This is a genomic window from Streptomyces sp. CA189, assembly GCF_056428985.1.
Genome location: NZ_JBWJVM010000067.1, coordinates 1 through 49685 on the forward strand (window position 1 = coordinate 1; position 49685 = coordinate 49685).

The window sequence follows — 49685 nt, forward strand, 5'->3', positions numbered from 1 at the left end:
CCCCCCGCCCCCATCAAACCTCTCCCGCCCCCCGCACCCCCCGTCGTACGCTGGTCTGATGCGAACTTCACCGCGAACTCCACGTCAGGCAGCGAGAATCGTCGTCCTCAACCCCGCTGGATCGGTGTTCCTGTTCCGCGAGAACAACGTGGAAGTCGGCGTCCACTGGCTGCCGCCCGGCGGTGGCATCGATCCCGGGGAGACGCCCGAGGAGTGCGTGCGGCGGGAGTTGCGGGAGGAGACGGGCTGGACGGACCTGGAGCCGGAGCGGCTGCTCTGCACCTGGGAGCACGACTTCACCCACCAGGGCATCCCCGTACGCCAGCACGAGCACATCTACGTGACCACCGGCCCGCACCGCGATCCGGTACCGGAGTATCCCGAGGCCCACTGGCGGTGGTTGTCCCCGCTGAACCTCGCCACCCTCGGAGAACCGCTGTGGCCCCCGCGCCTCGCCGAGCTGCTCGACGACGCCCCCGCCCAGCCCGTCCACCTGGGACTCATCGCCTGACCAGCCGCCCGGCGGACCACCACCCCCGCCCCGGCGGGCCGCGGCCCGCCGCTCAGCGGGGCATGGCCCCGGACATGTCCCGGGCGAAGGCGCGCAGCTCGACCGTGACCGCGGACTCGTACGAATTCGGCTCGCTCACCGGCCAGTTCACCTGTGCTCCCGCACGCTCCGCCAGGACCAGCACGGTGGCGACGAAGCCCTCCGAGAGGGCGCGGATCACGGCGTGGCCGGTGTGGCCGTGGCGGGCGACGAGGGCTTCGGTGAAGGCACCGAGGGCCACCGGGTCGATCTGGCACTCGTCGTTCTCCATCGGGCCGATGCCCGACGGGACGCCGAGTTCTGCCTCGAAGAGGGCCACTTGGCGGTGGAAGAGGCGGGCGGCGCCGTTCGAGGGGTTCCAGAGCGTCTCGTCGCCGAGGTCGCAGTACTGGCTCACCGGCCGCCGGTCGCCCGTGCGTACAGCTCGGCCGCGTAGCCGGTCAGGATCGTGCTCGTCGAGACGTCGTCCGTTTCCCCGCCGGTCAGCACGCCGATGATCTTTCCGTCGGCAGCGATCCACGAGCTGCCGCTCGTGCCGCCCGGGAAGTCCGCGCAGTCGAAGCGCTGTTCCGTCGCGCTCAGCCGCACCGCGCGGGACAGGCAGGTGCGCGGGACCCTGCGGTCCGCCGGGTAGCCGGTCACCGTGACCCGCTCGTCCGTGCGGCCCGTGGTGTCCAGGACGGCGGCGCCGGTGACGTCCTCGATGTTGCGGCCCGAGGCGTCGGGGGCGAGGCGGGCGAAGGCGAGGTCGTAGTCGTCGTTGGCCCCGGCCGACCAGCGCGGGTCCTCGAAGACCTCCGCGATCTTCCACGTGCCGTACGGGGCCCGCCCGTCCGCGTAAGCGGGTACGAAGGAGGCTCCACCATCGGCTGCCCGGCCGGCGAGCAGGCAGTGGCCGGCGGTGACGATCAGGTTCCGCCCGGGGCTGCGCACGACGGTCGCCGTACAGAAGTGGGCACCGGTCACTTCGCCCTCGAACAGCGCCCCGGCGAAGGCCGCGGGCCCGCCCGGCGCGGGAGACGACAGCGACGGTCCGGGGGTCTGGCCATCGGGCCGCCGAGCGTCCTCCGATGGCGACGACGATGGCGACGACGACGGCGGCGACTGCGACGCACGAGCAGGTGACGGCGTCACCGAAGGGGCCGCGTTCGCCTGCACGCGGGCCTTGCCGTCATCGGCCGGCACCACCGTCGTCATGGCCGCGGACGCGCCCAGCGCCGCCACCGCGCACAGCGCCGCGGTCACCACGGTCCGCTTGTCCATCGCAGACACCCTCCCCCGATTTGCTCCGGCGGAGCATGCCCTGCCCGCGGCGACTGCCGCAAGGGGGGACCCCAGCCGAGGCCCGCCACCCTCAGCCTGCCCCAGCCCGGTCCGTCAGTCGGCTGTGCCAGGCGGGACGACCCATCGCACCGGCTGACCGGTGACCTTGGCGATCATGTCGTAGTCGCCGTCGTAGTGCAGGACTGTGGCTCCATGCCGTTCGGCCGTCGCCGCGATGATCAGGTCCGGGAGGGATAGCGCCTTCCAGTTGCCCACCTCGATGAGCTGTCTCTGCACAGCCAAGGCCCGATCCCATGTCTCGTCTGGAGTGGGGAGCCAGTCGAAGGCACCCATGCCTTTACGGATCCGCTCCGCATCGGCCTTCGAGCGGGCGCTGTACATCACTTCCAGCTCCACGGCTCCGCACACGGCAAGGACTCCCGCCACGTGGAGCGGAAAAACGACCTTATGCACGGCTGGCTTGGGATAGCGCGCGAGAGCAGACTTGTCGATCAGGAAGCGCTCGCTCATGCCGCCCTGTCCTGAACGTGCTCAGCCTCCGCGAAGGCCTCCGCGGTCGGCTCGACCGGGCCCGTCAGGTCGGGCAGCCCACCCTCGGCGATCCAGTTCAGGAAGTCTTCCCGCTTGCGCCGGTTGACCACGTCCTGAAGGGCCGCGTTCACCGTCGCCACCTTCGTCTTCGTACCGAAGAGCTCGGCGGCCTCCGCCAGCAGGGCGTCATCGACGTCGATCACGGTTCTGGCCATCGTGAACCTCCTCAGCGAGGGGCCGATCACCCCTGTCCACTTAAACGATATCAAGATCGACGTCAAGAGATATCGTTTCTGCAGCCCATCGACGGACAGCCCCCGCCCGGAATGATCCGGGCGGGGGCTGCCCCCTGGCGGGCGCGGGCCGCTACGCCCCGGGCCAGAGGCCCTCCGGGGTCAGGCCCAGGAGGTCGATCGCGTTGCCGCGGACGATGCGGTCCACCACGTCCGGGGCCAGGTGGCCCATCTGGGCTTCGCCGACCTCGCGGGATTTGGGCCACGTGGAGTCGGAGTGGGGGTAGTCCGTCTCGTAGAGGACATTGGCCACGCCGATGGAGTCCAGGTTCTTCAGGCCGAAGGCGTCGTCGAAGAAGCAGCCGAAGACGTGCTCCGCGAAGAGCTCCGACGGCGGGCGCAGCACCTTGTCGGCGACGCCGCCCCAGCCGCGGTTCTCCTCCCAGACCACGTTCGCGCGCTCCAGGATGTACGGGATCCAGCCGATCTGGCCCTCCGCGTACATGATCTTGAGGTTCGGGAAGCGCTCGAACTTCCCGCTCATCAGCCAGTCCACCATCGAGAAGCAGCAGTTGGCGAAGGTGATGGTGGAGCCGACGGCCGGCGGGGCGTCCGCCGAGGTGGACGGCATGCGCGAGGAGGAGCCGATGTGCATGGCGATGACCGTGCCGGTCTCGTTGCACGCCTCCAGGAAGGGGTCCCACTCGTCCGTGTGGATGGAGGGGAGCCCGAGGTGGGGCGGGATCTCCGAGAAGGCGACGGCCCGGACCCCGCGCGCCGCGTTGCGCCGGACCTCGGCGGCGGCGAGGCGGGCGTCCCAGAGCGGGACGAGGGTGAGCGGGATGAGGCGGCCGGCGGCGTCGGGGCCGCACCACTCCTCCACCATCCAGTCGTTGTACGCGCGCACGCCGAGCAGGCCGAGTTCGCGGTCCTTGGCCTCGGTGAAGGTCTGGCCGCAGAAGCGCGGGAAGGTCGGGAAGCAGAGGGCGGACTGGACGTGGTTGACGTCCATGTCGGCGAGTCGGTCGGGAACCGAGAAGGAGCCCGGGCGCATCTGCTCGTACGTGATGACTTCGAGCTTGATCTCGTCGCGGTCGTAGCCGACGGCCGTGTCGAGGCGGGTGAGGGGTCGGTGCAGGTCCTCGTACACCCACCAGTCGCCTATCGGGCCGTCGTCGCCCTTCGCTCCCATGACGGGGGCGAACTTGCCTCCGAGGAAGGTCATTTCCTTCAGCGGGGCGCGGACGACGCGGGGGCCGACGTCGTGGTACTTGGACGGGAGCCGGTCCCGCCAGACGTTGGGGGGCTCAACCGTGTGGTCGTCCACCGAGATGATTTTCGGGAAGGTCTCCATGCCCTCACGGTAGCGTCAATCTGACGAACCGTCAGCTAGTTGGGCGGGGCCGGATACAGGATCCGCACGGGCCGGATGCCCGATCCGCACGGACCAGGCGCCCGATCCGCACCGACCAGGCCCCGGATCCGTAAGGACTGGGTCCGTTACGGACTGACGTGTACGCGCAACACAGGGCAGACTGGCCCTTACACCTAGGGAAGGCAGGGGGAGACCAGATGGACGGCATACCGGCCATCCCGCACCAGCGGAACCACCCCGAGTCCGGTGACACCGCCATTGCCACAGCCGTCGGACCCGGAGTCGGAGTCGAAGCAGCGCCCGCCGCGGAAGCCAGAGCCGACGAAGCCGTCAACGTGACCCAGCCCCCCTCCGCCACCGGAGGCAACCGGTTCGCCGTGCTCGGGCCCATCCGGGCCTGGCGCGGCGGCGAGGCGCTGAGTACCGGGACCCCGCAGCAGCGGGCGCTGCTCGCCGTGCTCCTGCTCCGCGAAGGCCGCACCGCCACCGCGCCCGAACTCATCGACGCCATCTGGGGCGAGGACCCGCCGCAGCAGGCCCTCGCGACCATCCGTACGTACGCCTCCCGCCTGCGCAAGATCCTCGAACCCGGGCTCCTCGTCAGCGAGTCCGGCGGCTACGCGATCCGCCTGCCCCACCCCGAGGCCCTCGACCTCGGCATCGCCCGGGCCCTCGCCGCCGACGCCGAGGCCGCGCGCGCCGGGAAGGCGAAGGACTCCGACTCCCGCTCCGTCAAGGGCGCCCGCGGAGCCCCCGGAGCCCCCCGCACCCCCGCCGGCCAGGGCGGGCGTGCGCTCGCCCGTACGCTGCTGGCCCGCGCCCTGGACGTATGGGACGGCGAACCGCTGGCCGGCGTACCCGGACCGCACGCCGACACCGAGCGCACCCGTCTCGCCGAGTGGCGTCTCCAACTGCTGGAGACCCGGCTCGACTTGGACCTGGAGCTCGGCCACCACGCCGAGGCCGTCTCCGAGCTCACCGCCCTCACCGCCGCCCACCCCCTGCGGGAGCGGCTGCGCGAGCTGCTCATGCTCGCCCTCTACCGCAGCGGCCGCCAGGCCGAGGCCCTCGCCGTGTACGCCGACACCCGCCGGCTACTCGCCGACGAACTCGGCGTCGACCCGCGCCCCGAACTCGCCGAGCTCCAGCAGCGCATCCTGCGGGCCGACTCCGAACTCGCCCGCGCCGAGGACCCGGCACCGGCCGCCGCGCCCGTACACGTGAGGCCCGCCCAATTGCCCGCCACCGTCTCCGACTTCACGGGCCGGTCCAGCTTCGTCCGGGACCTCGGCGAGATCCTCACGGGCGCCGAGGGCCAGGTGATGGCGGTCTCCGCCCTCGCCGGCATCGGCGGCGTCGGCAAGACCACCCTCGCCGTGCACGTCGCGCACGGCGCCCGCCCGCACTTCCCCGACGGCCAGCTCTACGTCGACCTCCAGGGCACCGAAGCCCGCCCCGCCGAGCCCGAGGCCGTCCTCGGCTCCTTCCTGCGCGCCCTCGGGACCCCCGACGCCTCGATCCCCGACTCCCCCGCCGAACGGGCCGCCCTCTACCGCTCCACCCTCGACGGCCGCCGCGTCCTGGTCCTCCTCGACAACGCCCGCGACGCCGCCCAGGTCCGCCCGCTGCTGCCGGGCACCGCGGGCTGCGCCGCCCTCGTCACCAGCCGGGTCCGGATGGCCGGCCTGGCCGGCGCGCACCTCGTCGACCTCGACGTGATGAGCCCCGACGAGGCCCTCCAGCTGTTCACCCGGATCGTCGGGGCCGAGCGGGTCGGCGCCGAGCGCCAGGCCGCCCTCGACGTGGTCGGCGCCTGCGGGTTCCTGCCGCTCGCCATCCGCATCGCCGCCTCCCGGCTCGCCGCCCGCCGCACCTGGACCGTCTCCGTGCTCGCCGCGAAGCTCGCCGACGAGCGCCGCCGCCTGGACGAGCTCCAGGCCGGCGACCTCGCCGTCAAGGCCACCTTCGAGCTGGGCTACGGGCAGTTGGAGCCCGCCCAGCAGCGCGCGTTCCGCCTGCTGGGGCTGCCCGACGGGCCGGACATCTCCCTCGCGGCGGCAGCCGCCGTACTCGACCGGCCGGAGCACGACACCGAGGACCTGCTCGAAGCTTTAGTGGACTGCTCCCTCCTCGAATCGGCCGCGCCCGGCCGCTACCGCTTCCACGACCTCGTACGCCTCTACGCGCGTGCGTGCGCCGAGCGCGACGAGCAGCCGCCGAGCGCGCGCGACGCCGCCCTCGACCGGGTGCTCGACTTCTACCTGGCCACCGCCACCGGCGTGTACGGCCTGGAGCGGCCCGGCGACCGGCTCGTGGCCCACCTGTCGGCCACCCGCTACCCCGGCCTGGTCTTCACCGAGCCGCACTCCGCCCAGGACTGGCTGTACGCCGAGGCCGACCCGCTGCTCGCCTGCGTACGGCAGGCCGCCGCGCGCCGCCCGGGCCGGGAGGACCTGCTGCGCCGGGCCGTGGACCTGCTGCTGGCGGCCAAGGACCTCGCGGAGTCGGGCGCCAACTCCAAGCAGTACGAGTCGGCCGCGACCGCGCTGCGGGACGCCGCGCACGCCGCACGGGACCCGTACTCCGAGGGCCGGGCCCGCACCACGCTGACCAACACCCACCTGGTCGCGGGCCGGTTCTCCGAGGCCGACGACGAGGCGCGCCAGGCCACCGTGCTGGCCCGCGCCGCCGGGGACCCGCTGTCCAGCTGCTGGGCGCCCAACGACCGCGGGATCAGCGCCATTTACGAAGGACGCTACGAGGACGGCGAACGGTACCTGCTGGAGGCCATCGACAACTTCCGGGCCGACTCCAACCACGTGGGCGAGGCGAGCGCCCTGTGCAACCTCTCCCGCATCCACGTGGAGCAGGGCCGCCTCGCCAGCGCCATCGAGCTCGCCCAGCAGGGCATCGCCATCTACGACCGGATGGGACTCACCCTGCGCCTGGCCAACGGCCGCTACGCGCTGGGCATCGCCCTCACCCAGGCCGACCGGCTCTCCGAGGCGCACTCCCAACTCAGCAAGGCGCTCACGCTGTTCCACGAGAACCGGCAGCCGCTGTGGGAGGGCGTGACGCACTTCCGCCTCGCCAAGGTCCACCTGGCCGCGCGCCGCCCGACGCTGGCCGCCTCCCACGCGGAACAGGCCATCGCGCTGCGGGGCATCGGCGGCGAGTGGCGCCGCGCCACCGTGCTGACCGTACTGGGCCGCGCGCTGCGCCAGTTGGGGCAGCGGGACCGGGCGCGGGTGTGCTGGCGGGACGCCGAGGTGGTGTTCACGCAGCTCGGGTCGCCGGAGCTGAGCGAGGTACGGGCGCTGCTGGCGGCGGAGATCGCCGCCTGAGGCCGTCGGCGGCGCGTCGGGCTGCGTAGGCCTGCGTAGGCCTGCGTAGGCAGCCTACGTAGGGCTCCTCACGAACTGAACGGCACGTTCATCGTTCGTTTATCGCCTCCGGCCACGATGGGGTTCATCGACTCGGCGTGTCGGGGGGCAGACCGGGTCGGCTGGAGGACCACCCGTTCGGCGGTCCGCGGGGGAATCGCCGAACGGGCCCTACCCATCCATCAGGAGATCCGATGACGACGAACGACAACACCCTGCCGACCGCCGCCGACCTCGCGTCGCTCGACGACCCGGCCGTCCCGGCCACGGCGCCCAAGCCGGCGGACGACCTCACCTCGGGCACGCCGGCCAAGCCGCTCGACAACCACGTCTCCGGCGAGGACATCGTGTCGCTGGACAACCACGTGTCCGGGCCGCCGCGGCCGTAAGCCACGGGCCGCAGGCCGCCGGCCGGGCCCATCAGAACGCGTACGACCCGGACCGGGGGGCCAGGGGGCCGGGTCGTGCGGCACGGACGTACCACGGGGGGACCGGGGGTCACGGGGGACCAACGGGGTGCACGGGGGAACGGCGGCCGCGGTGGCCAGGAGGGGGACCACCGCGGCCGCCGTACGTGCGCGTGCGGGGCCGCTACGTGGCCGCGCGGCCGGCCGACTGGTCGGCTGGCCGGCTCAGCCGAGCTGGAGCAGCCGTTGCACGCCGCGCGCGGCCTCCAGCAGCGCCGGCGAGAACCGCTCCAGCTCCGCCCGCGTGCTCAGGAAGCTGCCGGCGGTCAGGCTGACCCCGCCCACCGGCACGCCCTCGCGGTCGAAGACCGGCGCGCCCAGGCAGCGGATCGAGGGCTCGTACTCCTCGTCGTCGACGGCGTAGCCGCGCTCCCGGACCGTCCGCAAGTCGGCCGCGAGGCCCTCCCGGTCGGTGAGCGTCCGCCCGGTCAGGGCCGGCATCCCGGTGGCACGGAGGATGCCCTCGGCCTCCTCGGGCGGCAGGTGCGCCAGGACGGCCTTGCCGATCGCGGTGGCGTGCAGGGGGATGCGCGTGCCGACGCGCGAGGAGGTCCGGTAGGACTGGGTGCTCTCGATCTTGCGGATGTACGTGAGCGCGTTGCCGCTGCGCAGTGCCAGGTGGACGGCATGCCCGGTGCACCGCTGGAGGAATTCGAGCATCTCGACGATGCCCTCGGGCCGGTCGGTGGCGATCTCGGCGGCCAGGGTGCGCAGCCGCAGGCCGACTCCGTAGCTGCCCTCGCCGTCGGTGACGGCGTAGCCCTGCTCGACGAGGGAGACCAGGATCCGGTACGTGCTGGACTTGGGGACCCCGGCGGCGGCCGACAGCTCGGCGAGCCGGTGCGGCCCGCCGAACGCGGTCAGCGCCTCCGCGATCCGCAGCGTCTTCTCCAGGGCGCTGCCGTTCGTGGAGCTCCGGCCCACGCTCTGGCCGCCCACGCTCCGGGCGCCCGTGGCCCGGCCACCCACGGCATGGCCGCCCATGCCCTGGCCCGGCACCTCACTCCGTATGGCATTGACCACGAAACCCCCAAGGATTGGCAAAATGTTTCGATTCACCTTACGCCACGGGATGCCCGTTTTGCCCGGGGCCGAAGGGCCCGAAATACGGCCCTCCCGCGCCCCCGCTGACTAGGCTGACCGTGTGTTCACCTCCCAGGGCCCGACCCTCCGCGAACTGGCCGTACAGGGCCTGTCCTCCATCGAACGGGGTTACGACCTGCTGGCCCCCAAGTTCGACCGGACCCCCTTCCGCACCCCCGACCGGATGCTCGACGCGGTCGAGGAGACGCTCGCCCGCCACGTGGGCCCCTTCGGCACCGGACTCGACGTCTGCTGCGGCACGGGCGCGGGTCTCGGCATGCTGCGACGGCTGTGCCGGGGGCGGGTGACCGGGGTGGACCTCAGCTCGGGCATGCTCGCCGAGGCCCGGCTCGCCCACCCCGAGGAGCGGGTGGACCTCCTGCGGGCCGACGCGCGGGCCCTGCCCGCCGCGCTCGGGGACTCGTACGACCTGGCGGTCAGCTTCGGCGCCTTCGGCCACTTCCTCCCGGCCGAGCGCCCCGCGGTCTTCTCCGGGGTCTACGGGGCCCTGCGCCCCGGCGGGGTGTTCGCCTTCCCGATCGGCGCCCCGATCCCGCCGAGCCGCCCGGCCTGGTGGGCCCTGTCCGGCTTCGACGCGGCGATGCGCGTGCGCAACGCGGTCTGGCGCCCGCCGTTCGTCATGTACTACCGCACCTTCCCGTTCGGCCCCGTCCGCACCGACCTCCGTGCGGCGGGCTTCACGGTGGAGACGCTCCCCCTGGACCACTTCGGCCGCCGTCCGGACGGAACGCCGAGCTGGCGGCTGGTGCTGGCGCGGCGGACGGACTGACTCCGCCGGCCGCGCGTCCGGCCGCCCGTCCGGCCGCGCGTCCGGTCACTTCTCCGGCAGGCGGCCGATGTCGGACACGGGGCCGAGGTGGCCGAGCTTGTCGGGGTTGGACACGGTGTGGACCGCCTGGACCACACCGTCGACGATGTCGAGCTCGACCACGGTGGCCACCCGCCCCTCGGCGTCGACGATCAGGGCGCCTGGCCGGCCGTTGACCAGGGCCGGCCGCAGCGAGGCAGCTCCGAGCGAGCGAAGCCGGCGGAGTCCGCCGATGAGCAGGCGTCCGACGCGGTGCGGCTCGGTCACCGACTTCGCGACCGCCCTCGCCTTGCCCCCGCCGTCCCCGTGGTAGACGACGTCGGGCGCGAGCATGTCGAGCAGCGCGTCCATCTCGCCGCCGGCTGCGGCCTCGAAGAACGTACGGGCGAGCTCCTCGCCCTCCGCCCGCCGGGCCGCGGGCGGCGCGCTGTCGGCGGCCTGACCTCCGGCGGCGATCCGCTTCCTGGCGCGGGCGAAGATCTGCCGGCAGTTCGCCTCGGACTTGCCGGTGGTCCGGGCCACCTCCGGGTACTCGTACCCGAACACCTCGCGCAGCATGAACACCGCGCGCTCCACCGGGGACAGGGCCTCCAGCAGGACGAGGAACGCCATCGAGAGGGAGTCGGCCAGCTCGGCGTGCTCGGCCGGTCCGGGCCGGTCGGTGGACACGACGACGGGCTCGGGCAGCCATTCCCCCACGTACGTCTCCCGCCGCACTCGCGCCGAACTCAGGTGGTTGATCCCGAGCCGCGTCACCGACGTGGTCAGGTACGCCTTCGGGGCGGCTATCTCGGTCCCGGCCTGATGGGCCTTGGTGAGCCCGAGGAACGCGTCCTGGACGATGCCCTCCGCGTCACCCACCGACCCGGTCATCCCGTAGGCGATGGAGAACAGCAGCGGCCGGTACCCCACCGCATCCGCCACATCGATCGATCCCTGCACGAAACCCTCCCCCGATTCGTTGCGCGCCGTTCCGCAGGCTACCCAACGACACCGGGCTTATCGATCACGAACGGGTCCGTGACCCAGGTCACACCGCCCACCTGTCACAGCGCGCAGGGGTGCCGTGTCTTAGAGGGAGAACAACGAAGAACACACACCGAACGACCCACAACGGCAAAGGAATCCGCCATGACCGCTCGCCTGAACCTCTTCGCCGACCCGGTCGCCGTCAAGGCGTGGAAGCACATCATCGCCGCGAGCAAGGCGCTCGGGGAGTCGACCCTGCCGGCCTCCACCGCCGAACTGGTGATGCTCCGGGCCAGCCAGATCAACGGCTGCGCCGGATGCATCGACATGCACACCAAGGACGCGGCGGCCGCCGGGGAGACCGCGGTACGCCTCCACCTGGTCGCGGCCTGGCGCGAGGCCACCGTGTTCACCGACGCCGAGCGCGCGGCCCTGCTCCTGACCGAGGAGGCCACCCGCATCGCGGACGCGGCCGGGGGCGTCAGCGACGAGGTCTGGGCGAACGCGGCCAAGCACTTCGACGACGCGCAGCTGGCCGCCCTGGTGACCCAGATCGCGGTCATCAACGCCTTCAACCGCGGCAACGTCATGGTCCAGACCCCGGCCGGCGACTACCAGCCCGGCCAACACTGACCCCTCGCGCCGCAAGGCTCCGGCCACCCGGCCGAAGCCGGCGCCCGCCCCCACTCCACTCCACCCCATGAACATCGCGCTGTGGATCGTCACCGGACTACTCGCCGCCGCGTACCTCCTCGGCGGCGCCTTCAAGGCGTTCACCCCGAAGGAGAAGATCGCCGCCAGCGGCGCCGGCGCGAAGTGGGTCGAGGACTTCAGCCCCGGCGCGGTGAAGGCCATCGGAGCCGTGGAGATGCTGGCCGCGACAGCCCTGATCCTCCCGGCGGTCCTGAACACCGCCCCGATCCTGGTCCCCCTGGCCGCACTGGGCCTGGTCCTCCTCATGCTGGGCGCGACCCTCACCCGCTACCGCCGCCACGAGCCCGCGTACATGGCGGTAGACCTGGCCTACGTCCTCCTGGCCGCCTTCGTGGCCTGGGGCCGCCCCGGCCCGGAATCCTTCACCGGCTGACCGCCTACGACCCCACACGGCTCCTCGGCCTCCACGAACGTGTGCTCACCCGCGCGGCGGTCACCGGAACTTGCCGGAATGAGGGGCAACGCCACCGCTTCGTTCTGCCGTGACAGCCGATGGCGGCTCACACAGCGCATACGCTTCACGAGGACGGTCGCAGCGATCGGGCCGACACCGTCTGGCGCTCCCGGCATTGGCCGCGTCCGCACGGCGGGTACCGCCCCGGGTCGGACAGGATGCCCACCGGGTCGCCCTCACGCACCACGTGTTCCAACCTCGCCGGCGCTCTGCGCCGCAAGGCGGAGGCCGGCTGCCGGGTGCGGTTCTTGATCGGGGACCCGAACAGTCCGGTCACGGCAGCCCGGGAAGCCGAGGAGGACGTACCGCTCACGCTGTCCACGCGGATTGCCGTGACGTTGAACGAACCGGTTCTCCGCTCACGTCGAGGAGCTGTGGAGTCGAGGACGCGATATTCGGAAGGTGGGACACGGTGCCCAGGCGTGACTACGAGGACGACCCTCGCGCACCCAAGGCGAAAAGTCTCGTCCCTGCCGCCTCGGCCGTGGTCGTGGATGGTGCCGGACGGGTTCTCCTACAGCGCCGGACCGACAACGGGATGTGGGCGCTGCCCGGCGGGAAGATGGAGCTGGGTGAGTCCCTCGGGGACTGCGCCGTCCGGGAGACGTTCGAGGAGACGGGCGTCACGGTCGAGATCACCGGGATCGTCGGGACGTACACCAACCCAGGCCACGTCTTCTCCTACGACGACGGCGAGGTGCGGCAGGAGTTCTCGATCTGCCTGCTCGCCCGGCCCACCGGGGGAAGCCTGCGCGTGTCGGACGAGTCGTTCGAGGTCGCATGGTTCGCGCCGGAGGCCGTGGACAACCTTCCGATGGTGCCGAGCATCCGCAAGCGCATCGACGACTGGAGGGCGGGGCGGGGCCCCGTCGTCCGTTGAGGCCGTCTCCTCCACCTGCGACTACTCGGGCAGGGGGCGGGCGTCGATGACGTTCTTCATCACGAGGGTGGAGGTCAGGCGCTGGACCCCGGGCAGGCGTGCGAGCTGCTGGTCGTACAGCTCCTGGAACGCGGGCAGGTCGGCGGTCGCGACCCGCAAGAGGTAGTCGGGCTCGCCGAACAGGCGCTGCGCCTGGAGCACGTGCGGGACAGCGGCGACGGCCTCTTCGAAGGCCGTGACGGTGTCGGGGGTCTCCCAGCGCAGGGTGGCGAAGACAAGGGCCTCGAAGTTCAGGCCGACGGCGGCCGGGTCGACCACGGCCCGGTATCCACGGATCGCGCCCTCGCGTTCGAGGTCGCGCAGCCGCCGGTGGCAGGGCGAGACGCTCAGCCGCACGCGAGCGGCCAGCTCGGTGATGGTCAGGCGGCCGTCGAGCTGCAGCTCGGTAAGAATCTTCCGGTCCATGGCGTCCATGGAGAAGATTCTCCCCCACATCGCGCGATCATGGGGTAAATACGCAAACACATTCGGGCATATCCGGCCTAGCGTTCCCTCCAGAGAAAGCGGTGCGAGAGGGAGCGATCGATGGATACGACGACGCTGGCGGCCTTCCTGGCAGTGGACCTGTTGCTGGTGTTCACCCCCGGCGCGGACTGGGCCTACGCGATCTCCGCCGGCCTGCGGGAACGCTCGGTCGTCCCGGCCGTCACGGGGCTGGTCGCCGGGCACGCGGCCTATGCGCTGGTGGCCGTCGCGGGCCTGGCCGTGATCGTGGCGAGCTCACCGGCCGCGCTCACCGTCCTGACGGTGGCGGGCGCCTGCTACCTGCTGTGGCTGGGCTGGGGCGTTCTGCGGCAGCCGGCCGTGCCGGTGGCCGCCGGCGAGAGCGCGGACGCGTCCCGGGTGCGGGTGATGCTGAAGGGCGCCGGGATCAGCGGCCTGAACCCGAAGGCTCTGCTGCTGTACTTCGCGCTGTTCCCGCAGTTCATCGACTCCGCCGACGGCTGGCCGGTCGCCGCTCAGACCGGGCTGCTCAGCACGGTGCACCTGACCGCGTGCGCGGTCGTCTACCTCGCCGTCGGCGTGCTGGCCCGCACGGTCCTGAAAACCAGGCCTTCGGCCGCCCTGGCCGTCACCCGCATCAGCGGCGTCATGATGCTGGCCATCGGCGCCTTCCTGCTGGTGGAAAGCCTGGTGGACTGAGCAGGTCGACGCCCCCTCGGTAGTCGAACTCGAGTGCTAGGGCGGGCTCTTGCCGGGTCGTGGTCGGGCGCGTCCCGGTGGGGCGCGTGGTTTCTTTTGGGGGCGGAGTACCTGGAGAAAGACTTCTATCCAGACCCCTCCAGCCTCCCGCCGGCCGGCTCTCACTCGCACGGGTGAATCGGCCAACTGGGGTGGATTTCGCGGTGGTTGTCTGGCATATGCTCGCCTCGACAACTCAGACATGAGACGGCCCCCGCCGGGACTGCGAATCCCGATCGAGGGCCTGACCAACGAGGAAGTAGACCCTTCCCGCTGGCTACCAATTAGGAAGCAAACTTTCCCTATGGCTTCGGTGCACTTTACCGCGCCCGTGCGCGCGACATACGGCGTTCGGCACGCCAACGTCCGGCTCACCGGGCGGTTCACGGTGGTGAGCAACGACCTCATCCAGCATCCCGACATGTCTGCGGTCGCACGGATCCTGGGGATCTACATCCAGTCGCTGCCGACCGGTACACCCATCGGCATCAAGGACCTGGTCAAGCGGCTTCCGCTCGGGGAGACGTCGATCGCCAACGGGCTGCGGGAACTGGTGGCGTTCGGATACCTGGACCGCTCCTTGGAGAGCCTGCCGGGTGGGCGGATCGTCACCCGTACGGTCTCCTACAACCATCCCCGGGCGGCCGTTGTCGTCGCCGCACGCCGTGGCCACGGTCGCGGCGTCCCTCCGGCGGGGCACTCCTCGGCGCCCCCTCCGCCTCCGGCGCCGCCACCGCCGCCGTCGGAGACCGGGCCTGCTACCGGGCCGGCCGTGCCCCCGGAGCCCGAGCCGGAGGCGGACGCGGAGCCCGAGGCGGAGCCCGAGCCGGAGCCCGAGCCGGAGCCCGAGCCGGAGGCGCCCGTAGAGCCCGAGCCGGAGGCCCCGGCGGAGCCCGCCTCCGGCAGTCGGCTGCCCGTGCCCCTGGAGCGGGACGACCCCGGGCGGCACCGGCTCGCCTGTGAGGTGCTCGCGGAGTTGCGGCGGGTCGATGCGCGGCTCCTGCTCGGGGAGCGGGACGTCCGGTACCTCGCGAGGGGCGTCGAGGCCTGGCTGGAGCGCGGGGGCCGGGGTGGCGGCGCTGGTCGCCGCGTTGTCCGCCCGGCTGCCGGAAGGGCTGCGCAATCCGGCCGGGCTGATCGCCCACCGGCTCACGGCCCAGTTGCCACCGCCGCTGGTGCCGCTGCCCCGCGCGCCCGCCTTCGTACCGCCGGATCCCTTCGTGAACTGCACGAAGTGCGAGCTGGCGTACCGCAGCCCCGACGGGCCCGGGACCTGCAACGGCTGCGGCCCTTAAGGACCGGTTCCGACTGCCTCAAAGGAAAATGGATCTTTGTCCGCTGCCGGTTGTGACAGGGTGCTGGAATGTCCAACCCCATGGCGTACCCGGTGTTCCGCACCACCGACGCGCTACTGGCTCTGCGCGTGGCGCATCAGCTTGTGGCAGTCGGTGACCAGCAGTACGCGGAGGTGTCAGTCGACGTCGAGCTGTGCACCGTCCAGGAAGTGTTGCGGATACGCGAGGCGCTGCCGGATGCCTGGTTCCGGAAAGAGGACGTCGAGGACTGGGCACGGGATCCTTCCGACCCGACGGGTCTGCACGGTGGTATCCACGCGCCCGATCTCTCCCGTGATCCGGACTTCCTCTCCTCGCACCTGCCGCTCTGGGCATCGATGGAGTACCGGCCACTGGGCAGCATCGAAGAGGAGTTCGCTGCCGTGGTGGGCCCCAACATGGGCGAGATCTGGTGGTCCGGCTTGATCTGGCCGGATGCACCGGCCCGTGACGTCCATCGCGAGGCCGACAACGCCCGGGTTTCCTTGCTGTTCAACTGCCGAACGCAAGGCCTCGACGAGCGCTCCGATGACCACACAGTCCTCGTCCATGTGCGCCGCAGGAATCGCGACGGGTCCGAGGAACGGCACGCTGCCTGGCTGGCAGAGCAGACCGGCCAGTCCGTCATTGGCCCACCACAGGAGTAACCCCCGATCGGACCCAGCCGCTCCAGGGCGACCAGGTGAGAGCCTCGCGTCGGACCGGCTCGACGGTCAGCGCTGGAGGTCGATCGTGAAGCGCCTCTCGCCCGGAGCGATCGTGTCGGCGTGGATCGAGCCACGAGCCCGGTCGTACTTGCCGGTGCCGCCCGTGATCGCGTTGTCGAACGAAGGGGGCGGGCCCGGGACGAGGTGGCCGAACACCATCCCCTGCACGGTGAGCTGTCCGCCCGGGAGGGTGTAGGTCACGACGCACGTCTCCGCTCCGCCGTTGTCGACCCGGGTGGTCGTGCAGGTTCCGCCGGTCTCGCCGACCTGGTTGCCGTCCTTTTCGAAGAGGAGCGAGCGGAAGACGGTCCGGTCGCCCTGGGCGGCGGCGCCGCCGGGGTTGACGGGGAAGCGCGACTGCTCCGCGAGCTTGCCGGTGAGTGTGATGACCTTGTCCTTGCCCTTGTCACGGGCGGAATCGTCGTCCGTCGCGATGGCGGACGCTACCGGGGCGCAGGCGAGAAGGGCAGCCAGCGCGGTGGCCGTGCCGAGAAGGGTCGCTCTGATGGGGCGCATCGTGTGGCTCCTGAGGTTGAGGCTCACGGATGGTCAGATGACCCATTCATAGCCTCGGCTCCGCTTCCGTCCGGAGTGTCCCGGCGCGACCCATCAGGAGATCCGACCGATCGGACCAGCCCGGGACCCGAGACGGCCCGCGCACCGGCCCTCGGGCCGCGGAAGGGGAGGGGGCGGCTGAGGACGAGGTTGGTGGTGGTGCTGCCGAACTGGGCCAGGGCGTCGACCGTGTGCTCCAGTTGGGCCATCGAGGTCGCCGCCACCTTCAGGACGTAGCAGTCGTCCCCGGTGGTGCGCAGGCACTCCAGGATCTCCGGGCGCTCAGCGAGGAGCCGGTGGAGCGGCCCGTGGCGGGTTCCGGGGTACTTCAGGCGGACCACGGCCAGTGCCATGTAGCCGGTGCGCTCCAGATCGACCTCCGCGCGGTAGCCGGTGATCACCTCGGCCGCCTCCAGGCGGCGTACCCGCTCCGTCGTCGCCGACGGGCTCAGGTTGACCCGGCGCGCCAGCTCCGTGAAGGCGATCCGGCCGTCCTGCTGGAGCTCGTTCAGGATCGCCCAGTCCGTCGCGTCGAGATTCTCGGTCATCCGGCGACATTACCGGGGGATCCACGGCCGAACCGGCTCTGAACAGGGAGGAATCCCTTCAGGCGGTACGGGTCCGCTGGCTAGGCTCGACGGTGTGAAGATCGGAGTCAACATCCTCAATTTCGGCCCGGGTGCCAGCCCCGGAGCCCTGCGGGACACGGCCCTGACCGTCGAAGGTCTGGGCTTCGACCTGCTGATGCTCTCGGACCACATCGCCGTCACGCCCGATGTCGCCGAACGCTATCCCGCGCCCTTCTACGAGCCCTTCACCACCCTGTCCTGGCTCGCCGGCCTGACGAGCAGGATCCGGCTCGGCACGACCGTGCTCATCGCCCCGTACCGGCACCCGCTGCTCACCGCCCGCATGGCGGCCAATCCCGTTCGAGCAGCGGGGACGGCTGACCGACGACCACCTGCGGGCGGTGCGGACCGCCTGGAAGGACACCGCCGACTACGGGACCCTACGGATCCCCGTCTGGGTCGGCGGCAACAGCGACGCGGGGCTGCGCCGGGCCGTCCTGCTCGGGGACGCGTGGCATCCGCTGCGCCCCACGCTGCCGTGGCTGCGCCGATCGCGGGGCTCCAGCGGCCGGCCGGGGAGGGGACCATCGACCAGATCATGGACGATCTGGAGCAACTGCGGCTGCTGGGCCCCGAGTCCGTCGTACTCGACCACTACGGCGGCGACCCAGACGAGACGCGCCATCCGCAGCGGGGCCGGCAGGCGCTCGCCACGGTGGCCGCACGCCTCGGACTTGCCGAGAAGACCAGAGAAGACAGACAAGACAGAGATAACAGAGAAGACAGCGGAACGGAGTCGTCATGAGTGTCACGACCGGGGACCACGCCCTCCTGCGGCGGGCCATCGCCCTCGCGGCCGAGGCCGGTGAGAGCGGCAACCCGCCGTTCGGATCGCTGCTGGCCGGGCCGGACGGGACGGTGCTGGCGGAGGAGCGCAACACGACCCTCACCGACCGGGACGTCACCGCGCACCCGGAGCTGAAGCTCGCGCGGTGGGCCGCCCGGGAGCTGGACGCGGCCACCGCGGCCCGGACCACGATGTACACCAGCTGCGAGCCGTGCGGGATGTGCGAGCCGGCCATCCGGCAGGCGGGGCTGGGGCGGGTGGTGTTCGCCCTGTCCGGCGAACAGCTCCTGGACATCAGGCCGGGCAGCGGCCGGCCGGCCGTACCGCTGGACGGGCCCGCGCTGCACGCCGAGGTACGGGCCGCGGTGGAGCCGTACTACCGCTGACTACCGCTGACTACCGCTGACCGTCCGCGGTACTGCGCCCGGACTGCCGCCGGCCGTCCGGGCGCAGTACGGACATCACCATCAGCTCCGGGTCCTGGGACAGCAGCCCCGCCTGGAGCGAGCGCAGCGCCCGGCCCGGCTCCACCCCCAGATCCGCGACGACCCGGGCGCGCTGGTCGGCGTAGACGGTCAGTGCCTCGTTGCCGCGGTCCGAGCGGTAGAGCGCGAGCATGAGCATGAGCAGCCACAGGAAGCGTTCCCTCATGGGGTACTTGTGCACCGCGTAGTGCAGGTAGGGCACGGCGTTGCGGTGCCCGCCCAACTCCAGTTCCAGCTCGGCGCGGACCTCCATGTCCGCGAGGAACCGCTCGTGCCGGTAGAGGCGTTCGCGCTCCAGCATGGGCCCGTCGAGACCCTCGGCGAGCGGGCCCGTGGACATCGTGCGCGCCTCTTCGAGCAGCCGGGCCGCCTCGTGGATCTCGCCCGCGCGCACCGCGGCGATACCGGCCGCCGCCAGCTTCTCGTACGTGTAGAGGTCCACCTCGCAGTCGCCCACGTCCAACCGGTAGCCGCCGCCCGACCAGTCCAGGCCGACGCCCAGGGCGCGGAGTCCGGAGACGGACTTCTGGATCAGGTTCTTGGCGTACGCCGGGTACTCGCCGCCCCAGAGCGACTCGATCAGCTGGTCCACGCCGGTCTCCAGGCCCGGCCTGAGCAGCAGCACGGCCAGCAGCGCCTGCTGCTTGGGCGGGCCGAGCTCCAGCACCTGCTCCGCGCGCCGGACCCGGAGCGGGCCCAGCAGCCGGAAGCTCAGCCCCGACGGGCCCTCGCCCCCGCCGCCCTGGCCCCCGCCGCCTTGGAAGCCGCGCTCGCGCAGCAGCACACCCGACATCTTCCCTCCCCCGCGTAGGCCCGTTCGCCCTTCGACTTCGGCCTTCGTACAGACGCTAGGCATTACCGGCCGGTTCTGACGAACGGCGGTCCGCAGGATGGTCAGCGATCGTTCCAGCGGCTCGTGAAAGCCCCTCCGCCATCGTGGTGCGACACCCTCCCCTCCCGCCTCCTGTCGCTCCTTGGAGTCAACGATGAACGGTCCGGTCCGCCCCGAGGTGCGCCCCGCGGAGCGCCCTCCCGCCCTGCGCCGGTGGGGGCGGGTGGCCGCCGCCCGGTCCCGGCTCCTGGTGTGGGCCGGTGTCGCGCTCGCCGTACTGGGCCTCGTGCTGGCCGCCGGCACCATGGAACGGCTGGTCCTGAGCCGCTTCGAGAGTCCCGGCTCCGAGTCGCTGAGAACCAGGGCCGTCCTGGAGGAGGAGTTCGGGACGGGCACGCCCGGCGTGCTGCTGATGGTCACGGCCGCGCGCGGCACCGTGGACGAGGCGGCGGTGGCGGCCGAGGGCCGCGCCCTGGAGCAGGAACTGGCCCGGCAGGACGGGGTGGCCGAGGTCGCCTCGTACTGGTCGCGCGGCAACTCGCCCGCGATGCGCTCCACCGACGGCGGGCAGGCCCTGGTGATCGCCCGGATGTCGGGCACGGTGACCGAGGCCCGGACCCGGCTGGCCGAGATCTCGCCGGCCTTCACCCGGGACGGCGCCCTCGTGTCGGTCCGGGTCGGCGGCGGGGACGAGGTGTTCCGGCAGGCCGCCGAGCAGGCGCGCAAGGACTTCCTGCGCGCCGAGTTGATCGTCTTCCCGCTGGTCCTGCTCCTGCTGTTCGCCGTCTACCGCCGCTTCTCGGCCGCGTTCCTCACCCTCGGCATGGGCCTGTTCTCGGTGGTCACCTCCTTGGCGCTGCTGCGCGGGATCACGTACGCGGCCGACGTCTCGACCTTCGCCGCCAATCTGGCCCTGGTGATGGGCATCGGCCTCGGGGTCGACTACAGCCTCTTCGTCATCAACCGGTTCCGTGAGGAGCTGCTGCCCGGGCGCTCGGCCGCCGAGGCCGTCGAGCACGCGGTCGCCGGCGCGGGCCGCACGGTCGCGTTCAGCGGTCTCACCGTGGTCCTGTCGCTGGCCGCCCTGCTGCTCTTCCCGTTCCCCTTCCTGCGCTCGTTCGCGTACGCCGGTATCGCCACGGTCCTCACCTCGGTGTTCGCGGCCCTGGTGGTCCTGCCCGCCGCGCTGGCCCGGCTGGGCCGGCGGGTCGCCCGCCGGCCCGCGGAAGGCCGCGGTGGCGCCGGGGGTGGCACCGGCGGCGGGTGGTGGCACGGCACGGCCCTGCGCATGATGCGCCGGCCGCTGCTGTACGGGATTCCCGCGCTGGTGCTGCTGCTGGGCCTGGCCTCGCCGACGCTGGGGCTGACCTTCGGCCTGCCGGACGAGCGGGTGCTGCCCGCGCACGTGTCCAGCCGGGTGGTGCAGCAGGAGATCCGCGACGGCTTCGCAGCGGAGGAGATGGACGCGATCCAGGTCCTGCAGCCCGGCTTGCCGGGCGGCGCCGCGAAGGGGGCCGCGAACGGGGCCACGAACGGTGCCGCAAACCGTGCCGAGAGCAGGGCCGCGATCGAGGCCACGGCGCTGGGCCTGTCGCGGATCCCCGCGGTCCACCAGGTCGACGCGCTCACCGGCTCGTACTCCGAGGGCCGGAAGATCGCCGAACCGAACGGCTCCGCCGCCAGGTTCGCGGGCGAGAAGAGCACCTGGTACTCGGTGGTCGCCACGCACCGCGGCCTGGACCGGGACGTCGACCGGGTCCTCTCCGACATCCGCACGACGGCCCCCGGGGCGCAGATCGGCGGCTACCCCGCCGAACTGCGGGACTTCCGGACCGATTTGACCGACCGGCTGCCCCTGGTGTTCGGGCTGATCCTGGTGGCCACCTTCCTCGTCCTGTTCCTGATGACCGGCAGCCTGCTGCTCCCGGCCAAGGCCATCGTCCTCAACGCCCTCAGCATGGGAGTGATGGCCGGGGTCCTCGTCTGGATCTTCCAGGAGGGACACCTGTCCGGGGTGCTGGGCTTCACGCCGAGCGGCTCCATCGAGCCCAGCATCCCCATCCTGATGTTCTGCACCGCCTTCGGACTCTCCATGGACTACGAGGTGTTCATGCTGTCGCGGATCAAGGAGGAGTACGACCGCACCGGCGACAACGTCGCCGCGGTGGCGCTCGGCCTGGAGCGCGGCGGCCCGCTGATCACCTCGGCCGCGGTGATCCTCGCGGCCTCGTTCGCCACGTACGCCTCCTCCGGGATCGTCTTCCTCAAGATGCTGGGTATCGGCATGGTCGCGGTGATCCTCATCGACGCCACGCTGATCAGGGCGGTGCTGGTACCGGTCTCGATGCGGCTGGCCGGCCGGGCCAACTGGTGGGCCCCGGCCCCGCTGCGCGCACTGCACGCCCGGTTCGGCCTCGCCGAGGGCCCGGCTACGGCCGTCCCCCGCGAGGCGCCGCGCCGGCTTGCGCAAGGGTCTCGGCGGTGAGGCCGGGGCCGCCGGGCCGCCGGGGCCGCCGTCCCACCCTCAGCGGGTGCGGAGTTCGCGTTTGAGGACCTTTCCGCTCGCGTTGCGCGGGAGTTCGGAGACGAACTCCACCTCGCGCGGGACCTTGTAGTTGGCCATCTCCCGCCGTGACCACGCGATCAGGTCGTCGGCCGTGAGGACGGCGCCGGGGCGGCGGACCGCGTACGCCTTGCCGACCTCGCCCAGGCGCGGGTCGGGGATGCCGACCACGGCGACGTCGGCGATGTCCGGGTGCAGGCCGAGGAGTTGCTCGATCTCGGCGGGGTAGGCGTTGAAGCCGCCGACGATGAACATGTCCTTGATCCGGTCGGTGATGCGCAGGTTCCCGTCGGTGTCGAGGACGCCGACGTCTCCGGTGCGGAGCCAGCCCTCGGGGGTGATGGCCTCGGCGGTTTCGGCCGGGTCCTCGAAGTAGCCGCGCATGACGTTGTGGCCGCGTACCCACACCTCCCCGGCCCGGCCGGTGGGCTGCGGCCCGCCGTCCTGGTCCACGACCCTGACCTCCGTCCCCGGGATGGCCCGGCCCGAGGTCGAGGCGATGATTTCCGCCGGGTCGCCGCGGCGGCACATGGTGACGATGCCGCTGGCCTCGGAGAGCCCGTACGCGGTGAGTACGGTGCCGATGTGCAGCTCGCCGCGGAGCCGTTCGACGAGCTGGAGCGGGACCACGGCCGCGCCCGTGACGACCAGGCGCAGGGCGGAGAGGTCGTGGTGGTCGCGCTGGGGGTGGTCGAGGAGGGACTGGTGGAGGGTGGGCGGTCCGGGGAGTACGGAGATCCGCTCGGCGGCGATGTTGGCGAGGACGGTGTCGATGTTGAAGACGGGCTGGGGGACCATCGTGGCCCCGCGCATCAGGCAGGCGATGACCCCGGCCTTGTAGCCGAAGGTGTGGAAGAAGGGGTTCACGATCAGGTAGCGGTCGCCCTCGCGCAGTCCGGCGAGCTCGCTCCAGACCTCGTAGCAGCGCAGGGACTGGGCGTGGGTGATGACGGCGCCCTTGGGGCTGCCGGTGGTGCCGGAGGTGAAGATGATGTCCGAGGGGGCGTGGGCGGGGATCGCGTCCGTGCGGGCGCGGACCGCCTCGGCGGATACGGAGTCGCCGCCGGTCAGGAACTCCTTCCAGGTGCGGAAGGAGTCCGGGGCGTCCTCGGACAGGACGACGACCTGTTCGAGGTGGGGCAGGCCGGGCAGCGGGCCGGAGCCCTCGCCCTCGGCGGCGGCCCGGCGCAGGGAGGCGACGTAGGAGGTACCGAGGAAGGTGCCGGTGACGAAGAGGAGCCGGGCGCGGCTGCGCTGGAGGACGTAGGCGGCCTCGGAGCCCTTGAAGCGGGTGTTGAGGGGGACGAGGACGGCTCCGGCGGAGACGGCACCGAGCGCGGAGACGATCCACTCGAGGGTGTTGGGCGCCCACACGGCGACCCGGTCCCCCGGTTCCACCCCGGCGGCCATGCAGGCGGCGGCGGCCCGCTCGACGCGCTCGCCGAGCTGCGCGTAGTCGATCCGGACCCGACCGTCGACGACGGCCTCGCGGTCGGCGTAGCGGGTGGCGGCGTCGCGGACGAGACCGCCGATGCTGCTCCACGCAAGGTCCCCCCGAAGGCCTCCCGCGGGGACGGCCAAGACCGTCGGGTCGGCCGGGGCCGTCGGGTCCCCCGCACCCGTCGGGGCGACCGGGGCCGTCGGCCCGGGCGGGAGCGTCGGCCCGGGCGGGACCGTCGGGTCCACCGCACCCGTCGGGGCGACCGGGGCCGTCGCGGCGGCCGGGCGCACCGAGTCCGTCGGGCGCGCCGAACCTGGCAGGCCCCCCGCTCCCGCCGCGGCGGCGGAGCCGGAGGCGGAGCCCGAGGCAGGCCCCGAGCCAGAGCCGGACCGCGAGGCGGCGCCCGACCCCGAGGCGGAACCGACCCCACCCCCGGGGGCAGACACGGCTCCCGGCTCCCGCCCAGCAGCAGCGCCGGCCACGGACCCGGTACCGGACCCGGCCACGGATGCAGTGGCGGAGGCAGATCCGGACCCAGAGCCGAAGCCCGAGGCGGAGCCCGAGCCATAGCCATAGCCGGACCGCGGGGCCGAACCGGGCCCCGACGCGGAGCCGAGCCCAACCCCGGGGGCAGACACAGCTCCCGGCTCCCGCCCAGCAGCAGCACCGGCCACGGGCCCGGTACCGGACCCGACCACGGATGCCGAGGCCGTGGCGGAGCCCGCGCCCGCGGCAGAGGCGGAGCCGGACCGCGGGGCCGAGCCCGGCCCCGACGCGGAGCCGGAGCCGGAGCCGGAGCCCGTAGCGGAGCCCGGTCCCGGCGCGGAGTCGGCCCCACCCCCGGGGACAGGCACGGCTCCCGGCGCCCGCCCGGCAGTAGCGTCGGTCGCGGTCCAGGGCCGGGGCTCGGGGCCCGAATCGGCGGCGCCGGCCACAGACGCGGCACCGGTGCCGGCGCCGGCCCGCGGGCCCCCTCCCCGCCCCGCTCCCGGCGCCGGAGGCGCCCCCGCCCCCGTCCCCGTCGTGTCGGCGAGCCCGTGTGCGTCCTCGGCCATCGTCCGCCCCTCCCTGCAACACCAGTAGCTGACTATCCGTCAGATTAGCTGTAGCCTTCGCGGCTGTCAGTACTGGTGCACCCCGGAGGTGGCGATGGCGGCAACGCTCAAGGACGCTACGGCGATAGTCGGCATCGGGCAGACCGCCTTTGCCAAACAACTGCCGCAGTCCGAAAAGGAACTGGCCTGCCGGGCCATTCTCGCGGCGCTCGACGACGCGGGGATAGACCCGTCCGAGGTCGACGCCTTCTCCTCCTACACGATGGAGGAGACCGACGAGGTGGAGGTCGCCAAAGCCATCGGCGCCGGCGACGTCACCTTCTTCTCCAAGATCGGCTACGGCGGCGGCGGCTCCTGCGCCACCGTCGGCCACCTGGCCGCCGCCGTCGCCACCGGCCAGGCGAGCGTCGGGGTGGCCTGGCGCTCCCGCAAGCGCGGCTCGGGGCCGCGCCCGTGGAAGAACACGGCCGTCCAGCTCCCCACCCCCGGCCAGTGGACCCGCCCCTTCGGCCTGCTGCGCCCCGCCGACGAGATCGGCATGCTGGCCCGCCGCTACATGCACGAGTACGGCGCCACCCGCGACCACCTCTTCAACGTCGCGATGGCCTGCCGCAACCGGGCCAACGAGAACCCGGCCGCCATGATGTACGAGCGCCCGCTGACCCGCGAGATGTACATGACCGCCCGCATGATCAGCGACCCGCTCTGCCTCTTCGACAACTGCCTGGAGACCGACGGCGCGCTGGCCTGCGTCATCGTGAGCGCCGAGCGCGCCCGTGACTGCCGGCAGAAGCCCGTCTACGTGCACTCCGTCGCCCAGGGCCTGCCCTCCCAGCACCACGGCATGGTCAACTACTGGAACGACGACCCGCTGTCCGGCCCCGCCTGGACCGCCGCCCGACACCTGTGGAAGCAGGCCGACTTCGGGCCCCAGGACGTGGACGTCGCCCAGATCTACGACGCCTTCACCCCCCTCATCCCGCTCTCCCTGGAGGGCTACGGCTTCTGCGGACGCGGCGAAGGCGCCTCCTTCACCGAGGGCGGCGCCCTGGAGATCGGCGGCCGACTCCCGATCAACACCGGCGGCGGCGGCCTCAGCGAGGCCTACGTGCACGGCTTCAACCTGATCAACGAGGGCGTCAAGCAGCTCCGCGGCGTCTCCACCGCCCAGGTGCCCGACGCCGCGACCTGCCTGGTGACCGCGGGCGAGGGCGTCCCGACGTCCGCGATCCTGCTGCGAGCCTGAGGAGCTGAGGAATCCATGACGATGCAGCCCACCACCACGCCCACCACGCCCGCGGCGTCCTCGGCGTCCTCGGCGCCCGCCGACGAGCTCCTCCTCCCCGTACCCGACGGGGACGGGGCCCCCTTCTGGGAGTACGCGGCCCAGGGCGAACTCCGCGTCCAGGCCTGCGCGGCGCCCGACTGCGGGAAACTGCGCTTCCCGCCCCGCCCCTGCTGCCCGCACTGCCGGTCCTTCGACTCCGAATGGCGCCTGATGAGCGGCCGCGGCCGGATCTGGTCGTACGTACAGCCGCACCCGCCGCTGCTGCCCGCGTACGCCGCGCAGGCCCCGTACAACGTGATCCTCGTGGAGCTGGCCGACGCCCCGCAGATCCGCCTCGTCGGGAACCTCGTCACCTCCGCCGACGCCCCGCTGGACTCGATGGACCCGGCGCGGCTGCGCATCGGCGCGCGGGTCCAGGTGGTGTTCACCGAGACGGGCGGGATCGCCGTGCCGCGCTGGGTGCTGGAGAAGTCATGACCGGTCCGGGACTGCGCGTGGAGCGCGACAAGACCACCGGGGTCGCGGTCGTCACCCTGGACCGGGAGCGCAAGCACAACGCGATCGACCTGGCGACGGCCGCCGAACTGGCACGGGTCTGGCGGGAGTTCCGCTACGAGGACGAGGTACGGGCGATCGTGCTGACGGGCGCCGGCCGGGCGGCCTTCTGCACCGGCATCGACCGGGGCGTGGAGGTGCCGCAGCCCTCCTCGCCGTACTCGGTGGACGACCCGCTCGTCGCCATCGGCCCGAAGGCGAACGACCTGTGGAAGCCGGTGGTCGCCGCCGTCAACGGAATGGCCTGCGGCGGGGCGTTCTACCTGCTGGGCGAGTCGGAGTTCATCATCTCCGCCGCGTCCGCGACCTACTTCGACCCGCACACCAGCTACGGGATGGTCAGCGCCTACGAGGCGATCTACATGGCGCAGCGCATGCCCTTCGGCGAGGCCGCCCGGATGTCCCTGATGGGCACGGCGGAACGGCTCTCCGCGCGGCGGGCGTACGAGATCGGCCTGGTCTCGGAGCTGGCCGAGCCCGAGGCGCTGCTCCCGGCGGCCCTGCGGGCGGCCGAGACGCTGGCCGGCTTCCCGACGGAGGCCGTGCAGGGCACCGTACGGTCCCTGTGGGCGGCGAAGCAGGCCGCGCTCCAGCAGGCGCTGGCGCAGGCTCCGGGGCTGATCGCGCTGGGGAACCTGCCGCCCGAACGTCAGGCGGAGCTGTTCGCCGGGCGGCGCGGGGCGGGCCCGGAGCCCCGGATCCGCTGAGGCGACGGGCGGGGGCCGCTTCCGACGGCCCCCGCCGGCGCTACCGGGTCTTCTTCGTGGACCTGGGCTTCGGCGTGCTCGTGGTCTTGCCGCCCGTGCTGCCGCCGGTGGTGGCCCCCGTGGTCCCGGAGGTGGACGTCGACGTCGGGGTGGGCGACGCGGTCGAGAGGGTCTGGATCGTGCCCACCGTGCAGCGCTGGACCTCGCCCGCCTTGGCCGCGCTCGTCATCGGCACGTCGACCCTCCGGCTCTCGCCCGCCTTGAGCGTAAGGTCCACGGAGCCGGAGTCGACCCGGCCGGACGCGCCCTCGAAGACCAGCGGGACGCGGAAAGCGTGCCCGGCCGCCGAGTCGGAGGTGACCTCGACGGTGGCCTTCGCCCCGGACGGCCCGACGCAGTTGATGACCACGGCGTGCGCGAGCGGCCGGGACGGCGTGGCCGTGGCCGTGGAGCCGCTCCCGCTCCCGCTGCCGCCCGTACTGCCGTGGCTCTTCGTCTTCGACTTCGACTTGCTCTTGGAGCTGGAGCACCCGCCCCCGCTGCCGTCGCTCTTGCTCTTGCTCTTGCCGCCGCTGCCGCTGCCGCCCGTCGACGAGAACCCCGTCAGCGCGAGCACCACGCCCACCAGCACCGCCGTGACCTTGACCCGACGCCCCGTGACCACCATGACCGCTCCCTCTCCCCGTAGAACAACGCGCGGCACGCTATCAGGGGGGTCCGGTCGGCGGTCAGGCGGTCAGGCGGTCAGTCCCGGTGTTCCCCTACGGGCTACTTCACGGTGACCGTGCCGGTCAGGACGCGGTGGTCCGAGCAGGCGGCCAAACCGGTGCACGCCGTGGAGATCGCCAGCGAGTCCGCACTGTACGAGCCCGGCGTCGCAAGGGTGGTCTCACGCACGAAGACCAAGTCGACCTTGCTGTTGGTTCCGCACGGGTTGGAGCCCTCGACCCCGTCGGTCGTCGCCTCTCCGTGCCCCAGGCAGTGGGTGCTGTCCGCGTCGTCCAGTTCACGGTAGGCACCGGCGTTGCCGGTGTTGTAGGCCGTGTCGACGTTCGCCGAGTAGTAACTGTTCAGCTTCGCGTGGTGCGGCTGAGTGTTGAAGTCGCCCGCGACGATCGGCGTGCCGTAGGTGTCCAGCTTGGCGAGGACGGTTTGCAACTGAAGGCTCTTGTGGGTCAGCTCCGTGGTGATGTGCGTGGTGCAGAACACCGTGTCCGATCCGTCGGTCAGAGGCGCGCACAGCAGGGTCCGGGCTGCGGGCGAACCGACCGGCTCGGGCAGGAGGGTGCGCTCAGCAGTACCGAGCGGCTTCTTGCTGAACATGGCGTTGCCGAAGGCGTGGCCGCCGCAGATCGAGGTACCGGCCGGGCGACTTGCCGCGAACCGGGCGAAGCTGTCGTTGCCCTCGACGGGCCAGTTCCTGTTCCGCAACTGCTTGATGATCTCGGCGTACTGGTTCTCACACAGCTCGTTGAAGGCGGCGAAGTCCGCCCCCCGATTGATGATCGAATCAACGGCCTGCTCCACCATCGTGATGGCGGCCGGGTCCGTCGCGACGGCCACGCCATCGTTGATCTCGTGCCCTGACACGTTCCACTGCCAGACGTTGTACGTCTTCGGTGTCGTCGTGGTGTCCGTCGTGGTGGCCTGGGCGGCACCGACCGGCGCCAGCAAGACACTTGCCACGCTCAGCACGAAGCCCCGAAATATCGCTTTTCTCATTCTTGGAGTCCCCCCTCATATGCCGCGAGGTGCCCTGTTCGGGCACCTGAGACAACGGCTCAGTGATCTTAGCCATCGGTCTCCGGACGGCCTGCCACGGGCAGGCGTGCAGGCGGGCAGGCGGGCAGGCAGTCCCGGCGTTTCCCTACGGGCTACTTCACGGTGACCGTACCGGTCAGGTGCGGTGGTCCGAGCAGGCTGCCACACCGGTGCACGCCGTGGAGATCGGCAGCGCGTCCGCACTGTACGAGGCCGGCCCCGAACGGTCTGCCGCACCGCGGGTCATGGTCGGGCCCCGCGTGCGGGGACCGGAGGGCGGGCGTAGCGTCGGGATCGAGATCCAGACCCACTCCCCCGGAGGGCCGGGCATGATCCGCAACGTACTCGGCTCGCTCCTGGGTCTGATCGGAGCGACGGCCGCCGTCTGGAGCCCCTTCCGTGCCTGGTACGACGGCCGTCACGGACGCGACTACCGCATCCAGGAGCTCTTCACCGCCGCCGGAATCACCGACACCAAGGCCGCCCTGCTGGGCTCGCTCCTGCTGCCCCTCCTCTTCGCCGCCCTGCTCGCGCTGGTCGCGATCGTGCTGCGCTCCCGGCTGCTCATGGCCTTCTCCGGGGTCGTCGTCCTCGGCTTCGCCGTGCTCTGGATGGTCCGCCAGGGCCAGGCCGCGGGCAGCCTCTCGGTCGGCGGCGAGGGCACGGGGCTGGGCGACGGCCTCGCCAACGCCTTCGGCGCCGGCGCGCTGCTCATCCTCGCGGCGGCCGTGATGAGCGGCCGCCCCCGCCGCCGCGACCGGACCGCGCCGGAGCCGGAGCCGGCCCCGGCCTCGGCACCGGCCCCGGTCGAGGACCCGACTCACCCTCCGGCCCCGACCGCCTGGCCGGCCCCGCCGCAGGACCACTCCTAGCGCGTGCCGCCCCGGGGGACGCGGGTCGGCGACCGCAGCACGAGGGCGACAACGAGGGCGACGGCGGAGCACACCGCCAGGGCGAGGAAGCCGTTGCCGACGCCCGCGGTGGTCGCGGCCGCGACCGGATCCCCGCCTTCGAGGCCGCTGTCCACCGAGGTCATGAGGATGGTGCCGATGACGGCGATGCCGAGGGCGGCGCCGGTCTCGTTGAAGGTGTTCAGCAGACCGGATCCGACGCCCGACTCCGCCGGCTCGACGTGCGCCGTGCCGATGCCGAACAGCGGCACGAAGCAGGCCGGCAGACCTGCGCCGATGACGGCCAGCGCGGCGACGGTCAGTGCGACGCTGTCGGTGGCAGTTGCCAGGACGCCCGTACCGACGAGCTGAAGCGCGGCCCCGGCCACGTACAGGCCGCCCAGGCCCAGCGCGCCCGCCAGCGCCGGCGCGACCATCGCGACGGCGAGGGCGGCCAGGCCCATGGGGAGCAGTGCGAGGCCGGTGGCGAAGGCGCTCATTTCGTGGACCCGCTGGAAGTACAGGCTGGCCAGGAAAGAGCTGCTGATCATGACGGCGGCCACCAGGAGGAGGCCGACGCTCGACAGCCAGTAGGTGGGCTTGCGCAGCAGGTGCAGCGGAAGAAGCGGGTCGGCCCGGCCGATCTCCATGAAGGTCACCGCCGCGAGCAGGACCACGGCGCCGGCGATGCTGATCCAGGCCGTCGGGTCGCCGAATCCCTCGTGCAGCCGGATCAGGCCGAGGGACAGGGCGGCGAGTCCGGCGGTGGACACGACGGCCGACGGCAGCCGCAGCGTACGGCCGCTGTTCGTACGGAGGGCGGGCATGGCGCGCAGGGCTCCGACGAGGGCGGCGATGCTGACCGGGATGTTGATCAGGAAGGCCCAGCGCCAGCTGATCGCCGTGACGATCAGACCGCCGAGCACCACGCCGATGGTCGCGCCGATCACGCCGAGGCCGCTCCAGGCGGTCAGGGCGATCTTGCGCTGCTCCTCGTCCTGGTAGACCGCGAGGATGATGGACAGGGCGGCCGCGGAGAGCAGGGCGGCCCCGGCGCCCTGGAGGGCGCGCCCCGCGACGAGCAGCTCCTGGTTGCCGGCGATGCCGCAAAGCACGGAGGCGACCGCGAAGGCCGAGAGGCCGGTGACGAAGGTGCGCCGCCGGCCGAGGACGTCGGAGACGCGGCCGCCGAAGAGCAGCAGACTGCCGAGCATCAGGACGTACGCGCTGACGGTCCACTGCAAGGCGGTCTCGTCGGCGGGCAGTCGGGCCCCGATCGAGGGCAGGGCCACGTTCACGACCGTCGAGTCCAGCATGACCATCAACTGGGCGACACCGACCACCACCAGGGTGGTCCAGGGGGCCTTGCCGAGGGCCCGGGCGGGTGCTTCTTCCGCATCCTGCCCGGCTGTCCGGGGTGCCAGTGCCTGCTCGGTCACCGTGTCTCCATTCGTCCGCGGGTCGATCGATTCATAATTCATGCATGCACATGGATCGATCCGCACAGTACATTCATGCGCGTGCATCGACAAGGAGGGGTCGCAAACCTACGATGAGGGCGTGACAGAAACAGCTCTGACCGATCGATGGGTGTCCGTGACCCGCGCCTGCGCGCAGATCAATCAGGCCGCCGAGCGCGTACTGGCCGAGCAGCACGGCCTCTGCGCCAGCGCCTTCGAGATCATGGACGTGATGATGCGCGCGGACGGCTGGATCCGCGCCGGCGAACTCAGCTCCCGCGCCTCCAGGAGCCAGCCGCAGGTCTCACGCCTGCTGGCCCAGATGATCACTGCCGGCTACGCCGAGCGGAGGCCGTGCGCCAACGACCGGAGGGGCTTCGACGCCCGGCTCACACCGGCCGGCCGGGAGCTCTTCTCGCGGTCCGCCGCCACCATGGAAACGGTTCTGCGCGAGCTGGCCGACAGCAGTGCGGAGTTGCGCGACCTCATGGGCCGGTCCGCCACCCACCGGGCGACCCCGGCCCCCTGACGGACGTGACAGCCGCCCCCGGACGTGACGGCGGCCCGTCCCGCAGACATGACGGCGGCCCCGTCCCCCTGAGGGGGCGGGGCCGGCCAGCCGTTGCGGGCGGGGTGGGCTCAGGCCTCGACGACGCCGGACGCGGCGATCTCGATCTTGCCCTTCGTGGAGCCCGAGGCGGTGCCGAGCTTCTCGATGCGGTCCACGATCTCCGTGCCCTCGACGACCTCGCCGAAGACGACGTGCTTGCCGTCGAGCCAGGTGGTGACGACGGTGGTGATGAAGAACTGCGAGCCGTTGGTGTTGCGGCCGGCGTTCGCCATCGACAGCAGGTACGGCCGGTCGTGCTTCAGGTTGAAGTTCTCGTCGGCGAACTTCTCGCCGTAGATGCTCTTGCCGCCCGTGCCGTTGTGGTTGGTGAAGTCACCGCCCTGCAGCATGAACTGCGGGATGACGCGGTGGAAGCCGGAGCCGGCGTAGCCGAAGCCGTTCTGGCCCGTGCACAGCTCGCGGAAGTTCTGGGCGGTCTTCGGGACTACCTCGTCGAAGAGGTTGAAGACGATGCGACCGGCGTCCTCGCCGTCGATCTTGATGTCGAAGAATACGTTGCTCATGGGGTCCATCCTGTCATCTGGATAACCGGAACCCGCCCAGGGCTTCACATCGGGGAGGAATCTCGTGGCCGCGCACCGCTTCGGCTGCGGCTGGATCGTCCTGAGGCAGATGCAGGGATCTGCGGGTGACGGTTCTCCGACGTGTGGGGTGATCGGTCGCTCGTTCAGGTGAGGTACTGCCGTTCAGGGGAACGGTGTGGGCGGCGGATCCACGTTGCGTGGTGACGACATTTGGGACTACGGAGGACGCCGGGTATGCCCGGTTCACCTTCCGGCTTCCTGTGTCGTCGACTGCGCTCGCCGCACTCGTTGCGGAGTGGGACCGGTGCCGGTGGGTCTGGAACGAGTGCGTGGCCAAATCGAAGCAGATCCACGCCTTCAACCGGACCCGCCCGGTGGGCGAGGACAAGCGGACCTGCGGTCCGGCGCAGCTCGACCGGATGCTGACCGAGGCCCGCCCTAGCACTCCGTGGTTGCGGGAGGGTGCGAGTGTTCCGCAGCCGCAGCTGATCCGGGATTTCGGGAAGTCGCGGGCTAAGGCGCAGAAGGACATCAAGGATCGGCTGCCGATGCGGCAACGGGCCGGCCTGCCCGGGTGGAAGAAGAAGCGCGAGACGGATCCGAGCCTCGACTACACCAAGCGCGGCTTCCGGCTCCAAGACGGACGCCTTCGTCTGGCGGGCGGGATCGTCCTGACGGTGGCGTGGTCGCGCGATCTCCCTGCTGACCCGTCATCGGTGCGCGTCTACCGGGATCGTGTCGGCCACTGGTACGGCTCGTTCGTCGTCCTTGCACGGACCGAAGCCCCTGCCCTCTACCGGCGCGGTCATCGGTATCGACTGGGGTGTGGCCGAGACGGCGACGACCACCAGCGACTCCCATGACCTGCCGCACCCGGAGCACGGCGAGAAGGCCGCCGTGAGGCTTGCCCGGTATCAGCGGATGATGACCCGCCGCCGTGCCCCGAAGGGGAAACAGCAGTCGAAGGGCTGCCGGGAGGCGCAGAGGCGGGCGGCGAAGCTGCACAAGAAGGTCGTCCGGCAGCGGCAGGACACCGCCCGCAAGTGGGCCAAGCGTGTCGTCCGCGATCACGACGCTCTGGCCGTCGAGGACTTCCGCCCCAAATTCCTCGCGAAATCCAGCATGGCGAGGAAGGCCGCCGACGCCGCCATCGGCGTCACGAAGACGGCCCTGGTCGAGATGGGCCGTAAGCACGGCCGGGTCGTGCAGATGGTGCACCCCGCGCACACCACGATGGACTGCGCGCAGTGCGGAGCGAGAGCCAAGCACGCACTGCCGCTGGGAGTACGCACTTACACCTGCACCGCGTGCGGAGCCGTGTCCCCACGGGACAAGAACTCCGCACGCGTGATGCTCATCCGGGCAGGTCTGAACCCGGCCGGCGTCGAGAGTGGAAGACCTGACGAACCGCCGGTTCGCCGGGCAGCTTGAGCCGAAAATCCCCACGCTCCGAAGGAGAGGAATCCCTTAAGGCAGGGGGCAGTCAATTCCGGTGCGGTGCGCGCCCCCGCGGGGGTCGCGACGCGACCCCCGGGCGGCTCAGCCGCAGCTCACCGCCGCCCCGCGCCGGGTCAGCCGGCCGTACGGGTCCCCGTGCCCTTGGCGGCGTCCAGCGCGTAGACGCAGCGGTCCTTGCTGCACGCGTAGACCACGCCCGCCTCGGCCACCGGGGCTCCGGTGATCTCCCCGCCGGTGGCCAGCTTCCAGCGGAGCTGGCCGCCCGCCGCGTCGAGGGTGTACAGGCAGTGGTCGGCCGATCCGAAGTGGACGCGGCCGTCCGCGACCGCCGGGGAACCGGTGATCTCGCCGCCCGCCGCGAAGCGCCACTTCGGGGTGCCGGTGACCGCGTCCAGCGTGTACACGGCGCTGCCCGCGGCCAGGTGGACGTTGCCCGCGGCGACCAGGACCGGGTCGGCGGACTGCCGCGGCTCGGTGGCGATGCGCCAGCGGTCCTTGCCGGTGGCCGCGTCCAGGGCGTAGACGGTGCCCAGGTAGTCGGCGAGGTAGACGCCGCCGCCCGTGACGGCCGCGCCGGGGGCGAAGGCCGGGGGCGCGAGGAACACGGCGGGGGCCTCGAAGTGCCAGCGGACCCGGCCCGAGGCCCGGTCGATGGAGATCACCCGGGTGCCGGCGGCCACGTAGACGTTGCCGTCGGGGGCGGGCGTGACCCGTACGGGCACGTTCCCGCAGGAGGCGGCGTCGCCGACCGGGTAGGACCAGGACTCGCGGCCGGAGCGGGCGTCCAGGGCGCGCAGCCGGGCGTCCTGCCACACGTAGACCGTGCCGTCGTGCAGGACCGGGGCCGCCTCTGCGGTCTCGAACTCGCTCTGCGCCCCGGTCAGCTCCCACAGCTTGTGCCCGCTGGACGACTCCCAGGCCTGTACGCCGCCTCCGCGCGTGGCGGTGACGACGGTGCCCCGGTCGGCGCGCAGGGCGTACACCCAGGCATCGGCGGACAGCCGCCAGCGCTCGGCGCCGTCGGTGGCGTCGAGGGCGTAGAGGGAGGGGCCGTCGGAGGCGTGGATGCGCCCGTCGGAGACGGCCATGGACCAGGCGACGTCGCGGGTCTTGAACTGGCGGCGGCCGCTGGCCACGTCCAGGGCGTGCACCTCGAAGGAGGTGACGTAGAGCAGGTCGCCGGCGACGGTCGGGGTGCCCCAGACCTCGTTCGACATCCGGAACCGCCAGGGCCGCCAGCGGCCGCTGTCGGGGGCCGGCCCGGGGCTCGGTACGACGACGGAGGGCGCGGGGCCCGCCACCGGGGTGCCGGCGGGCGGCCGGATCCAGCCGGTCGCGGAGTCCGCGGCGGCGGCGTGGGCGGCCGGCGCCGAGGCGGAGGCCTGCGGGCCGGGCCCGATCGGCACCGGGGAGCCGCCGAGCCGTACGGGCTCGCCCGAGGGCGCCATCGGGGGGCGCTCGGGGCGCTGCGGGACGGCCTGGCCGGTCCGCGGATCGGTCCACGGGTCGGCTCCGCCGCGCTGGCGGCGGTGCGTGGCGGGACCGGACGCGGGCCCGGACGCGCGACCGGACCCGGGCCCGGGACCGACGCTCTCGATGGGTGCGGAGACACCCGCCCGGGGAAGCGCCGGCTTCGGCACGGCGGCCGCCGCGGCCGCGGCCGCGGCGTTGCGGTGGCCGGCCCGCCGGGCCTCGATCATCGCGACGGCCCGCTCGGGCAGCCACGCGGAGGCGGTACCGCTCTCGTCGCCGCCCTCGAAGAGGTGCGGGGCGAGCTGCGCCTGCAGGTCGGCCGGGGTCGGCCGCTGCGTGGCGTCCATCTGCATGCAGGAGTCGATCAGCGGGCGGAGCTCGTCGGGGAGCCCCTCCAGGTTGGGGCCCTCGCGCAGCAGCATGAAGACCGTCTCCACCGGGTTCGCCCCGTGGTACGGCGGGTGCCCGGTGGCGGCGAAGACCAGCGTGGAGCCGAGCGAGAAGACGTCGCTGGCGCCCTTGACGCTGCGCGAGTCCTTGGCCTGCTCCGGCGACATGTAGGCGGGGGTGCCGACGGCGACGTTCGTCATGGTCAGGCGGGTGTTGGAGACCCCGCTGGCGATGCCGAAGTCGATCACGCGCGGGCCGTCCTCGACAACGAGCACGTTGGAGGGCTTCAGGTCGCGGTGGACCAGGCCCGCCCCGTGGATGGACTGCAGCGCCTCGGCGATGCCGGCGGCGAGCCACCGTACGGCCTGGGCGGGCATCGGCCCGCACTCGTGGACGATCTCCTCCAGGGAGGGCGCCGGTACGTACGCGGTGGCCAGCCACGGCACGGCCGCGCGCGGGTCGGCGTCGACGACGGCCGCGGTGTAGAAACCGGAGACGGCGCGGGCCGCCTCCACTTCACGGGTGAAGCGGACGCGGAACAGCTGGTCCTCGGCGAGCTCGGTGCGCACCGTCTTGATCGCCACCCGGCGTCCGGACGCCGACCGGGCGAGATAGACCAGCCCCATGCCGCCGGCGCCGAGCCGTCCCAGCACCTCGAAGGGGCCGATCCGTCTCGGGTCGTGCTGCGTCAGCTGCTCCACCACTCGCCTCCACACCCATCCCCGTACGGGCGCCCTCACGGGCCCCGCTCTTCCAGCCGTCGCCGGCGGCATCGCCGTCATCGCTGTCACGTCACCGTATTGCGCGCGATCCGCCGCGGGGCCCTGCCCCGTGCAGCGTCTCACCCCCGGGGGACGCCCGGGTCGCGCACCCCCGATTCTGTCAGGCCCGCGCCCGGTCCGGCCCCGGTCCGGCCCCGGCACGGCGGGTGATGCCGGACGGGCCGCGGGAAGGCCCGTGGCGTGGCAGACGAGGAGTTCGGCGACGGGCCCTAGCCGCCCGTCCTCGTCCGCGGCTCCGAGAGCAGCCCGAAGACCGCACCCTGGTTGTCCGCGACCACCGCGATGCGCCCGTACGGGGTGTCGAAGGGGTCGGCGGTGACCCGGCCGCCGAGGCGCTGCACCATCGCCACGGACTGGTCGCAGTCGGGGACGGCGAAGTACGCGAGGAAGTGCGCGGGCATGATCTCCGGGAAGGCGTCGGTGATGAGGCTGCGCCCCAGGACCGCGGTCTCCGAGCCGGGCGCCTTGCCGGGCGGGGACCAGACGCGGTACTCGATGCCCGACTCGGCGTCATTCTGGTCCTCGGGGACGTAGCCGAAGACCTTGGCGTAGAAGACGTCCACGGCGTCGCGGGCCCGGGTGTACACCTCGGACCAGCAGTACGTGTAGGGCTCCTGCTGGGCGTCGAAGCCGTGGTGGGTGCCGGGCTGCCACAGCCCGAAGACGGCCCCGCCGGGGTCGGCGGCCATCGCGGCGGTCCCGTAGGGGCCGACCGGCATCGGGTCCATCACCATCTGGCCGCCGGCGGCGCGGATGCGCTGGGCGCAGGCGTACGCGTCGGTGGTGTAGAGGTAGATCCCCCAGACGGTCGGCATCCGGCCGTCGGGCTTGGGGGCGAGGGCGGCGACGTTGCGGCCGCGGCTGTAGGCCTGGGTGTAGTGGCCGTACTCGGCTCCCGCGCTGTCGGCGAAGGTCCACCCGAAGAGCTCACCGTAGAAGCGCTTGCCGGCTTCCACGTCCGGCAGGGAGGCGTCGACCCAGCAGGGTGTGCCTTCCGCGAATGCGGCCATGAGCCCGGTTCCTTCCGTTGTGCGGGGGTGTGCAAGGGTGTGCACCCTCCGCGCACGTTCCGCCTCGCTCGCCCAGCCATGTCCTCCGGATCATGATGTGCCCGAAAACTTGTCCACAGCCTGTTGATAAGACTATTCGGGGGATAGGGCCCGAACCCGGACGGCGCGCCCGGGACGCCCGCCCGGCCGGAATCGGTCGCGGTGAGGGGTCGGGACGGGCTTACGCCCAGGCCAGGCGTCCCGTAACCCCATTTGCAGGCGGCCGAATAGCGCGCCGATCACCCCTCGGTAAGCTGACGGCATGACAGGACAAGTACGCACCGTCGACGGCCGCGTTGCCGGCCGGCGCGGTCAGGCGACGAGGCAGAAGCTGCTCGACTGCCTCAGCGAGATGCTCAGCTCCTCGCCGTACCGCGACGTCAAAGTGATCGACGTCGCCCGCAAGGCCGGTACCTCCCCCGCGACCTTCTACCAGTACTTCCCGGACGTCGAAGGCGCCGTCCTGGAGATCGCGGAGCGCATGGCCAGCGAGGGTGCGCAACTGACCTCGCTGGTCGAGGGGCGCGCGTGGGTCGGCAAGGCGGGCTGGGCGGCGGCCGAGGAACTCGTGGACGGCTTCCTGGAGTTCTGGCGTCGCAACGACGCGATCCTGCGGGTCGTCGACCTCGGCGCGGCCGAGGGCGACAAGCGGTTCTACAAGATCCGCATGAAGATCCTCAACTCCGTCACCAACTCCCTCACGGAGTCGATGAAGGAGCTGCAGGCCAAGGGCAAGGTCGACAAGGACGTGAGCCCGGCGGCGATGGCCGGTTCGCTGGTGGCCATGCTCGCGGCGGTCGCCTCGCACCAGAAGGGCTTCCAGACCTGGGGCGTCAAGCAGGCGGAACTCAAGCCGAACCTGGCGCTCCTGGTCCACCTGGGCATCACGGGCAAGAAGCCCACGAAGTGAGCGGCGGACCCCACCGGGTCCGCCGCGCCTTCGGCGGCCGCTCGCGCCGCCATCCCTGCTCCCGCCCCTGCCCCCACCCCCGCAATCCGCCCTGCCCCTAAGGGACTTCCGCCGCGATCAGCGACGCTCCAGGCGGAACAACCGGATCTCGCGCTCGATGCGCGCCTGGTACGTCGCGTACGGCGGCCAGAACTTCAGCACCGCCTGCCACGCCGCCGCGCGTTCCTCACCCGCCAGCAGGCGGGCGCGTACGGCGATGTCCTGACCCTTCCAACTCACGTCCGCGTCAGGGTTCTTGAGAAGGTTCCCGGTCCATGCCGGGTGTCCGGGGCGGCCGAAGTTCGATCCGATCAGCACCCAGCTCACCCCGTCCTGCTCCGGCATGCACGCGAGCGGGGTGGTGCGCGGCTCGCCGGTCTTGGCTCCCTTGGCGGTGAGGATCACGCCGGGGAGCATCTGGGCGCTGAGGATGACCTTGCCGCGGGTCAGCTTGTGCACCGCCTTGTCCATGGCGGGGATGAAGTGCGGTGCGATCTTGGCGAACAGCATGGTCGAGGAGACCTTCTGCATCAGCTTGACTCCGGGCGCCATCAGACGGCCACCTTCTCGTTGCGTGGGGCGGGGGCGGGTGCTTGCGCGGGGGCGGGCGCTTGCGCGGGCGCGGTGGCCGCGGGTGCGAACAGTCCGGCGGCGTCAGCGGCGTGGGCGCGCAGCCGGTGGACCGGGCCGAAGAGCAGTTCGTCGGCGGCCGCCCGCTTGAAGTAGAGGTGCGCGTCGTGCTCCCAGGTGAAGCCGATGCCGCCGTGCAGCTGGATGGCCTCGCCGGCGGTGGTCCGCAGCGCTTCCAGGGCCTGGGCCAGGGCGAGCCCGCCCTGTTCCGGGTCCCAGGCGGCGTAGTAGGCGGCGGAGCGGGCCGCCTGGACCTGTACGTAGAGGTCGGCGAGGCGGTGTTTGACCGCCTGGAACGAGCCGATGGCCCGGCCGAACTGCTCGCGCTGCTGTACGTACTCCACGGTGCGGGCGAGCGCCTGCCCGGCCGCGCCGACCGCCTCGGCGGCCAGGACGGCGGCGGCGCCGCGTCCGGTGGCGGCGAGGGCTCCGGCCACGTCGGCGTCCTCGCCTCCCAGCAACTCGGCTTCGACATCCCGGAGTTGGATGCGCCCCTGCGGGCGGGTCTCGTCCAGGGTGGTCTGCCGTGTCCGTACGAGGCCGGGCGCGTCTTCCCGTACGAGGAACAGCAGGGTGCGGCTGCGGGCGAACCCTCCCGTGTGCGCGGCGACCAGCAGCAGCGAGGCGCTGTGCCCGTCGAGCACCTGGGCGACCTCCCCGTACAGCCGCCAGCCGCCGTCCACGGCGCGGGCCTGCACTCCGCCGGCCCGGCCGCCGCCGGCCCATTCGCCCGGGGCGTTGTCCCCGGTCAGCGCGAGGGCGGTGCCCAGGGCGGGGCCGGGTACGGCGAGCGCGGCGGTGAGCCCGCCCGCCGCGAGCGGCGGGAGCAGGGTGGAGCGCTGGGCGCCGGTCCCCAGGGCGGTGACCAGCGGTACGGCGAGCACGGCGGTGGCCAGCAGTGGCGAGGGCAGCAGCACCCGCCCGGTCTCCTCGCAGGCCAGGGCCAGGTCGCCGGGGGCGCAGCCGACGCCTCCGTACTCCTCGGCCACGGCGATGCCCGGCAGTCCGAGCTGCCGGGCGAGCTGCTGCCACAGCTCGCGGTCGTGTCCGGCGGCGGTGCGGACGGCGGCCTTGACCTCGTCCGGGCCGCAGCGTTTGCCCAGGATCTCGCGCAGGGTACGTCGTATCTCGTCCTGCTCCGCGGTGAAGGCGGCATCCATCGTCGGGCTCCTCCCCGTATCTGACGGGCCGTCATGTTAGGGCGAGCGGCGCCATAAGCACAGGGGGCGGGGACTTCTACTACCGCATGCCGAAGAGGCTTTCCTGGACTCCCCCGCCCCGCACAGGGCCTTCGTGCGGCGGGGAGGAACCGCGGGGCGCACGGGGACCTCCGTCGAGGAACTCGTCGAGCAGCGCATCCCGCAGGGCGACCAGGGTGTCGATCTCCTCCGCGGCGGTGCGCGCCCGCTGGTGGAGCCGCCCGGCCACATCGGCGAATCGCGCGCGGACGTGGAACGGAGCCCAGGGGATGGCAGCGGCCGCGAAGGCGCGGTGACTGATCTCGCGGCCGCTCGCGCCGTGCGCCGTCGATGCCAGGTCGACAGCATGGCAGCGGATTGCGTGCAGCAGCCAGTACCGGTCCTCCTCGGATTCCGGCTCCAGGACGAGCACTCCCCTGCCGGGAGCGACGGGGACGTCGTTCACCACCACACGCACGCCGCCCTCGCGGACTGCCACGAGTAGCGAACCAGTCGGGCAGAGCGGAGCGTCGTCGGCAGCCTGCTCGGTGCCGGAAGCAGCGAGGTGCGCCAGTACGCTCTGCAGGACGTCCGCGGGCGCGACTACGGGCACAGACACGCCTGTCGGCCCTGCTTGATGCGACTGCGCACCCTCCGGGTGCGGCCGCATGCGCGATCCCCCGCTCATCCGCACGAGCTCACCGAACGGCACCATCGGCAGCCGCCCTCCGGCCGCCTCCGCCCGGAACCGGGCGTCCGCAACCGCAGGCGCCGTACGCATGATGTCGGCGTCGACCTGCTGCTTCTTCTCCATCACCGCCATCAGGTGGAGGAATTTCGCCGCCTCCCCGAGCGGCGGCATCGGTACCGGCAGCTCGCGCAGCGCGGCCAGGCTGAGCGTGAGCTGCAAGGTGGTGGCCTTCGCCCGGCTCTGGCACCACTGGCGCGCATAGGAAGAGTTGAGCCATGCCACGAGCCACTCGGGGTCCACGGGACCAGCCGGGGCGAGGCTGACACGCCCGACCGTCCGGGAGGTGTTCCAGCCCTCCACCTCCCGGGTGACGAGGGCGGCTTCGCCCACCCTGCCGACTATCACGACCAAAACGTCGCCCACGCCGATCCGGCCGTGCGGGTTGTCGCGGTCCACCTGATGACTGACGCGCCTGACGTGGTCCGGATCCACCCGTCCTCCCTGGATGTCCGCGGCGCGGATCATGCCCACGCCGTGGTCCGTGTGCGGGCCGGGTCGGGTGATCCCGTACCCGATGGCCGATGCAAGGGTGCCGAGTGGCACCACTGCCCAGCCACGGGGGAGCGTCCGAAGCCGCTCTTCTACGCGCCCTGTGCTCACCGGTTGTCCAGCAGGTCTCGGAGCTCGCGCTCCAGGCGGCGCGACTCCGTGAAGTGACGTTCCAGTGCGGCGGTCAGCTCCTCCAGCCGCTGATGGACGCCGGACTCCGCCTCGCCATCGGTCCGTGCGGTTACGTGCCGGGACGGCAGTACGTCGAAGTCCTGAGCGGCGATCTCCTCGGCCGAAGCCGAGCGGGACCATCCGGGCGAGTCCTCGTACCGAGAGACGCCGTACTCCCCACACCACGATGCATAGGTTTCCACGATGCGCTCGACGGCCGCCTCCGGGAGGATGCGCTGCCGCTTGCCCACAGTGACTGCGGTCTCGCGCGCGTCGACGAGGAGCACCTTGCCTCGTTGGTGCTCGGGCCGGGCGCCTCCCGCACCGGAAAGGATCCACAGGCATACCGGGTTGCGCACGTGCGGGATGAGGCCGGCGGGGAGTTCGACGACCGCAGCCAGGAGATCCGACTCGACCAGACGCGCCCTGATGTGCCGTTCGGCACCCCGTGTACCGGTTGCCGCACCGGTGGGCAGGAGGATCCCGGCCCTCCCTCCGGGCGACAGCTTGTTCACACAGTGCTGGACCCAGGCGAAATTGGCGTTCCCCTCGGGTGGGATGCCCAGCCGCCACGGCCCCTCGTACCGACCGTACCCGTCATCCCAACGCGCCTGATTGAAGGGCGGATTGACCGCCACGACATCGAATGTCTGCCCCGGGAAGCCGTCCCGGAGGAGACTCGAGGCAGGCCCTTCGAGACGGGCTTCCAGGTCACGGACGCGCAGATTCATGGCGGCGGTGTCCAGGGCGGCCCCACTGATGTCCTGGCCGGACAACCGCAGACTTCCCGCCTTGGCGTCACGCGCCGCGACGTACGCAGCGGATTCGACGAGCAATCCGCCTGATCCACAGGCGGGATCGTGAACGGACTCGCCGGGGCGCGGCGCCAGCAGGCCCACCATCAGGCTCGTGACGTCCCGCGGTGTGAAATACGCGCCGCCCTTGGCGCCACGGGACTGCGCCTCCAGCACCAGGTCGAACAGCCGGGCGGGACTCTGCACCCGAGACACCGCACCGATGACGTCGTGCGCCTGCGCGGCGCCCACCGCACGGAGGTCCGGAAGGGACAGCTCGCGCCCGATTCCACGGTCATCGGTCCAGTCATCCACCTCGCGCGCGATCAGTTCCTGCAGGTGCCGCCCGCCCTCGAAGGACGACCGGACCTCGTTCCACGCATGCGGACCGAATGCGTGGGACCGCACCTCGGACGGTGACGACTCCGCGCGGTGCCGAAGCAGCCCGAGGAGCAGGACGAAGCGGTACGCCTCCTCGACGGACACGGCACCGTGCAGGGCATCCACCGCCCGCCACAGCGCTGCCGCCTCCTGGGCCCCATTCGCCGCCACTTCGCCTCCTACGCGCCTGCCATCACCCCGTGCCCACCCATCATGCCTCGCAGGTCATCAGGCCCGGAGGTAGTTGGCGATCAGGAACCCGACGCCGACCGTCGCCACGAAGGTGGCCCCGCCGGCGGCCAGCGCGATCGGCAGCTCCGCTCCGGCCGCCCGCAGGAGGTTCTCCGCCGCCACGGCGGCGAGAGCGGCGAAAGTGACGATGAGTGCGACCACCAGAACCTTGTTCAACATGAACCCCCACCAACCCTGAGTCGGATTTCAACCGATTTTGGTCGCATCGGAAGGGCAAGTCACTCCACTTCATCGATGCAGGCACGACTGTACCACGTGCAGCAGTCCGCTTGGACTTTTGATTAGCAGTCCGTTTGGTCTTGCTGCTCATCATGGCAAGAAACTTGATTCGCCATTTCCAATTCGTCTGCGCAGCTCGATTCGCGCGACGGCCGGGGGATCCGAGGCCTGCCCCGCGCCATAGATCTGATGTACCGTCAGATTCATGTCATCAGCCACTCCTGCCGGTGCCCTTCGCCGGGTCGCCGTCGTCGGCGTCGCCCTCTCGGACTGCGGCCGGGTGGACGGCCCCACCCCGTACGCCCTGCACGCGCAGGCCGCCCGCCGGGCCCTGGCCGACTCCGGCCTGGACCGGTCGGTGATCGACGGCTTCGCCTCGGCGGGCCTCGGCATCCTGGCGCCCGTGGAGGTGGCCGAGTACCTGGGCCTGCGCCCCACCTGGGTCGACTCCACCTCGGTCGGCGGCTCCACCTGGGAGGTCATGGCCGCCCACGCCGCCGACGCCATCGCGGCCGGCCACGCCAACGCGGTCCTCCTCGTCTACGGATCCACCGCGCGCGCCGACATCAAGGCCCGCCGCCGGACCTCGAACCTCTCCTTCGGGGCGCGGGGACCGCTGCAGTTCGAGGTCCCGTACGGGCACACGCTGGTGTCCAAGTACGCCATGGCCGCGCGCCGCCACATGCACGAGTACGGCACCACGCTGGAGCAGCTCGCCGAAGTGGCGGTGCAGGCGCGGGCGAACGCCGCCACCAACCCGGACGCCATGTTCCGCGACCCCATCACGGTCGACGACGTCCTGTCCTCCGGGATGATCGCGGACCCCTTCACGAAGCTGAACTGCTGCATCCGCTCGGACGGCGGCTGCGCGGTCCTGCTGGCCGCCGAGGACTACGTACCGGACACGGCCAAGGAGCCCGTCTGGATCCTCGGCTCCGGCACCGCCGTCTCGCACACCACGATGTCGGAGTGGGAGGACTTCACCGTCTCCCCGGCGGCGGTCTCGGGCCGCCAGGCCTTCGCCCGCGCGGGGCTCACCCCGGCGGACGTGGACCTGGCCGAGATCTACGACGCCTTCACCTACATGACCCTGGTCACCCTGGAGGACCTCGGCTTCTGCGCGAAGGGCGAGGGCGGTGCATTCGTGGAGAAAGGCCGCCTCCTGCGGGACGGCGACTTCCCGGTCAATACGGACGGCGGCGGACTCTCCGCCTGCCATCCCGGCATGCGCGGCCTGTTCCTGCTGGTCGAGGCGGTACGCCAACTCCGCGGCGAGGCGGGCGAGGGCCAAGTGCGCAAACGCGGCGGAACCCTCCCACAGGTGGCCGTCGCCTCGGGCACGGGCGGCTGGTTCTGCTCGTCGGGCACGATCATTCTCGGACGGGACTGACGCCCTGTCGGTGCGGCTGCGTAAGCTCCCGGAGGGGTCGGCGCGCTTAGGCCGCCACGGCCCCTTCGGGGAATCTCCAGCCATCACGGGAACTGACTTGATATCGAACCTGCTGCGGCGCTCTCGCGCCGCCATCGCCGTCACCGTCGCCACGGGGGCCCTTCTGGCAGTCGGCACACCGGCCCAGGCCGCGGCCGCGCCGCCGAACACGGCCAGCGCGTCGTTCCTCATGGACGGCACGACGGGCGCCACGCTCGCCTCCAAGGCCCCTGACACCAAGCGTCAGGGGGCCAGCACCACGAAGATCATGACGGCCTATGTCGTCCTCACCTCGTCGGGCCTCGACCTCGAGAAGAAGGTCACGATCCAGCAGGAGCACGTGAACTACGTGATCCGGGAGGGCGCGAGCTCGGCCAACCTGAAGGCGGGCGCCACCCCCACCGTCCGCCAGCTGCTGTACGCGATGATGCTGCCCTCGGGCTGCGACGCCGCCTATGCGCTCGCCGACACCTTCGGCAAGGGCACGACCCGGCAGGCCCGCATCCTGGACTTCATCGCGAAGATGAACGCCAAGGCGAAGGTCCTCGGCATGACCAACACCTACTACGACGCCTTCGACGGCATCTCCCAGCACGGCAACAACAAGATCACCGCCCGCGACCTCGCGAAGCTCACGCGCATCGCGATGGGCGGCGGCACGTTCAAGGCGATCGTCAAGACCACCTCGTACAGCAGTGGCGGAACCGCCACCGTCGCCACGTGGAAGAACTCCAACCTGCTGATCCAGCCCCGTCCCGGCGGGTACGCGGTCCCGGGCGCCATCGGCGTCAAGACCGGCACCGGCTCGGCCGCGGGCAAGTGCATCGTCTTCTCCGTGACCCGTAACGGCAAGACCGTCATCGGCGTCCTGCTGAACGACGAGGAGCGCTACCCGGACTCGATCAAGCTCATCGACTGGGCCGTCGGCCCGGCCACCACGATGCTCCAGCGCAGCACCACCGAGCCCATCCCGGACGTCCTCGACTGATGTCCTGACGCCCTGACGTCCTGCTGACACGTCCGGACGTCCACGGGGGCGCCCCGGCCCGACCTCTGCGGTCGGGCGGGGCGCCCCCGTTGCGTTGTGCGCACGCCTACCGTTCCTAGTACTGCCAACGGGGCTGCTTGCCGTCCATGCGGCAGTGGATCGTCCGCTGGTTCGCGGCGTTGGTGGAGCGCCCGACATCGGCCTTGCGGCAGAACTGCCCGGCGTTGTAGCAGTTCCCGGCGTTGGAGACGATCTCGCAGACCCCGCTCGGGGGCGCCGCCGGCGGCTTGGGCGCGGCCGGGGGCTTCGTCGCGGTCCGACTGGCGGCCGGGGCCGGCTTGGGGTCGGCGGGTGCCGCCCGGTTCTGCGGCGGGTCCGGCGTGGGGTCCGGCGTCGGATCCTGCGTGGGGGGCGGTGTCGGCACCGCGGAAGTGGCAGGGGGCGGGGGCGAGCTGACAGGCGGGGACGTCGCCGGAGCGGACGTCGCCGGAGCGGTGACGGCCGGTACGGCCCGGTCCCCACCGCCCCCGGACGCGGGCCCGCAGGCCACCATGGCACCGGCAACCACCAGCGCGGCCAGGGCTCTTCGTATGGCGCTGACGCCGTTGTTCTTTCCCACGTCTCTCTCAATCGCCAAGGGTCACGCAAAGCCGGCCATGCCGGCCATGGCGGTAATGGCGGCAATGGCGGCAATGGCGGTAAGCAGACAAACCGGGCGGGCCGCGCACCCAAAGCACGCGCGGCGCACGAGCCGCGCGGCCGATTGGTGTTCGATTGGGCCATGACGAGCGACTCCGGTGACTCCAGCACCCTCGACGACTTCCGCGCGGTCCTGCACTCCCTGCGCGTCTGGGACGGCCCGTTGCCCTCCTTCGACACGGCCACCGCACCGGCCGACCCGCTGGAGCTGTTCCGGGAGTGGTTCGTCCACGCCGCCGGGGCGGGGCAGCCCGAGCCGCACACGATGAGCCTGGCGACGGTGGACGCGGACGGGCGGCCCGACGTACGGACGCTCATGCTCCACGACGCCGACGAGCGCGGCCTGCACTTCGCCTCGCACTCCACCAGCGCGAAGGGCCGGCAGCTCGCCGGGCAGCCGGACGCGGCCCTGGGCTTCTACTGGCCCGCGGTGGCCCGCCAGATCCGGCTACGGGGGCGGGTCACCGCGTGCGACGCGGCGGAGAGCCGGGCCGACCTGGCGGTCCGCACCCGCGGAGCGCTGGCGGCGGCGCTGACGGGGCGGCAGAGCGAGGTGCTGGACTCCCGTGAGGAGCTGGCCCGCGCCGCGGCACGATCCTGGGACCGGGCCGGCGCGGAGCCGGACGCGCCGGCGCCCACGTGGACCCGGTACGTCCTGTTCCCCACGGAGATCGAGTTCTTCCAGGGAGACGCGAGCCGACTGCACACCCGTCTCCACTACACCCGCACCCCCGCCACCTCCTGGACCCGCCACCTCCTGTGGCCGTGACCCCCGCCGGGGGGGCCGTCCGTTCGCTTGCCCCCACACCACCACACCCCGGGGGCTGCGCCCCAGAGGCTTTCATCCCGTCCCGCACCCGGAATGTGGAACGGTGTGACGGCCGGTCAGCCCGGCCGGTCAGCCCACCGCCGGGGTGAAGACCGCCACCCAGACCCCCTCCGCCGCCTCCCGGAAGGTCACCGCCAGGTCCATCCCCACCCGCAGCTCCGGACCCTCCGCGCCCACGACCTCGGTCATCATCCGCGGCCCCTCCGCGAGGTCGACCACCGCCGCCACGTAGGGCACCCGTTCCCCGAAGGGCGGCAGGTCGTTCCGGTGGATCACCGACCAGGTGTACAGCGTGGCCCGGCCGCTCGCCGTCTCCCACGTCACCCGGTCCTCCCCCGCCCAGCAGGCCGGGCAGAACTCCCGCGGGTAGTGGTGCGCCTTCCCGCACTCCCCGCAGCGCCGCAGCAGCAGCCGCCCCTCCGCGGCCGCGTCCCAGTAGGGCCGCGTGAACTCGTCGATCTCCGGCAGGTCGAACCGCGCAGCCGTACCGGCTCCAGTACTCACGACACCACTCCTCCGGGGCACACCACTGACCTGACGTACCGTCAGTTCACCGGATCCCGGCCCATCCCACAAGCCCCCGCCCGAGCGCGCCCGAGGCCGCGCCCACAGGCCCCCACCACTCCCCGTGATCGATCCGCAACCGATTCCGTCCTCGTCCGAGACCCACCGCCGCCGTACGGCGATACGCTCACACCTCATGCCCGGAGTCCCCACAGCACCCGACATGTCCACCCAGCCCCGCCCGGTCTACGTGATCGGCGCCGGCCCAGGCGGCCTCGCCGTCGCCGCCGCGCTGCGCGCCCGCGGGGTCCGTGCGGTGGTCGTGGAGAAGTCGGAGTCGGTCGGTGCTTCCTGGCGGCGGCACTACGACCGCCTCCACCTGCACACCACGCGCCGGCTCTCCGCCCTCCCGGGCCTGGCCGTGCCGCGCCGCTTCGGACGCTGGGTGGCGCGCGAGAACGTGGTGCGCTACCTGGAGAAGTACGCCGAGTTCCACGAGCTGGAGATCGCCACCGGCATCGAGGTGACCCGCGTCGAACCCTCCGCGGACTCCCGCCCCGACGCCCCCGGCTGGACCCTGCACGCCACCGGGGGCCGCGTCATGGCGGCCCGGGCGGTCGTGGTCGCGACCGGCTTCAACCACACCCCCCTCGTCCCCGACTGGCCCGGCCGGGACACCTTCCCGGGCCCCCTCGCCCACGCCGCCGAGTACCGCAACCCGGCCCCCTACACCGGCCTGGACGTCCTCGTCGTCGGCGTCGGCAACACCGGCGCCGAGATAGCCGTCGACCTCGCCGAGGGCGGCGCCGCCCGGGTCCGCCTCGCGGTGCGCACGGCCCCGCACATCCTGCGCCGCTCCACCGCCGGTTGGCCCTCCCAGCGGACCGGGATCCTGGTCCGGCACCTCCCCGTCCGGCTCGTCGACCGGCTCGGCGCGATCGTCGGCAAGGCCTCGGTCCCGGACCTGTCCGCGTACGGGCTCCCGCGCCCCACCACCGGCCTGTACAGCAGGGTCAAGGAGGGGGCGATCCCGCTCCAGGACGTCGGCCTGATCGACGCGGTCCGCACCGGGCGGGTGGAGCCCGTGGCCGCCGTCGACTCCTTCGACGGAGCCGAGGTGGTCCTCGCGGACGGCTCCCGGATCACCCCGGACGCCGTGATCGCGGCCACCGGCTACCGCCGCGCCCTGGAGGGCCTGCTCGACGGCCTCGACGTACTGGACGCCCGCGGCCGCCCCCGTACGCACGGCGCCCAGACCCCGCCCGCCGCCCCGGGCCTGTACTTCACCGGCTTCACCAACCCCATCAGCGGCAACATCCGCGAACTGGCCCTGGACGCCGAAAAGATAGCCAAGGCCATCGCCCGCACGGTCCGCACCTAGTGCTGTGACGTCAGTCGTCGAACCAGACGGTCAGCCTGACCTCGTCGTCGCCGTGCAGTTCGGCGAGGGTGCGCATGACGGTCCAGACGGAACCCCACTGCCCGTCGGGCACCGCCTCGCGGCGCCTGATGCGCTCGACACGGAACATCCGGTCGCCGTCGATCCACTGAGAGCCCTCCGGGAAGTGCATGCCGGCATGACTCGCGATGTTGGCCGGCCGTCCGCAGAGCTCGACGAATCGCCCAGGAGCGGTATGGTGCCGCCTGAGGAACTGCCAGCCGCCTCGCGGATCACGGCAGTACTCACGGATGTAGGCATCCGGCTCGGCTGACTCCTCATCCCAGTCGACCCGCTTGATCTCTGCCCAGCTGACCCAGCTCGCGCTTCGCCCGCCCATTGCCTCGCGCTCATCGCGGACACGGTTCGAGGCGTCGGCAGGCAGTCCACGGACGGGAACCACGGGCTCGAACTGCTCGTTGTCGCGGACGCCGAACAGACAGCCGAAGGCGTCATAGTTCCTCGGCACCATCAGGTGCTCCAGGGAGACGGTGGCATGCCAGAACGAATCCGCCTCGTGGTCCCGATAGTCGAGGTGGCACTCGATGAAACCGCTGATGTCCGTACCCATGCCGAGATGATCGCTGCTTCGGCCTGCACCGGACCAGCCATATTCCCCACCCCCTCCCCACCC

The 49685-nt window shown here is 72.0% G+C and carries 47 protein-coding genes and 3 pseudogenes; 24 read left to right on the forward strand and 26 right to left on the reverse strand.

Going from position 1 to position 49685, the window contains the following annotated elements:
• Nucleotides 1-58 precede the first annotated feature (58 nt).
• Complete coding sequence (locus tag AC061S_RS33995; RefSeq protein WP_478689733.1) at nt 59-511, forward strand: NUDIX hydrolase; 453 nt, start codon at nt 59-61, stop codon at nt 509-511.
• A gap of 52 nt (nt 512-563) precedes the next feature.
• Here the strand turns inward: AC061S_RS33995 and AC061S_RS34000 are convergent, their stop codons facing one another.
• From AC061S_RS34000 to AC061S_RS34020, 5 genes are all read right to left on the reverse strand, one after another.
• On the reverse strand, nt 564-947 hold the full coding sequence (locus AC061S_RS34000) for a DUF6086 family protein (RefSeq protein WP_478689734.1): 384 nt from the start codon (nt 945-947) through the stop codon (nt 564-566).
• Complete coding sequence (locus AC061S_RS34005; protein ID WP_478689735.1) at nt 944-1813, reverse strand: trypsin-like serine peptidase; 870 nt, start codon at nt 1811-1813, stop codon at nt 944-946. The genes AC061S_RS34000 and AC061S_RS34005 overlap by 4 nt, the downstream gene beginning before the upstream one ends.
• Before the next feature lie 114 nt (nt 1814-1927).
• On the reverse strand, nt 1928-2344 hold the full coding sequence (locus AC061S_RS34010; RefSeq protein ID WP_478689736.1) for a PIN domain-containing protein: 417 nt from the start codon (nt 2342-2344) through the stop codon (nt 1928-1930).
• The gene (locus tag AC061S_RS34015; protein WP_478689737.1) at nt 2341-2580 is read right to left on the reverse strand and encodes a type II toxin-antitoxin system VapB family antitoxin; all 240 of its coding nucleotides are present in this window, start codon (nt 2578-2580) and stop codon (nt 2341-2343) included. The genes AC061S_RS34010 and AC061S_RS34015 overlap by 4 nt, the downstream gene beginning before the upstream one ends.
• A gap of 151 nt (nt 2581-2731) precedes the next feature.
• Nucleotides 2732-3952, reverse strand: coding sequence for an amidohydrolase family protein (locus AC061S_RS34020; protein WP_478689738.1), 1221 nt, complete (start codon nt 3950-3952; stop codon nt 2732-2734).
• 218 nt (nt 3953-4170) lie between these two features.
• Between AC061S_RS34020 and afsR the strand changes: the two genes are divergently transcribed.
• Both afsR and AC061S_RS34030 read left to right on the forward strand, forming a co-directional pair.
• Nucleotides 4171-7317 carry an SARP-family global regulator AfsR gene (gene afsR / locus AC061S_RS34025; RefSeq protein WP_478689739.1) on the forward strand — a complete coding sequence of 1049 codons (3147 nt, stop codon included), beginning with the start codon at nt 4171-4173 and terminating at the stop codon, nt 7315-7317.
• Between the two features lie 233 nt (nt 7318-7550).
• The gene (locus AC061S_RS34030) at nt 7551-7745 is read left to right on the forward strand and encodes a hypothetical protein (RefSeq protein WP_478689740.1); all 195 of its coding nucleotides are present in this window, start codon (nt 7551-7553) and stop codon (nt 7743-7745) included.
• A gap of 243 nt (nt 7746-7988) precedes the next feature.
• Here the strand turns inward: AC061S_RS34030 and AC061S_RS34035 are convergent, their stop codons facing one another.
• The gene (locus AC061S_RS34035) at nt 7989-8807 is read right to left on the reverse strand and encodes an IclR family transcriptional regulator (RefSeq protein WP_478689741.1); all 819 of its coding nucleotides are present in this window, start codon (nt 8805-8807) and stop codon (nt 7989-7991) included.
• Nucleotides 8808-8967: 160 nt separating this feature from the next.
• On the opposite strand from AC061S_RS34035, the gene AC061S_RS34040 reads away from it, so the two are divergent.
• Complete coding sequence (locus AC061S_RS34040) at nt 8968-9696, forward strand: class I SAM-dependent methyltransferase (protein WP_478689742.1); 729 nt, start codon at nt 8968-8970, stop codon at nt 9694-9696.
• Nucleotides 9697-9741: 45 nt separating this feature from the next.
• Here AC061S_RS34040 and sigJ read toward each other — a convergent pair whose 3' ends face one another.
• A complete protein-coding gene (gene sigJ, locus AC061S_RS34045; protein ID WP_478689743.1) occupies nt 9742-10677 on the reverse strand; it encodes an RNA polymerase sigma factor SigJ in 936 nt (311 codons plus the stop codon).
• Nucleotides 10678-10866: 189 nt separating this feature from the next.
• Here sigJ and AC061S_RS34050 point away from each other — a divergent pair, with 189 nt between their 5' ends.
• The 3 genes from AC061S_RS34050 to AC061S_RS34060 all read left to right on the forward strand — a co-directional run bounded on the left by AC061S_RS34050 (nt 10867) and on the right by AC061S_RS34060 (nt 12752).
• Nucleotides 10867-11337, forward strand: a complete 471-nt coding sequence (locus AC061S_RS34050) for a carboxymuconolactone decarboxylase family protein (RefSeq protein WP_478689744.1) — start codon at nt 10867-10869, stop codon at nt 11335-11337.
• 67 nt (nt 11338-11404) lie between these two features.
• Nucleotides 11405-11791 carry a DoxX family protein gene (locus AC061S_RS34055; RefSeq protein WP_478689745.1) on the forward strand — a complete coding sequence of 129 codons (387 nt, stop codon included), beginning with the start codon at nt 11405-11407 and terminating at the stop codon, nt 11789-11791.
• Nucleotides 11792-12284: 493 nt separating this feature from the next.
• Entirely contained in the window at nt 12285-12752 is a 468-nt protein-coding gene (locus AC061S_RS34060; RefSeq protein ID WP_478689746.1) for an NUDIX hydrolase, read from the forward strand.
• Between the two features lie 21 nt (nt 12753-12773).
• Here the strand turns inward: AC061S_RS34060 and AC061S_RS34065 are convergent, their stop codons facing one another.
• The gene (locus AC061S_RS34065; protein ID WP_478689776.1) at nt 12774-13226 is read right to left on the reverse strand and encodes an Lrp/AsnC family transcriptional regulator; all 453 of its coding nucleotides are present in this window, start codon (nt 13224-13226) and stop codon (nt 12774-12776) included.
• 111 nt (nt 13227-13337) lie between these two features.
• Here AC061S_RS34065 and AC061S_RS34070 point away from each other — a divergent pair, with 111 nt between their 5' ends.
• The 3 genes from AC061S_RS34070 (at nt 13338) to AC061S_RS34080 (ending at nt 15975) form a co-directional block, all read left to right on the forward strand.
• Entirely contained in the window at nt 13338-13955 is a 618-nt protein-coding gene (locus AC061S_RS34070; protein WP_478689747.1) for a LysE family translocator, read from the forward strand.
• 1109 nt (nt 13956-15064) lie between these two features.
• Nucleotides 15065-15289 carry a hypothetical protein gene (locus AC061S_RS34075; protein WP_478689748.1) on the forward strand — a complete coding sequence of 75 codons (225 nt, stop codon included), beginning with the start codon at nt 15065-15067 and terminating at the stop codon, nt 15287-15289.
• Between the two features lie 68 nt (nt 15290-15357).
• Nucleotides 15358-15975, forward strand: a complete 618-nt coding sequence (locus tag AC061S_RS34080; RefSeq protein ID WP_478689749.1) for a hypothetical protein — start codon at nt 15358-15360, stop codon at nt 15973-15975.
• 66 nt (nt 15976-16041) lie between these two features.
• On the opposite strand, the gene AC061S_RS34085 is transcribed toward AC061S_RS34080, so the two are convergent.
• Nucleotides 16042-16551 carry an allene oxide cyclase barrel-like domain-containing protein gene (locus tag AC061S_RS34085; RefSeq protein WP_478689750.1) on the reverse strand — a complete coding sequence of 170 codons (510 nt, stop codon included), beginning with the start codon at nt 16549-16551 and terminating at the stop codon, nt 16042-16044.
• Between the two features lie 152 nt (nt 16552-16703).
• Nucleotides 16704-17138, reverse strand: a pseudogene (locus AC061S_RS34090) (Lrp/AsnC family transcriptional regulator); the annotation flags it as partial.
• A 94-nt stretch (nt 17139-17232) separates the two neighbouring features.
• Between AC061S_RS34090 and AC061S_RS34095 the strand changes: the two are divergent.
• Nucleotides 17233-17964 (forward strand): annotated as a pseudogene (locus AC061S_RS34095) (LLM class flavin-dependent oxidoreductase).
• Entirely contained in the window at nt 17961-18392 is a 432-nt protein-coding gene (locus tag AC061S_RS34100; protein ID WP_478689751.1) for a nucleoside deaminase, read from the forward strand. The pseudogene AC061S_RS34095 and the gene AC061S_RS34100 overlap by 4 nt, the downstream one beginning before the upstream one ends.
• A gap of 10 nt (nt 18393-18402) precedes the next feature.
• Here the strand turns inward: AC061S_RS34100 and AC061S_RS34105 are convergent, their stop codons facing one another.
• Nucleotides 18403-19284 carry an AfsR/SARP family transcriptional regulator gene (locus AC061S_RS34105; RefSeq protein ID WP_478689752.1) on the reverse strand — a complete coding sequence of 294 codons (882 nt, stop codon included), beginning with the start codon at nt 19282-19284 and terminating at the stop codon, nt 18403-18405.
• Between the two features lie 193 nt (nt 19285-19477).
• On the opposite strand from AC061S_RS34105, the gene AC061S_RS34110 reads away from it, so the two are divergent.
• Nucleotides 19478-21808 (forward strand): MMPL family transporter, encoded by a 2331-nt coding sequence (locus AC061S_RS34110; protein WP_478689753.1) that lies wholly within the window; start codon nt 19478-19480, stop codon nt 21806-21808.
• Between the two features lie 39 nt (nt 21809-21847).
• On the opposite strand, the gene AC061S_RS34115 is transcribed toward AC061S_RS34110, so the two are convergent.
• A complete protein-coding gene (locus AC061S_RS34115; protein WP_478689777.1) occupies nt 21848-23467 on the reverse strand; it encodes a FadD3 family acyl-CoA ligase in 1620 nt (539 codons plus the stop codon).
• 1009 nt (nt 23468-24476) lie between these two features.
• Between AC061S_RS34115 and AC061S_RS34120 the strand changes: the two genes are divergently transcribed.
• Genes AC061S_RS34120 through AC061S_RS34130 form a run of 3 tightly spaced genes read left to right on the forward strand, consistent with a single transcriptional unit; the run spans nt 24477 to nt 26932 of the window.
• The gene (locus tag AC061S_RS34120) at nt 24477-25628 is read left to right on the forward strand and encodes a lipid-transfer protein (RefSeq protein ID WP_478689754.1); all 1152 of its coding nucleotides are present in this window, start codon (nt 24477-24479) and stop codon (nt 25626-25628) included.
• 21 nt (nt 25629-25649) lie between these two features.
• A complete protein-coding gene (locus tag AC061S_RS34125) occupies nt 25650-26147 on the forward strand; it encodes a Zn-ribbon domain-containing OB-fold protein (RefSeq protein WP_478689778.1) in 498 nt (165 codons plus the stop codon).
• Nucleotides 26144-26932 (forward strand): enoyl-CoA hydratase/isomerase family protein, encoded by a 789-nt coding sequence (locus AC061S_RS34130; RefSeq protein ID WP_478689755.1) that lies wholly within the window; start codon nt 26144-26146, stop codon nt 26930-26932. The genes AC061S_RS34125 and AC061S_RS34130 overlap by 4 nt, the downstream gene beginning before the upstream one ends.
• Nucleotides 26933-26972: 40 nt before the next feature.
• On the opposite strand, the gene AC061S_RS34135 is transcribed toward AC061S_RS34130, so the two are convergent.
• Together AC061S_RS34135 and AC061S_RS34140 are read right to left on the reverse strand one after the other, a co-directional pair.
• Nucleotides 26973-27599, reverse strand: coding sequence for a hypothetical protein (locus tag AC061S_RS34135; protein ID WP_478689756.1), 627 nt, complete (start codon nt 27597-27599; stop codon nt 26973-26975).
• A gap of 101 nt (nt 27600-27700) precedes the next feature.
• On the reverse strand, nt 27701-28618 hold the full coding sequence (locus AC061S_RS34140; protein ID WP_478689757.1) for an endonuclease/exonuclease/phosphatase family protein: 918 nt from the start codon (nt 28616-28618) through the stop codon (nt 27701-27703).
• Nucleotides 28619-29022: 404 nt separating this feature from the next.
• Here AC061S_RS34140 and AC061S_RS34145 point away from each other — a divergent pair, with 404 nt between their 5' ends.
• The gene (locus tag AC061S_RS34145) at nt 29023-29565 is read left to right on the forward strand and encodes a hypothetical protein (RefSeq protein WP_478689758.1); all 543 of its coding nucleotides are present in this window, start codon (nt 29023-29025) and stop codon (nt 29563-29565) included.
• On the opposite strand, the gene AC061S_RS34150 is transcribed toward AC061S_RS34145, so the two are convergent.
• Nucleotides 29562-31022 carry an MFS transporter gene (locus AC061S_RS34150; RefSeq protein ID WP_478689759.1) on the reverse strand — a complete coding sequence of 487 codons (1461 nt, stop codon included), beginning with the start codon at nt 31020-31022 and terminating at the stop codon, nt 29562-29564. The two genes, AC061S_RS34145 and AC061S_RS34150, sit on opposite strands and share 4 nt — an antisense overlap.
• A 121-nt stretch (nt 31023-31143) precedes the next feature.
• Here AC061S_RS34150 and AC061S_RS34155 point away from each other — a divergent pair, with 121 nt between their 5' ends.
• The gene (locus AC061S_RS34155; protein WP_478689760.1) at nt 31144-31572 is read left to right on the forward strand and encodes a MarR family winged helix-turn-helix transcriptional regulator; all 429 of its coding nucleotides are present in this window, start codon (nt 31144-31146) and stop codon (nt 31570-31572) included.
• Between the two features lie 110 nt (nt 31573-31682).
• On the opposite strand, the gene AC061S_RS34160 is transcribed toward AC061S_RS34155, so the two are convergent.
• Nucleotides 31683-32177 carry a peptidylprolyl isomerase gene (locus tag AC061S_RS34160; protein WP_478689761.1) on the reverse strand — a complete coding sequence of 165 codons (495 nt, stop codon included), beginning with the start codon at nt 32175-32177 and terminating at the stop codon, nt 31683-31685.
• A gap of 221 nt (nt 32178-32398) precedes the next feature.
• Here AC061S_RS34160 and AC061S_RS34165 point away from each other — a divergent pair.
• Nucleotides 32399-33629, forward strand: a pseudogene (locus AC061S_RS34165) (RNA-guided endonuclease InsQ/TnpB family protein).
• A 140-nt stretch (nt 33630-33769) separates the two neighbouring features.
• Here the strand turns inward: AC061S_RS34165 and afsK are convergent.
• Both afsK and AC061S_RS34175 read right to left on the reverse strand, forming a co-directional pair.
• On the reverse strand, nt 33770-36220 hold the full coding sequence (gene afsK, locus AC061S_RS34170) for a protein serine/threonine kinase AfsK (protein WP_478689762.1): 2451 nt from the start codon (nt 36218-36220) through the stop codon (nt 33770-33772).
• Between the two features lie 290 nt (nt 36221-36510).
• A complete protein-coding gene (locus tag AC061S_RS34175) occupies nt 36511-37311 on the reverse strand; it encodes a VOC family protein (protein ID WP_478689763.1) in 801 nt (266 codons plus the stop codon).
• Between the two features lie 301 nt (nt 37312-37612).
• Here AC061S_RS34175 and AC061S_RS34180 point away from each other — a divergent pair, with 301 nt between their 5' ends.
• Nucleotides 37613-38260 (forward strand): TetR family transcriptional regulator, encoded by a 648-nt coding sequence (locus tag AC061S_RS34180; protein ID WP_243339306.1) that lies wholly within the window; start codon nt 37613-37615, stop codon nt 38258-38260.
• A 117-nt stretch (nt 38261-38377) separates the two neighbouring features.
• Here the strand turns inward: AC061S_RS34180 and AC061S_RS34185 are convergent, their stop codons facing one another.
• The 5 genes from AC061S_RS34185 to AC061S_RS34205 form a co-directional block, all read right to left on the reverse strand.
• Entirely contained in the window at nt 38378-38851 is a 474-nt protein-coding gene (locus AC061S_RS34185; protein WP_478689764.1) for a nitroreductase family deazaflavin-dependent oxidoreductase, read from the reverse strand.
• On the reverse strand, nt 38851-40089 hold the full coding sequence (locus AC061S_RS34190; RefSeq protein ID WP_478689765.1) for an acyl-CoA dehydrogenase family protein: 1239 nt from the start codon (nt 40087-40089) through the stop codon (nt 38851-38853). Before AC061S_RS34190 ends, AC061S_RS34185 begins: the two co-directional genes overlap by 1 nt.
• A gap of 79 nt (nt 40090-40168) precedes the next feature.
• The gene (locus AC061S_RS34195; RefSeq protein WP_478689766.1) at nt 40169-41323 is read right to left on the reverse strand and encodes a restriction endonuclease subunit S domain-containing protein; all 1155 of its coding nucleotides are present in this window, start codon (nt 41321-41323) and stop codon (nt 40169-40171) included.
• Between the two features lie 131 nt (nt 41324-41454).
• The gene (locus AC061S_RS34200; protein ID WP_478689767.1) at nt 41455-42798 is read right to left on the reverse strand and encodes an N-6 DNA methylase; all 1344 of its coding nucleotides are present in this window, start codon (nt 42796-42798) and stop codon (nt 41455-41457) included.
• Nucleotides 42799-42921: 123 nt separating this feature from the next.
• Nucleotides 42922-43104, reverse strand: a complete 183-nt coding sequence (locus AC061S_RS34205) for a hypothetical protein (RefSeq protein ID WP_478689768.1) — start codon at nt 43102-43104, stop codon at nt 42922-42924.
• 265 nt (nt 43105-43369) lie between these two features.
• On the opposite strand from AC061S_RS34205, the gene AC061S_RS34210 reads away from it, so the two are divergent.
• Together AC061S_RS34210 and AC061S_RS34215 are read left to right on the forward strand one after the other, a co-directional pair.
• The gene (locus AC061S_RS34210; protein ID WP_478689769.1) at nt 43370-44554 is read left to right on the forward strand and encodes an acetyl-CoA acetyltransferase; all 1185 of its coding nucleotides are present in this window, start codon (nt 43370-43372) and stop codon (nt 44552-44554) included.
• 97 nt (nt 44555-44651) lie between these two features.
• On the forward strand, nt 44652-45581 hold the full coding sequence (locus AC061S_RS34215) for a D-alanyl-D-alanine carboxypeptidase family protein (RefSeq protein WP_478689770.1): 930 nt from the start codon (nt 44652-44654) through the stop codon (nt 45579-45581).
• A gap of 115 nt (nt 45582-45696) precedes the next feature.
• Here AC061S_RS34215 and AC061S_RS34220 read toward each other — a convergent pair whose 3' ends face one another.
• Nucleotides 45697-46200, reverse strand: a complete 504-nt coding sequence (locus AC061S_RS34220) for a hypothetical protein (protein WP_478689771.1) — start codon at nt 46198-46200, stop codon at nt 45697-45699.
• A 162-nt stretch (nt 46201-46362) separates the two neighbouring features.
• On the opposite strand from AC061S_RS34220, the gene AC061S_RS34225 reads away from it, so the two are divergent.
• Nucleotides 46363-47049: a pyridoxine/pyridoxamine 5'-phosphate oxidase gene (locus AC061S_RS34225; RefSeq protein WP_478689772.1), complete on the forward strand. Its 687-nt coding sequence runs from the start codon at nt 46363-46365 to the stop codon at nt 47047-47049.
• Between the two features lie 129 nt (nt 47050-47178).
• On the opposite strand, the gene AC061S_RS34230 is transcribed toward AC061S_RS34225, so the two are convergent.
• Nucleotides 47179-47613: a Zn-ribbon domain-containing OB-fold protein gene (locus tag AC061S_RS34230; protein WP_478689773.1), complete on the reverse strand. Its 435-nt coding sequence runs from the start codon at nt 47611-47613 to the stop codon at nt 47179-47181.
• Between the two features lie 223 nt (nt 47614-47836).
• Between AC061S_RS34230 and AC061S_RS34235 the strand changes: the two genes are divergently transcribed.
• Nucleotides 47837-48994, forward strand: coding sequence for a flavin-containing monooxygenase (locus AC061S_RS34235; RefSeq protein ID WP_478689774.1), 1158 nt, complete (start codon nt 47837-47839; stop codon nt 48992-48994).
• 10 nt (nt 48995-49004) lie between these two features.
• On the opposite strand, the gene AC061S_RS34240 is transcribed toward AC061S_RS34235, so the two are convergent.
• Nucleotides 49005-49685, reverse strand: a 681-nt coding sequence (locus tag AC061S_RS34240) for a hypothetical protein (protein ID WP_478689775.1), incomplete at its 5' end; no start/stop codon positions are given.

Coding starts and splice junctions, on each gene's coding strand:
- AC061S_RS34160 (WP_478689761.1), bottom strand. CDS start 32,177: ATGAGCAACGTATTCTTCGACATCAAGATCGACGGCGAGGACGCCGGT.
- AC061S_RS34235 (WP_478689774.1), top strand. CDS start 47,837: ATGTCCACCCAGCCCCGCCCGGTCTACGTGATCGGCGCCGGCCCAGGC.
- AC061S_RS34110 (WP_478689753.1), top strand. CDS start 19,478: ATGAACGGTCCGGTCCGCCCCGAGGTGCGCCCCGCGGAGCGCCCTCCC.
- AC061S_RS34080 (WP_478689749.1), top strand. CDS start 15,358: ATGTCCAACCCCATGGCGTACCCGGTGTTCCGCACCACCGACGCGCTA.
- AC061S_RS34010 (WP_478689736.1), bottom strand. CDS start 2,344: ATGAGCGAGCGCTTCCTGATCGACAAGTCTGCTCTCGCGCGCTATCCC.
- AC061S_RS34120 (WP_478689754.1), top strand. CDS start 24,477: ATGGCGGCAACGCTCAAGGACGCTACGGCGATAGTCGGCATCGGGCAG.
- AC061S_RS34070 (WP_478689747.1), top strand. CDS start 13,338: ATGGATACGACGACGCTGGCGGCCTTCCTGGCAGTGGACCTGTTGCTG.
- AC061S_RS34195 (WP_478689766.1), bottom strand. CDS start 41,323: ATGATCCGCGCCGCGGACATCCAGGGAGGACGGGTGGATCCGGACCAC.
- AC061S_RS34065 (WP_478689776.1), bottom strand. CDS start 13,226: ATGGACGCCATGGACCGGAAGATTCTTACCGAGCTGCAGCTCGACGGC.
- AC061S_RS34055 (WP_478689745.1), top strand. CDS start 11,405: ATGAACATCGCGCTGTGGATCGTCACCGGACTACTCGCCGCCGCGTAC.
- afsR (WP_478689739.1), top strand. CDS start 4,171: ATGGACGGCATACCGGCCATCCCGCACCAGCGGAACCACCCCGAGTCC.
- AC061S_RS34085 (WP_478689750.1), bottom strand. CDS start 16,551: ATGCGCCCCATCAGAGCGACCCTTCTCGGCACGGCCACCGCGCTGGCT.
- AC061S_RS34145 (WP_478689758.1), top strand. CDS start 29,023: ATGATCCGCAACGTACTCGGCTCGCTCCTGGGTCTGATCGGAGCGACG.
- AC061S_RS34225 (WP_478689772.1), top strand. CDS start 46,363: ATGACGAGCGACTCCGGTGACTCCAGCACCCTCGACGACTTCCGCGCG.
- AC061S_RS34180 (WP_243339306.1), top strand. CDS start 37,613: ATGACAGGACAAGTACGCACCGTCGACGGCCGCGTTGCCGGCCGGCGC.
- AC061S_RS34035 (WP_478689741.1), bottom strand. CDS start 8,807: ATGGGCGGCCATGCCGTGGGTGGCCGGGCCACGGGCGCCCGGAGCGTG.
- AC061S_RS34020 (WP_478689738.1), bottom strand. CDS start 3,952: ATGGAGACCTTCCCGAAAATCATCTCGGTGGACGACCACACGGTTGAG.
- AC061S_RS34205 (WP_478689768.1), bottom strand. CDS start 43,104: ATGTTGAACAAGGTTCTGGTGGTCGCACTCATCGTCACTTTCGCCGCT.
- AC061S_RS34015 (WP_478689737.1), bottom strand. CDS start 2,580: ATGGCCAGAACCGTGATCGACGTCGATGACGCCCTGCTGGCGGAGGCC.
- AC061S_RS34175 (WP_478689763.1), bottom strand. CDS start 37,311: ATGGCCGCATTCGCGGAAGGCACACCCTGCTGGGTCGACGCCTCCCTG.
- AC061S_RS34050 (WP_478689744.1), top strand. CDS start 10,867: ATGACCGCTCGCCTGAACCTCTTCGCCGACCCGGTCGCCGTCAAGGCG.
- AC061S_RS34130 (WP_478689755.1), top strand. CDS start 26,144: ATGACCGGTCCGGGACTGCGCGTGGAGCGCGACAAGACCACCGGGGTC.
- AC061S_RS34100 (WP_478689751.1), top strand. CDS start 17,961: ATGAGTGTCACGACCGGGGACCACGCCCTCCTGCGGCGGGCCATCGCC.
- AC061S_RS34125 (WP_478689778.1), top strand. CDS start 25,650: ATGCAGCCCACCACCACGCCCACCACGCCCGCGGCGTCCTCGGCGTCC.
- AC061S_RS34190 (WP_478689765.1), bottom strand. CDS start 40,089: ATGGATGCCGCCTTCACCGCGGAGCAGGACGAGATACGACGTACCCTG.
- AC061S_RS34210 (WP_478689769.1), top strand. CDS start 43,370: ATGTCATCAGCCACTCCTGCCGGTGCCCTTCGCCGGGTCGCCGTCGTC.
- AC061S_RS33995 (WP_478689733.1), top strand. CDS start 59: ATGCGAACTTCACCGCGAACTCCACGTCAGGCAGCGAGAATCGTCGTC.
- AC061S_RS34135 (WP_478689756.1), bottom strand. CDS start 27,599: ATGGTGGTCACGGGGCGTCGGGTCAAGGTCACGGCGGTGCTGGTGGGC.
- AC061S_RS34005 (WP_478689735.1), bottom strand. CDS start 1,813: ATGGACAAGCGGACCGTGGTGACCGCGGCGCTGTGCGCGGTGGCGGCG.
- AC061S_RS34105 (WP_478689752.1), bottom strand. CDS start 19,284: ATGTCGGGTGTGCTGCTGCGCGAGCGCGGCTTCCAAGGCGGCGGGGGC.
- AC061S_RS34185 (WP_478689764.1), bottom strand. CDS start 38,851: ATGGCGCCCGGAGTCAAGCTGATGCAGAAGGTCTCCTCGACCATGCTG.
- AC061S_RS34030 (WP_478689740.1), top strand. CDS start 7,551: ATGACGACGAACGACAACACCCTGCCGACCGCCGCCGACCTCGCGTCG.